The organism is Pelatocladus sp., from assembly GCF_059505505.1.
The window spans coordinates 1-43,570 of sequence record NZ_JCACKS010000223.1 but is presented as its reverse complement, the minus strand read 5'-3'; the positions used below and the strand labels follow the sequence as shown (position 1 = coordinate 43,570).

Here is a 43,570-nt window from a genome sequence, read left to right as displayed (position 1 = left end):
AAATTCAATAAACGACCACCCAAATTCAATAAACAACTACCCGAATTCAATAAACAACTACCCAAATTCAATAAACAACTACCCAAATTCAATAAACGACCACCCGAATTCAATAAACGACCACCCGAATTCAATGGGATTTAAGAAGAAATTCGACTTGTGTGTACACGGTAGGTTTACGGGGAGGGAACTAAATCTTCCCCCCGTGAACGGGGGGATTGAGCAGGGTGGTTTCATACAAGCAGAGAAAAATTAAAATCTTCTTTTAAAGCCTCTCCCCTTAATAACTGCGGTGTACACACAAGTTGAAACTGTATCCCGCCTAGAACTAAAGTTCCAGGCTCATAGCGAAAGTCCACTCAAGTGGACTGGAACAAACTTTTTTTGAGTCCTCTGAAGAGGACTTGCGCTATGAGACTCGGAATTTATTCCGAGGCGGTACAGATGCGCTTAATAAGGGGAGAGGTTTGGAGAGGGGTAAAAATCTATGCTTCAAAACGATAAATACAGACTTCCATATTTTTCTTTTTTCGTATGAAACCACCCTGCGTGAACGGGGGGATTGAGGGGGGTTCATTCGACTTTTGCAAGAGGTCTAATCTACAACTAAACCATCCTGAACCCGAATAGTCCTTTTTGTTTGCGCTGCAACATCTGGTTCGTGGGTGACAATCACAATCGTGATTCCTTGGTCATTTAATTCTGTCAATAATTCCATGACTTCTTCAGAAGTTTTAGTGTCTAATGCTCCGGTTGGCTCATCTGCTAAAACTAAAGCGGGTCGATTTACTAAAGCACGCGCGATCGCCACTCGTTGTTGTTGTCCTCCAGAAAGTTGGCTGGGACGGTTGAAGATCCGGTCTTCTAAACCGACTCTAGTCAAAGCTGCGATCGCTTTTTGACGACGTTTTGACTTTGGTATATTAGCGTAAACCATCGGCAGCATAACGTTGTCTAACGCCGTTGCTCGTGACAATAAATTAAATTGTTGGAAGACAAAACCAATCCGTTGATTGCGAATATATGCTAATTCGTCATCACCAAAGGTTGTCAAATTTCTGCCTTCCAAAACATATTGTCCGCTTGTAGGGCGATCCAGACAGCCGATAATATTCATCAACGTCGATTTCCCAGAGCCAGACATACCCATAATAGCGACGTATTCCCCTTCCTCAATAGCCAGATTAATTCCCTTGAGTACTGGCACATGCACATCCCCAAGTTGGTAAGCTTTGGTAATAGATTCCATCCAAATCATTTTTTTATCGTTGTTTGTTAGTGGTTAGGCAAAATTAAATTCATTCGTGAAGTTCAGGGAATAAGGAACAGGGAACTGTTAACAGCTTGAAGAATGTGTAATTAATTTTGTTTAGGTAATTAATAGGGACTTTAGGTTCAGAACTCGAAACTTCAAGCTTGAAACTAAAACATTCAGGTTCAGAACTCCATCAATCCGAAAAGCTGTTTCCTTAATTTCGATAGAGACAAATTCGTAAAAACAAGAAACTTCTCACCTGAAACGAGAAACTTCTCACTTGAAATGAGAAAAATCTCACTTAAAACAAGAAACTTCTCACTTAAAACAAGAAACTTCTCACTTAAAACAAGAAACTTCCCACCTGAAACAAGAAACTTCTCACTTAAAACAAGAAACTTCTCACCTGAAACAAGAAACTTCTCACTTAAAACAAGAAACTTCCCACCTGAAACAAGAAACTTCTCACTTAAAACAAGAAACTTCTCACCTGAAACAAGAAACTTCTCACCTGAAACAAGAAACTTCTCACCTGAAACAAGAAACTTCTCACTTGAAACGAGAAACTTCTCAGTTAAAACTCCAACAAGGGATCGCACTCCGCTTCCCTGTGCGTTCCAAAAAACCACCCAAAACTTCAATCCCCAATCCCCTCACTAATCACTCCTCAAAGCAGCAATCGGATCTAACTTAGCAGCGTTGCGTGCTGGTATGACTCCGGCTAATAACCCAACTGTAAACGAGAGTCCAAAACCAGCGATGATTGATAAAGGAGAGACAACAAAAGGAAACTTAAAAATAGCAGCAGCAGCAGCAGCAATGATCACACCTCCTGCAATTCCAATACCTCCTCCGAAAGCAGATATAACGATCGCTTCCGTTAAAAATTGGTTGAGGATAGCAGAATTGGTTGCGCCTAGTGCTTTGCGAATCCCAATTTCTCGTGTGCGTTCAACCACGGAAACGAGCATAATATTTGCAATTCCAATCCCTCCAACGAATAAAGAAATACCAGCGATCGCTACTATCATGACAGTGAATAAACCCACAACGTTAGTAAAGGTGTTAGCGATATCAGCTTGGTTGGTAATTCTAAAATCATCTGTTTGTGGTGGAAAAATGTTGTGGCGCAGACGCAAAATGTTAGTTACTTGAAACTGAGCTGCTTCTAGTTGCTGTTCGTTACTGGCTTTAAGTAAAATCCCATTTACAGAAACACCATTTAAGGCGTTGTTGCCAACAAGTCTTGCTGACATACTGGTCAAAGGAATAAAAATTTGATCATCCCGATCCATTGGCCCTTGAGAACCTTTAGGTTCCATCACCCCAATCACTTCATAAGCTTCTCCTTGAATACGGATTCTTTCACCGATGGGATCGACACCTTCGCCAAATAGCGTTCTTTGAACTGTGGGGCCTAAAATAGCAACTTGCTTGGCGGTATTTAGTTCGTCTTGGTTAAAAAATCTCCCTGATTGCGGGTGAGTGTTTCTGACATCTGGATAGTTCAAATCTGTGCCATAAATTGTCGTGGATGTGTTCTGTCCTGCGTAGACAACTTGTGCGCTGCGTTGTAAATAAGCAGAAACAATTTGAGCTGATGGTGCTTGTTGAGCGATCGCTTTTGCATCTTCCCAAGTTAAAGTACTGCTAGAACCCAGCCCTTGACGAACATTTCCACTTCTCGCAGAACCAGCAAAAACTTGCAGAATATCTGTACCTAAAGCCTGAATTTGTTGTTCAGTAGCCTTTTGTACACCCTGACCCACAGAAGTAATGGCAATTACTGAGGAAATTCCAATAATAACGCCCAGCATGGTTAATCCTGTGCGTAATTTGTTACTCCACAGAGCTTCTGCTGCCATTGACAAGATTTCTGTCATTGGCAATTGATAAGCACTTTTACCCTTATTAAAAGCCTTAAACATGCTTGTTATATTTAATACTGATTGAAAATACAAACCCAAGGAGATCTAAAACCCCATTTTCCCTGTTCCCCTCTCCCCGTTCCCTTTTAATTCTTTACATCGGCGGAGGACTTCCACCACCACTATTTCTGCTGCCACTATTTCTACCACCACCAGGCATCCCCGGAAACATTCCTCTAGGTGTTGATTGGGGTCGTGAACCCGGTGGGAAACTCAGTAACACCCTCTCATTACCTTTCAAGCCAGATTTAACTTCAGTAAAGTTATTGACAGTCACACCAGTTTGAATGGGAGTAAACTTAGGTTTGTTATCTGCTCCAGTCACAAATACACCTGTAGCATTTTGTTGTCGTACCACAGCAGCAGTCGGTACAACCACTGCATTTTGTAATTGACCGACTTGAAACTCTGTTTCTACATTCATTCCAGACCGCAATAAATTTTGCGAGTCTGAGGTAATATTTATTTTCACTTCAAAACTAGTAACATTTTGCTCTACTGTGGCTTGAGCAGCAATTTGACTAACTCGACCCTCAAAAGTTTTACCTGGATAAGCATCTGCTGTAATTGTGACTTTTTGACCAAGACGGATTTGAGCAATATTAGTCTCAGCTATATTTGCGACAACCTGGTTAGTAGAAGCCAAGGACAAAATTGAAGAAGATACTGCTGAGGAAACAGAACTGGCTGAAGTTGTAGGAGTTACAAAAGCACCAGGGTCAGCATATTTTTTAGTGACAACAGCATCAAAAGGTGATTTGATAATCGTGTCATTAATTTGGGCTTGAATATTTTGCAGCGAACCACGAGCAGAAGTGACTGCGGCACGGGAAGCTTTAATATCTTCTTGGCGTGAACCTGCTTTTAATAATGCTAAAGCTTCTTGTCTTTGCTTTACCACAGCTTGTAATTGCTGAATATCTTCGGGACGCGATCCCGCTTTTTGCAATGCTAAAGCCTGTTGGGTTTCATTGACTTGGGCTTGGGCGCTGTCGCGATCTGCACGTTTTTGATTTACAGTTTGCAGAGAAATAGCCCCATCATTGTAGAGTTCCTGATTGCGGCGCAGATCATCGTCTGCCTTACTCAAAGTAGCTTGAGCCTGTTTTAAGCGTGCCTCTGCTTGGGCAATATCTTGAGTGCGATTTCCTGCTTCGGCTTTACGTAGATTTGCTAGTGCTTCATCTAGTTGCGCTTGTGATTGGCCAATATCCTGGGGACGATTTCCTGCTTCTGCCTTTTGTAGATTTGCCTGGGCTTGTGCCAGTTGTCCTTGGGCTTGGATGAGTTGTCCTTGAAGATTTGAGTCATCCATGTAAGCAAGTATTTGCTCCTGTTTGACTGTATCTCCTTCCTGAACTAAAAGTTTTTTCAGTATGCCTGAGTTTTTAGGACTGATGTTGATTAACCGTTCCGGTTTTACGGTACCATTGGCAGAAACCTTTATTGGTAAAGTTTGCCTTTCTACAGGAAGTGTTAAAGTTTTGCTTCTAGCTTCCTGAGTGGGAACAACAACTAGTTGGCGATAGACGAGGAAACTAATAGCACCTATTAGTAAGAGAATGGCTAGCCACGGAAACCAAGTAATTTTGACTCTTTTTTTGATATTTGGCAGCGAAGGTAAGGAATCTACAGTGTTAGATGTATTAGAAGCCATTTCTATTATTTTTTGTGTAAAAAGAAGAGGGAATGGGAAATGGGGAACAGGGAACAGGGATATAGAAAAACAATATGTAATTAATTCTGTCTAAGTACTTATTCTTGTTTACTAGCAATTGGGAAACGGTTCAAGGGTAAATCAAGAAGGGAAAAGGTGAAGGGTTAAGGGATAAAGGTTTTAAATTTTAGATCTATCTCCTTTTTCCTATTTCCCTTTACACTTCCCTCGTTGTTTCCCCTTGGCCCGGCTTCTGCAAGAAGGATAATAAACATATCGTATAAATTACTTTCAGCAATTACATGGTGCAAAGGTCACAAACTGGTACGTGACCAAAGTCATGGATGGGGATAAGGGGATTGGGGATTGGGAAGAGACTTATTAAATAATTCTCCCCACACTCCCCTCCCTGCTTCCTTGTCCCCCGTGTCCTCCTTGTTCCTCTTCAAGGGAATGGGCTTAACCCAGATTTCTGTGAACAAGTATTTTTATTTCGCTGACAAGTATTTGATACTCGACGACGAGTATTTGATACTCGCTGACGAGTGTTTGATACTCGACGACGAGTGTTTGATACTCGACGACGAGTGTTTGATACTCGGCATTGTTTGTCTTTTCCCCGTTCCCCGTTCCCTTTCTTTGTAAACTTTTCTTGCACACACACGAGCGGAGATCGTTTAAGCTATCTGAAAGATTCATTCATCGTGGCGGAGAGGCGGTAGTGTGCCTAAACGAATTGGTTTAATTTCTCTGATTGTTGTCTGTAGTTTGTGGAGTATGCCTAAAGCTGCTCATGCACAGGCATTAATACCCCATACATTGCAACTCGATACAGCCAAATTGGAACAGCAAGGGTTGGGTTTAGCACAAGAAGCAGCACAACTAGCACAGTTTCAACAATACGAAATGGCTATGCCTAGAGCGCGGCTAGCATCTCAATTAGCTCCTAAAAGTGATAAAGTTTGGTTTCTCTTAGGCGGTTTATATTTACAAACCAAAGAATTAGATCCTGCGATCGCTGCTTTAAAAAAAGCTCAGTCTCTGAATCCCAAAAATGGTGATGTTCTGTTCGCTTTGGGTTCAGCCAACTTTCAACAAAAAAAATACGATGTTGCTGTTGACTATTTCCAGCAGGGTCTAAAGTTAAAACCCAATGATCCAGAGGGGTTATTTGATTTGGGTAATGCCTACTATATGCAGCGTCGATACCCAGATGCGATCGCCCAGTATAATCAAGCAGTCTCTCAAGATAAAAAATTCTGGCCTGCAATTAATAATATTGGTTTAATTAAGTACGAACAAGGTGATGTGGCAGGGGCGCTCCAGCAATGGCAATCTGCTGTCACAATTGAAAAGCAAGCCGCAGAACCTTTATTGGCTCTGGCTGTGGCACTATACAATAAAGGCGAACGGCAAAAAGGTCTCGCGATGGGTGAAACAGCACTCCGTATTGATGACCGTTATGGTGATATAGATTTTCTCAAAGAAAACCTCTGGGGCGATCGCTTACTTGCGGATACCAAAAAATTCTTAGAATTGCCCCGCATTCAAGCAGCCTTACAGCAAAGAGGGGAAAACACAACTCCCCCACCACAGCCGATGCAGTAGAGATTGGGGATTAGGGATTGGGGATGGATGGGGAAGAGACTTGTTAAATAATTCCCCCCACACTCCCCACACTCCCTTGTTCCCCTTCTCTTATCCTTGGTGCGATGGGATGTTTTTTATTTGGAAGTCCGTTGCCACTTGCTCAAAAGTGCTATCTAGTAGTACATATATATTAAACAGAAAAAAACGGTTGCCCATTTAGTCTATTGGGCTACCGTTTTAGTTCAAGGGGTGTATCATTACGAATTATCTTTAGGTAGCAGTGCGATGATCTGGTCAACAAAAAGTTGATGATCAACAACAGGCTTAGAGATGTAACCATCAGCGCCGCTTTGCTTGAGAAAATTTTCGCGATCGCCCTCCATTGCGTGTGCTGTCACGAGAATAATCGGTAAAGTGGCAGTTTGCGGATCGGATTTTAGCAGTTGTGTAATTTTTATTCCATCAACGGACTTACCTTGATAAACACTTCTTGATAGAGAAACATCCATTAAAATAATGTCTGCCTCTCCCGCTTGGGCAATTCTCATTACCTCTTCCACATTTTCGGTATGTTTGACTTCCAGTCCACCGCGTTTGGTCAAAATTTTAGAAAAAACGCGAGCATTAATCAGATCGTCTTCGACAATCAAAACAGTTTTCATGAGAATTTGACTTTTAGGGGTGAGGGGATAACAGAAATTTTATATTTTGGATTTTGGATTTTGGATGATTAAATTGGATTAGTAGTTCATCCACATTTACGGTGAATTCCTTTTCACCAATCTAAAAGCTCCAAGCCCCTTTGATGCGAGGAGTTAAGTAATTTTGAATTCTGGACGTTGATTTTGGATTAAGTCTCACGCTACTTGTACGCAAGGCATGACCCGAACATCTAAAATCTAAAAGCTAAAATCAATAGTCAATCCAAAATAGTATGTGTCTCCTTCTGAGTAATCAATGTGTATCCCGGATATCAAGGATAATACTACTGCTTTTAATCGTATAACTATCAAGATTTTGTAATGATGAGCATTACATCCGCTATGCTGTGGTTGCTGTAATGTTCAGTAACGGCATATTTTGTGTAGTGAAAACTTAGGAACAAACTCATGGCAAAACAGTTAAACCTTCTCTCTACGGGACAGGTCATCACCACGGCCTTGCATACCGAAATGCAACGGTCTTACCTTGAATATGCCATGAGTGTGATAGTCGGGCGAGCATTACCAGATGTGCGTGATGGTTTAAAACCAGTGCATCGACGGATTTTATACGCGATGCATGAACTTGGTCTGACACCTGATCGCCCTTATCGGAAATGCGCTCGTGTTGTGGGGGACGTCTTAGGTAAATATCACCCCCACGGGGATCAAGCTGTTTATGATGCTTTGGTGAGGTTGGTACAAGAATTTACCAGCCGCTATCCCTTACTGGCAGGACATGGTAACTTCGGCAGTGTAGATAATGACCCAGCAGCAGCGATGCGCTACACAGAAACGCGCCTCGCATCAATTAGCCACGAAGGGATGCTAACCGAAATTGGCGAAGAAACGGTGGAATTTGCTGGTAACTTCGATAATTCTCAGCAAGAGCCTACGGTGCTACCAGCACAGTTACCGTTTTTGTTGCTTAATGGTTGTGCTGGTATTGCTGTGGGTATGGCAACAAATATCCCACCGCATAATTTAGGGGAAGTAGTGGATGGGTTAATTGCTTTAATTGATAACCCTGATTTGTCGGATAACAAGTTATTTGAGTTAATTCCTGGGCCTGATTTTCCGACAGGTGGGGAAATTGTTGGTAATACAGGAATCCGCGAGGCTTACACCACAGGTAAAGGCGGTATTTTGCTGCGGGGAGTGGTACAGATTGAGGAAGTCGTTGGCGGGCGGGGAAACAAACGGCGAACAGCAATTGTGGTGACAGAATTACCTTTTCAGGTTAACAAAGCAGGTTGGATTGAAAAAGTTGCAGACCTGGTAAATCAAGGCCGCTTGCAGGGAATTTCTGATATCCGTGATGAAAGCGATCGCGAGGGGATGCGTGTAGTCATAGAACTCAAACGCGATACCAACCCCCAAGAACTTCTCCAGCAACTCTATCACCAAACCGCTTTGCAAACGACTTTTGGGGCAATTTTATTGGCTTTGGTAGATGGACAGCCACGCCAGCTATCTTTACGCCAATTGTTGCAAGAGTTTTTACATTTCCGCGAACAAACGCTTTCACGTCGCTACACTTACGAGTTAACTAAAGCAGAAAATCGTTCGCATTTGTTAGAAGGTTTGTTGAAAGCCTTGTCTCGCCTTGATGAGGTAATTGAAATTTTACGACGATCACCTGATGGTAGTAGTGCGAAAATCAACTTGCAAAGTCGCTTAGATTTGACTGAGGTACAAGCAGATGCGATTTTAGCAATGCCACTCAGACGCCTGACAAGCTTGGAACAACAGAATTTACAGAAAGAATATGAGCAGTTACAAGAGGAAATTACGACGTTACGAAAATTGCTGAGTGATCGTCGGGAATTACTCAAAAGCCTGAAAAAAGACTTGCGTACCCAGAAGCGCAAATATAGTGATGAACGTCGCACCAAAATCATAAGTGTGAGTGAGCTACGCCAAAAAGACACGGAAACACGGGGACGTCGAGATAAGGCGACAGAGGAAGAAAATCTCAAATTTAGTGTCCAAAGTCTCAAACCTGAACAACCTGTCGAAGAAGTGATTTTAGAATTGACGCAACGGGGATATGTGCGTCGCATTCAGCCGAATGGGAAAAAGTCGAAGCTTGATAACGGTATGGCTGATAATGACTTTGTGATGCAAACAGCTTTGACTGATACAGATAAAGATTTGTTGGTACTAACTAGCAATGGCAAAGTTTATCCAGTGAAAATAGGAGATATTCCTCCAACTACTGGGCGATCGCCACGGGGAACACCATTAATCACCTTGCTAACGAATACTGCTCAAGAAGCTTCTGAAGCTGTCGTTAGCCGCTTTTTGCTCCCGGAAAAGCCGGAAGACGGCGAAATGATTCTGTTAACGAAGCAAGGAAGAATTAAACGCCTATCTTTAACAGAATTTACTAGTTTGACGCGTCGCGGCATTACTATTTTGAAGCTCAAAGATAATGATGAATTATTATTAACTCAATTCACCACTACAGGAAGACAAATCATTCTAGCTAGCTCTGGTGGAAGATTGTTGCGATTTAAAGTTAACGACGAACAGCTACCTATTATGGGTCGTACCGCGATGGGACTACAGGCTATGCGCCTACGTCAGCGAGAAAGTATGGTTGGTGGTGTAACTTTTAATACTGAAGAAAATATTTTGCTGGTAACGCAACTAGGATATGCTAAACGTCTGCCAACTAGTGGTTTGCGATTAGCTAATCGGGGTGATATTGGTACTCAAACTTTCAAATTTGCCAGTAAGACAGATTACTTAGCAGGTATGCTACTAGCCAAACCAGGATCTGAGGTGGCGTTAGTAACGAATCATCAAAGAGTGGTACGTCTACAAGTAGACACAGTAACAAATTTACCGAAAGATTCTACTGGTGAAAGTGTATTCCAACTCAACAGAGATGAAAAAATTATCACTGTTGCCGAGTTTGTTTAGAGTAGAGCTTTTGCAGAAGTTGGGAAAAGGGAAAGGGGACAAGGGGGACAAGGGAGCAGGGAGTGTGGGGAGTGTGGGGGGAATTATTTAACTAAGTCTCTTCCCAATCCCCGATCCAATCCCCAATCCCCAATCCCCATTACCCCTTATCCCCTCCAGGGGACCCCTACCTTTCCCAATTCCCGCTCCCCCATTTTATGTTTTGAATAAGTTATTACATCGATAGATACCATAAGTCAATGTAATAGAACTACTACTCATAAAAGTTGCATTTCTTAAAAGTGTTGTTATATTAGTTAACAAAGGCTAATAAACTTTTGTAAATTCAGTTTGGAGTGCTAGTCATGCAAGATACAACAAAAATCACATCTCCTGTAATCGAAGATCGTAACGCTTGGCGTTGGGGCTTTACTCCTCAAGCAGAAATTTGGAACGGTCGCTTGGCGATGATCGGCTTTTTAGCTGCTGCTCTGATTGAATTATTTTCTGGCCAAGGCTTTTTACACTTCTGGGGCATTATGTAAATTTTTAAGCCAGAAGTTTTTATAGGACATCACTAAATAGATAGATAAATTAAAACCTGGGATGAATTAGCACTCCCAGGTTTCTTATTTTTTGTCATTAGTTATTGGTCAATTGTCATTTCTACAAAGCTAATGACCAAGGACTGATAATTATCGGATATACTCTTTGAGAACGCTGTTACGGTTGGGGTGGCGTAATTTACGAAGTGCTTTGGCTTCAATTTGCCGAATACGTTCGCGGGTGACATTGAAAATTTGTCCAATTTCTTCGAGAGTCTTCATCCGACCATCGTCTAAACCATAGCGCAGTCGTAGAACATCCCGTTCACGAGGGCTGAGACTATCAAGAACTTTTTCTAAGTCTTCGCGTAGGAGGTTCTTAGAAACTTGGTCTTCTGGAGTTTCGCCATCGGATTCAATAAAATCACCGAGTCGGGAATCTTCTTCTTTACCAATGGGTGTTTCCAAAGAGATTGGTAGCTGGGCTGATTTAGCAATAAATCTCAGCTTCTCAATGGTCATCTCCATTCTTGTAGCAATTTCTTCCTCAGTAGGTTTACGGCCCATTTCTTGAGAAAGCAGCTTGGTAGTCTTTTTGATGCGAGAGATGGTTTCGTAGAGGTGGACAGGTAAGCGAATTGTCCGGGATTGGTCAGCGATCGCTCTGGTGATCGCCTGACGAATCCACCATGTAGCGTAGGTAGAAAACTTATAACCTTTTTCGTGGTCAAACTTTTCCGCAGCACGAATCAAACCGAGGCTACCTTCCTGAATCAAATCTTGGAAAGACAAACCACGATTCATGTACTTCTTGGCAATTGAAACTACAAGACGCAGGTTAGATTGTACCATTTTGTCTTTCGCCCGACGACCAACATGCAGGCGATGACGGAATTGTGGTAAGGGTATTTGTACTGCTTCTGCCCATTCGCTGTATTGAGGTTCGCGTTCCAACTGCTGTTGTAGGCGATCGCGAACTCGCTCTAATTCTAGTAAATCTGCAATCTTACGTGCCAATTCGATTTCTTCGTCAGCCCGAAGCAAGCGAATTCGCCCTATTTCTTGTAGGTAAAGACGAATCGAATCCTCGGTGTAGTGCTTTTTCTTGCTTTGTGACCGACGACGCGATTTTGCGGCTTTCCCAGACTTTGCGTCGTCCTCATCAGACTGAGGTTCTAAAAATTCTTCATCAAGCTCGCCATCATCATTGATCAGCAAGTCCTCTTCGTCTCCCAACAAGAGTTCTAACTCAAGTTCAGGCTGATTCATCTCAATTTCTAGGTCAGGCTGATAATCTATGGTATCGAGTACGTTGTTAGCCTGGTTCATGCCGCGTTCCTCATGCTCCTTGCAGAATCAATTACTCAAGATGTTCTTACCACTCTTAATTTAGTGAGCTATATTGCCTTTTGGATTAAGAGGGTTTTTAGCTAATTTGGCTGATAGATATGTTTGGAACTTTTACCTTTTGTTGAGACAACAGTGGTATAGCTCTTTAATACAAGTAGTAAATTCTAAACTCTGTATTTGTTTCTACCACACTAGTACTCCCAAAGGTAAATTTCCTCATTCTTAGTAAACTTTATATGTGTCGCAGGGCAACACAAGTGTTTACTGAACTGGTCTAAAAAAGACTCATGTTGCTAAAAAAATTTACCACTCCATACAAAAAAATTATGACTGTTGGAAGATTTTTTTTGAAAAGACTGTTCCGATTGTAGCCTGTTTCACAGAAATTGCACTCTCTTTATGTGGCATTAATGAACTAATTGAGTTAGGTAAAGCTAGGTAATGTAAAGCCTGTTTTACCAAAAAGATGTTGAAAATGACACCCATACACTGGAACTTTCTCTAAAACTTTTTGGAATTTTCGTACCATCATCATTACCTTAAAAATTCGGTAAACCTACTTGTATCAGATTCAATGCGTCATTGATAACATTTATAGAAACAGTAAACTTTTGGTTAATTCAATTTAAACGCTAAAGTGCATTCATTTTTACACTTCCTTCATAAATTACTAATTTGGGATTTACATTTGTCTTTTAGTAACAGCCACTCTCATGCTTGTTAGAGTAGACATGAGACCACAGACTCAATTCCCAATTTAGAGTCATGGCGCTTTCATAAAAGTACTCGACCTGTCGAGGAGCCAAATAACCTAACTGAGGAGTTGAGGCTAAGGCAGAATCAGCCGAAAGACCGAAGATTTCTAGATAGGGCTAATTCGATCTTAATCACAGGTTAGCGCATTATTAAAAATTCAACCCTTTGCAACTTGACAAACTCTTTTTATTGTATACACCGATATTTTAATCAATCCAGAAAAGATTTGACAGCAAGACTAACGATATTAGCTCACGGAGAACAAAATTGCATAGTATTAGTGCGAATTATACAGTCGTATATTCTCTGATGATAGGTATCAAAATTGAAACTGTGTCTTAGCATGGTGTTAAGTCAACCGTCAGCACAATAAATTTCAGTTAGTCACTCAAAGCAAAAATTATATCGTTTGAGTCAAGGTATCGAACACGTGTGGTTCGTTCTATCCTTGAGCTTGTTCAAGACCACAAAACCTTTTGCCGAGTAAACTCACAAGCATATACCCTAATGACCATCTAAGTTGTTACTCTACCCAAAGTTGTAGCTTAGAAGCTGCCTTTTGACTATCCAAATGTTGGTGAATTTCTTAAATTTTCTTATAACTTGTGCGATCGCTTTGACGATTTGTCATATAAATACGTAAGTTTTGTGAACTATAAGCTTGTATAATTTCTGCCTAAATACTCCAGGAGGTATGTTGAGTACTACTTATCTTGCAAAAAAATTTTAACAAGATAGTGACATCTGTGATTTAAAAATTTGATATTAAAACCACTTTTCAAAAAACAATCTTTATTTTTTGTTTTACACAATTGTTAAAGTATGTTGAATTTTTCTAATATATAGCAAATTGGATTAAGTTTTTTAAGCGCAGAACGCAGGCTATGCCAACAAAAATCAAATAGGATTGCTATAGATGTAAAGACAAGGAAGAATCTGTCAAACAAATTCTCCCTTGTCTGTCTTTCCCCTTGCTCCCTTCCCATTTAGATATCTAAATCCGTGAGGTTGAGTTTAGAACCATAGGTTTCAATAAATTCACGGCGAGGTGCAACCCGATCGCCCATTAAAATTGTAAAAATGCGATCAGCTTCAGCCGCATCCTCAATTTCCACTTGTTTAAGGGTACGTGTTTCTGGGTTCATGGTAGTTGACCAAAGTTGTTCGGGCATCATTTCACCCAAACCTTTGAAGCGTTGGATGTTGTAGTTAGCGTTTTCTGGAAACTGGCTAATGTGTTGGTCTTTTTCGCGATCGCTGTAGCAATATTTGTAATTTTTTCCTCGCTCTATTTTATAAAGTGGAGGACAAGCAATATAGATGTAACCCTCCTGGATTAACGCCCGTTGATAACGATAGAAGAAAGTTAATAACAGCGTACGGATGTGTGCGCCATCGACATCCGCGTCAGTCATAATCACAATCCGGTGATACCGCAGTTGGGAAGCATCAAATTCTTCACCTTTAACACCTAAACCAAGGGCAGTAATTAACGATTGAATTTCGTTATTTTTATAGATTTTGGCGTCATCAGTTTTTTCGATGTTCAGGATTTTTCCGCGTAGGGGTAGAATTGCTTGGAAGCGGCGATCGCGTCCTTGTTTTGCGGAACCACCTGCGGAGTCCCCCTCCACCAAGTAGATTTCCGATTCTTTGGGATCACGAGAAGAACAGTCTGCTAATTTACCAGGCAATGGCGAAGATTCTAACACCGATTTGCGGCGTACCAACTCCCGTGCATGACGGGCTGCTTCGGCTGCTTTAAAGGCTTGGATGGCTTTATCTAAAACCGCATCAGCAACACTAGGATGAAATTCTAAATATTCTGTGAGAGTTTCTCCCACAAAAGAATCAACAATTCCTCGAACTTCGGTGTTACCAAGTTTAGTTTTTGTTTGTCCTTCAAATTCTGGATCGGGAACTTTGACGGAAATTAGACCTGTCAAACCTTCACGGACATGTTCACCACTGAGATTGGGTTCACCGTCTTTGATCTTATTGCGCTTGCGGGCGATCGCATTTAGTGTCCTGGTGAGAACTGCCTTTAAACCTTCTAAGTGTGTACCACCATCAACAGTCCGAATATTGTTGGCAAAGCCCAAAACATTATCCGTATAAGCGTCAGTACACCATTGTAATGCTACCTCTACTTGAACATTATTACGTTCTCCCTGTACGAAAATCACTTCTTCATGTAGTGGTTGTTTGTCAGCATTTATGTAGGTAATATACTCACGAATACCACCCTTGTACTCATAAGTTTCTACTTTGATCTGATCGCTTTTGAGTAATTGCAGTCGGTGATCGGTAAAAGTAATTCTTACACCTGCATTTAAGTATGCTAACTCCCGTAGGCGACTTGCCAAAGTCGTATAGTCAAACTCTGTACCAGTAGTAAAGATTTGTGAATCTGGCTGAAAGCTGACGGAGGTGCCGGTGCGGTTATCTTTGTAAGGCTTGACATTCAGTTCAGTGACGGGAATACCTCGTTCATAACGCTGGGTATGAACATTTTTATCTCGCCAAACCGTCACTTCCACCCACTCAGATAAGGCATTAACAACAGAAACACCGACTCCGTGTAGTCCTCCAGAAACTTTGTAACCACCGCCGCCAAATTTTCCCCCGGCGTGCAGTACCGTCAATACTGTTTCCAAACCCGATTTCCCTGTTTTGGCAACAATTCCCGTAGGAATACCGCGACCATCATCTGTTACAGTAACAGAACCATCGGCGTTGAGATCCACCTCCACATGGGTGCAGTAGCCTGCTAAAGCCTCATCAATCGAGTTGTCCACCACCTCGTAAACTAAATGGTGAAGTCCTCGCGGACCAGTGGAACCGATGTACATCCCCGGTCGCTTGCGGACGGCTTCCAGACCTTCCAGAACTTGAATCTGTTCGGCACTGTAACTGCTCGTCATGAAAGTTCTCCTGATTTGTGGGGGTGAAGTCGCCAAAAGGCGAAAAAATTTAAAAACACTCCAGAATTCTAACACAAAAGCCTTATAGGCGACTGTAGGGCAATTTGCTGGTAAATTCAAATAGGGGTTGCATTCCCCTGCTTTGAGGAGGTGTGTGAGGAGAGTGGAAAGGGGACACGGGAGAGAAGGAGAATTCTTCACAACTAACTTTTGACAAATGACTATTGACAAATGACTAAATTAATTGTGATTTGTGGCGCGACGGCAACGGGTAAGTCAGGTTTAGCATTAGCTTTAGCTATGCGATTAGATACTGTAATTTTGAGTGCAGACTCCCGTCAAGTATACAGGGAATTTGATATTGGTACAGCAAAACCAACTCTGGATGAACAGAAATTAGTTCCGCACTATTTGATAGATATATGCAATCCTACAGAAGTGATGACTGTAGCAGATTACCAGGCGCAAGCGCAAGCCTTAATTTTGGGACAAAGGGGGGTGGAAGACAAGGGGGACAAGGGGGACAACATAGGAAGCATTTTGACTTCCCCTACTCTCCACACTCTCCACACTCCCCATTCCCCAGTATTGCTGGTGGGGGGTACTGGTTTATACATTCGCTCAATTACTCAAGGGATGAAGATTCCTAGGGTAGCGCCACAACAGGAGTTGCGATCGCAGTTGGAATCTATTGGTCAAATGCAACTCTACGCTATATTACAACAGGTTGATCCAGTTGCCGCAGCCAAGATTCACCTCAATGATTCTGTACGGACTTTAAGAGCATTAGAAGTATTTTACGTTACTGGTCGCCCGATTTCTGAGCAACAAGGAGAAAATCCCCCAAGTTATCCAATTTTACAAATAGGTTTAGATTGTGATGCTGCTCATCTGGGCGATCGCATTACTCAGCGCACTGAGAAAATGATTGCAGATGGTTTAGTAGCGGAGGTGGAGTATCTTTGTCAAAAATACGGTGCTGACTTGCCTTTACTAAATACTTTAGGGTATCAAGAAATTAAGCAATATGTGGCTGAGAATATTTCTTTAGATCAAGCAAAAGAATTAACTATTTTACACACTCGACAGTTTGCTAAACGTCAACGCACTTGGTTTCGTGCTTATCGTCAAATTGAGTGGTTTGATGTTGAAAGTCCAGATTTGTTAGAAAAAGTATGGCAGAGAGTCCAAAGTTTTATTACTACTTTTGAAGATATATAGTGGAATTATAAATCTGATTTTTATATCATGATGATGCACGTTTAGGATTAATATTCGAGTATGCTTATAATTAAATTATTCTTTGAATATGTATAATTTGAGAGAACCGTTATCACAAGTTTTGTCATTTTCTTTTATTGTTAATATTTTCTTGTTGAGCGTTTTAGGATTATTTATTGTTAATCCAGATAAAGCATTGTATATATTGTCAAATTTAAGGAATATTTTTAATTTCAAAAAAACTAGTTATCTAAATACTTATCCTCCCTATTACTGGCATAAGATAAATCAATTTACCAAACTACCGCAATCAGAATCGGATATTATTATGCTGGGTGATAGTATCACTGATGAAGGAGAATGGATAGAATTATTGTCGAATATTAATGTGAAAAATAGGGGCATATCTGGAGATACAATCGAGAGAATTTTGTATCGTTTAGAGACAATATTATCAACCAAGCCAAAGCAAATCTTCTTAATGATAGGTATTAACGATTTAATCAATGCTCATAAATCAGTTGCTCAAACTTTAGATTCCTATGAAGAAATCTTACGTGAGTTTCGAGAGAAAATACCTAATACAAAAATTTTTCTCCAAAGTATTTTACCTGTTAATAATACAATTTATTTATATTGGCAGGATAATAATAATATTTTAAAGTTAAATCTAGGTTTGAGAGAACTTGCAACTAAATATAATTATGAATATATAGATTTATTTTCTCATTTGCTAGATTCAGAACAGCAATTAGATGCTAGATATACAAAAGATGGTGTACATTTAAATGGTGAAGCATATCTAGTGTGGAAATCAATTATTGAAAAATATCTTGTGGGTTGGAACGATGTTAATATCCCTGGCGACTAGAAGTCGCAGCGATACAAACAAAACCCGCAAGATAAGGGTTAAAAAGTAATAAATAATTAATAATTATTAATTATTAATCTTCTATTCACTTTGAAGAGGGAGCATCCCAAATGTTCAAAAAACCCGCCTGCGATTGAAATGCTTTAAGCAGAGTACTTGATTTATTTGAGTCGCCTTCAGACGACTTGTGCTATTAGCTAACGGTTTAAACCCAAGCGCGGTATATTGAAAAAATTGGGATGCTCCCCTTTGAAGAGGACTTGGGGAGAGGTTCTTTGATATCACGTTAGATTAGCTAACTTGACTTGAAGAAGTTGTACTCACATCATCACTTTTGAGATAACCATCTTCCATATAAATGATGCGATCGCCTATATCTAAAATCCGGTTATCATGCGTCACCATCAAAATAGTACAACCTTGTTCTTTGGCTAATTTTTGCATTAATTCTACTACATCTCGCCCAGATTTTTTATCAAGAGCAGCGGTAGGTTCGTCTGCTAAAACTATTTTAGGATGACTGACTAATGCACGAGCGATCGCTACTCTTTGTTTTTGTCCACCAGATAAGCTTTCTGCATAATAATCGACGCGGTTTCCTAAACCAACTTGTTCTAAAATGGCAGTTGCTTTTGTATTTAAATCTTGATCTAACATCTCTTCATGTAATTCTAGAGACATGCGAACATTTTGTTTTGCTGTTAAAAATGTCATCAGGTTATGTGCTTGAAAAATATAGCCAATTTCACGACGAATTTGTGTTAGCTGTTTTTTGTTAGCTCCACACATTTCTTGATTTAATATGCTTAAGCTACCTTCTTGGGCAGAACGTAAGCCACCCATCAAAGTTAATAATGTAGTTTTACCTGAACCAGATGGGCCTGTCATAATCACGATTTCTCCCGCATATATATCTAAGTTAATGTCAAATAATACTTGCTTACGGAGATTACCTTTACCAAAGTAGTGATTGAGATTTTGAATTGAAATTACAGGTTGCATAAGTGTTAGTAGTTAGTAGTTTTATTGTTAACCACAAATGACAAATAACAAATGACAAATAAGCAAGTTAAAACATATCTGCGGGATCGGCGGCGCGGAGTTTTCGCATAGCTATTATCCCGGAAACACTACACATAATAATTGTTAGGGAAAGCACAAATATGGCGCGGTTGAGTTTCATTCCTACAGGAAGTAAAGTTGCAGCGTAGGTGATCTGATACAGCCCTATCGAAAGTGCTAATCCAGGTATAAATCCTAATGCTGCTAACAATAAAGCTTCTTGCATTAACATGATCATGAGATAGCGATCGCTATATCCCATTGCTTTGAGAGTGGCATATTCTGGTAGGTGATCGGACACATCAGAATAGAGAATCTGGTAAACAATTACAATCCCAACAATGAATCCTACCGCTACTCCCATACCAAAGATAAATCCGATTCCCTGATTACCCCAGTAGTTAATTTCGATTTGGGCAAATTCTTGGGGAGTTATTACTTTGATATCGTTTGGTAAACCTGCTTGTAGTTGCGATCGCACTTTTTCTACATCTGCACCAGATTCAAGGTTAATCAGTCCAACTGCAATTTGATTTGGTTGGTAGTTAGGAAAAAGTTTGAGAAAGGTAGAATCACTAGTTAATATGTTACCATCAGCACCAAAAGAAGCACCTAGCTGAAATAAACCTACCACTTGCATATTTTGACCATTCACTTGTGCTTCAACACTCCCGTTTTGTTTGATTAAGTCTGGGATCGGGCCGTATTCCGGGCGAGAAGCACGATCAAATAATACTCGATCTAGTTGTGTAAGTTGATCTAGATGCTGGTTCACTTCCGGAAAGTTAAAAGGTGGGTTGGCTGGATCGATTCCCCACACCAAAATTCCCCGACTGAAGCGAGTTTGAGAATTACGCCATTGAGCAATATCAGCATATAGGGGACGAACTGATTTTACTCCGTCATAGGCTAAGGTTTGCTGCAATCTCTCTCTGGAAAAGCTTTTGACGTAGAATAATGTTTGAAACTGGGGATTAATTAAAACTAAATCTGCCTGTAAATTTTGGTGAGGCTTTGTGGCACTATCAAATAAGGCATCTAATAATCCAAGTTGTACAAACATTAGCATATCGGCAAAACCTATACCTGCAAGGGCTACTATTAAGCGTGTTTTTTCTTTCTTTAATTGCAGCCATGCTAAGGGAATGCGACGAAATAATTTGGTAAGCATGGTAATAATTTGAAATTTGGTAAAAGCTATTTTAAGAAATCTTCATATTCTGTAGATTTAGTGAGCCTGGTAGTAGCTCTTCGTGATGCTATGAGTATAAGAAAAGCTGGTAGTATCAACAGCCAGAAACCTGATATTGGCTCAAGAAATACACCAACCAAAGAAATTGCAAGAAGATTCCAACCGAGAAAAGCTGGTAGGGTGATTCTCTGAGCTTCCGCCCAGCAGCATAGCTGTCCTAAAGTCAAAAGTAGTGGAGCAGCTATCATAAACTGCCAGAAAGCATCTTCTCGATCAAAGTAAGGAGCAAATGGATCAGGAGCAACTGTATTGAATATCCCGTTCTGAATTATGTCTGTAAGCGGTCCAGCAAAAATCCAGACACCAATTACAACATGAATGATGCTGATAACAATTAAAAGATATCCGATAACTCGAAACATACTAAGTCTCCTTTGTTGGAAATAGCAAATTTTTTGATTGCATCTATATCAAACATTCGTTATAAATAGTGGACAAAAAACCTCTACAACTCAATAGCTGTCTGCACTTGTAAGTTAGTCAAACTACTCACTCGCTTGCTATCTTCTGGGTTGAGGCGTATTTTGACTTCAACTACGCGGCGATCTAAATTTTCTCCTGGTTCATTGCTGAAAACGTTTTGTTTATTCACCTGTAAGCCGATGTGTGAAACCTTTCCTCGCAACTCTCCAGAAAAAGCCTGTCCGGTAATTACAGCTTGTTGCCCAAGTTGAATTTTGCCAATATCAGTTTGATAAACTTCTGCTACTACTAGCATCTGGTTGGTTTGTCCGAGTTCTGCAATCCCAGCATCAGCAATTTTTTCTCCAGCGTAGGTATGGATCTTGAGAATTTGTCCTGGAAATGGGGCGCGGATATAAGCTTGTTCTAGGTTAGTTTGTGCTTGTTTGAGTGTGGCGATCGCATTGTCTACTTCTGCTTGTGCTGTTTGAACATCAACAGGACGAACTTCGGCTATTTGATTAAGAGTTGCTTTTGCTGATTTTAATTCTTGTTGTCGGGATGTTTGAATGCGTCTGAGGTTGGCGATCGCTTCGGCTAATTCTTGTTGTCGGGATGTTTGGATACGTTGGAGGTTGGCGATCGCTTCGGCTAGTTGCTGTTGTGTCGTTTGAAATGTCAAGCGTTTGCTATCTAATAAAGATGCAGAAATTGCCCTTTGTTGATAAAGTGTTTGATGACGTTGGAATTCCAATTTGGCGTTTGCTAATTCTGCTGTTAATCGCCCGATGTTGGCTTTCTGGGCTTGGGATTCTGTCTGTTTTTCTGCCCTCAAACGGGCTATAGTTGCTGTTTGTGCCTGAATTTCTGTGAGTTGTTCTGTCTGAATTCGATTAATGTTTGCTTGCTGTGCTTGAATTTCTCCAGTTTTTGCCCCCGCTTTTACCTGTGCTAGTTTAGCTTGGGCAATTTTCACTTGTTCTTTTGCTTGGACTACAGCATCTTCCAAGCGTTTTTGAGAATCCAAAATTGCTATAACTTGTCCTGTTTTGACGCGATCGCTTTCTTTGACAAACCATTTTGCTAGGCGATCGCCATCCAGCGCTAAAGGTGCAGATAAGCTAATTACTTCTCCTTCTGGCTGCAAGCGTCCGAGAGCGGTAACTTTTTTGACAACAGGAGGAGTTTCTACTGCTGGAGGTTCGGAATTACCAACTAAGCCAAATTGCGAGATTCCATAGAAGGCGATCGCACTAGTTAAAGCCGTAGCTGTTATAACTAATCCGATTAGTTTTGGAGTAGAAGGCTTTGAGATAAATTGTTGAGTCATATTTATTTCCTGATTTTTGCAGCCAAACTTTCCTTTTCCCTATTTTCTAGATATGCAGTTAACATGTTTGCTAACAAATCGCTTTGTTCTGTGTAAGAAATGGTATCACCTTCAAACATCCGAGCCGAAATTAAGCCGTTGATCAAACAATAGATGAAGTCAGCGATCGCTCGATCTTCAATTTCTAAATAGCTTGCAAGTGCTTGTATGGCATCATCCCAAACTCTGCTGAGAGTTTGGTTATGTAACAACTCAGTTCGTTCTTGCTGCTGATAAAAATCAAGCATTAGTAAATTTTGTTTAAAAAAATAGTCTTCATTTTTAGCAACAAAATTCATCAAACTTTTGATGCGCTCTGCTAATGTCTGGACATCTCCTGCTTCAGCCAGAAAATTAAGAATATCCTGCTTTGTCAATTCTTCAATCAACTGTAAAAATAAGGCTTCTTTACTAGGAAAATAATGATAAAGTGTCCCGGTAGAAACTCCTAAACCTTTAGCGATCTCGCGCATCGTGATTGACGCATAGCCTTTTTCTGCAAATAGATCAAAGGATTTCATCAACAATTCTTTGCGATATTGTTTATGATCAACAATCTTCGGCATTGAGGCTAAAAAATATATCGAACGTTAGTTATATAATAAGTTTAACAGAAAGACTTGGCAAGATGGTTGAATAAAATTTGATGCGAGCCTCTAGAAATTTTCTGGATCTACGCCAAGCGATCGCAATTTTTCTGCTAACATTTGAACGTGTTGTAATGCTTGTTCTTTTTCTAAACGTTCCTTTTCTGCACGTTCATCTCCAGTCAGCAAAACAGTACCATCTTGGTAGCACCAGCGTAACCACACATCTTGTCTACCTTCAAATTTACCTTGCCAGAGAGTTAAGCCTAAACCGACTTGTTCCAACCAAGTTTCAGAAGTTTCAAAATAGCGCCTACCGCGAATTTCATAAACACGCAACGCCTGTTCTGATAATTGTTGAGTGGGGTCGTATACTACATAGTAACTTGCTCGCATGTGTTCGTAAGTTTTGAGTTTACTGCCTAGTTCATCACCTTCTTTATTAGAGACTATTTCAATCACTACTTCCGGGGGTTTCCCAAACTTCCAAAGCATATAACAACGGTTTTGTTTCTCCCACCAGTTAGCAGCCACTTGGACATCTAGGCTGAGAAAAACATCAGGTACAATTGGAGGCTGTCCGTCAGTATGATATATGCCGACATTAGCTTCGGCTAAAAAAGTCTGATTTTGTAATGAACTATAAACAGAGGTAACTAACAGGCGTTGTTGTTTAGCAGAAGCAAAATTATCCACAGGCATATCATCTTCAGTAACTAGCTGGCTAGCATCTGGCACATAGTAACCATCATTATTGATTAAAAGTTGCTCAACCATGAGTTTACCCACCACTTAAGAGCGATATTTCTAGGTTAGTTGATTCAACAAAACACCTGTAACAATATTAATTAGACCAACTCACACAAGCGATCGCATCGCATCTTTCCCTTAAAAACCTATGCTCACCCAAGACAAACAACAACGCAACTGGCAACCTATTATCAAGGAATTTGAAGCAGCAGTTGGCAAAAATGGTGTTGTGCAACGCCGTGAAGAACTGATCACTTATGAATGCGATGGACTCACCAGCTATCGCCAACGTCCGGCGATAGTGGTACTACCTAGAACGACTCAACAGGTGGCAATGGTAGTGAAAATATGCAATAAATATTCTGTCCCCTTTATTGCTCGTGGTTCTGGTACTGGTTTATCAGGTGGGGCTTTGCCAATTGAAGATAGCGTTTTAATTGTTACTTCTTTAATGCGGCAAACTCTGAAAATAGATTTAGAGAATCAGCGTGTTATTGTTCAACCAGGAGTGATTAATAACTGGGTAACGCAAACTGTTAGTGGTGCTGGTTTTTACTACGCTCCCGATCCCTCTAGTCAAATTATCTGCTCTATTGGTGGTAATGTTGCGGAAAACTCTGGGGGTGTGCATTGTCTCAAATATGGTGTCACAACTAACCACGTTTTGGGATTAAAAATAGTCACTCCCGAAGGCGAAATCCTAGATTTGGGAGGAGAAATTCCCGAAATACCTGGTTATGATTTAACGGGTATATTTGTTGGTTCGGAAGGAACGCTGGGTATCGCTACAGAAATTACCCTACGAATCCTCAAAAGTGCAGAATCAATCTGTGTGTTGTTGGCAGATTTTACGAGTATTGAAGCGGCAGGAGCGAGTGTTTCTGATATTATCAGCGCGGGGATTATTCCTGGCGGTATGGAAATTATGGATAATCTCAGCATCAATGCTGTGGAAGATGTGGTGAAAACAAATTGTTATCCCCGTGATGCTGTGGCAATTCTATTAATAGAAATTGATGGTTTAGCTGTAGAAGTTGCAACAAATAAACAAAGAATCGTGGAAATTTGCCAACAAAATGGAGCGCGTAATGTTACTTCTGCCAGTGATCCAGATACGCGACTAAAATTATGGAAAGGACGCAAAGCTGCGTTTGCTGCGGCTGGACATTTGAGTCCAGATTATTATGTTCAAGATGGAGTGATTCCCCGGACTCAGTTGGCTTATGTGTTGCAAGAAATTGAGACATTGAGCCAAAAATATGGTTATCAAATTGCTAATGTATTTCATGCTGGTGATGGGAATCTTCACCCATTAATTTTGTTTGATAATTCTGTTCCGGGTGCATTAGAAATAGTGGAAGAAGTGGGGGGAGAAATCCTCAAGTTATGTGTGAGAGTCGGTGGTAGTATTTCTGGCGAACACGGTATTGGTGCAGATAAGAAATGTTACATGGCTGAGATGTTTACGGAAGCTGATTTAGAAACTATGCAATGGGTACGCCAAGTTTTTAATCCTCAAGGTTTAGCGAATCCAGAGAAGATTTTTCCGACGCCGCGCACATGTGGAGAAGCTGCAAAATCTATGGGTGAGAGTAGTAAGAAGTTTGAGTTAATAGATGGGGTAGATCGTTTTTAACAGTTATCAGTTATCAGTTATCAGTTAGGGAATACCAAAAAATCAGCGTTGCTGATTTCATATATGATACAGGATTTTGGGTAATTCCAAAACCCTTGTAGCAGAGGCGATATATCGTGTCTGCTACATCTAGATTCATACCACAATTCAGCAACGCCAAAAAATCAATTATCTAATATTTCGTAGGGTACGTTACTTTGTTAACGCACCATCTTTAAAGTATCGTTGACGGTGCGTTAGGCGTTCCGCCATAAAACACTATAGATATTAAGATTTATAAAATTTAGTGGCATAGCAAGTTTTTGTAAAATGAATTTATGCAAAAATGCTAAAAAAGATACAGTAAATAACTTAACTATTTGCCATTATTCTGCAATTTATATATTTGAAGCTCTATAACAAGTCAAGACTTAAGTAGGTTGAGTAACTATAAGCTTTGCTAAATTTTTCATCCGCAGTGCATAGGATAGAATTTTGGTCAACAAAGGCTTCTTGCCCTTGGTCTAACGTCCTTAAAGGCATCTACTACAATTAGATATTATTTTATGGAGAGAAGACCTAGTAGAGTCAGTAAACCAACCAGGGACTCTCGCATGAATATCAATCCATCAGAATCTACCACAGAATTAGCACAAGCTGTCTGTCAAAAATTTCAAATCGATACAGATTTAGAAGATGGAAGTAATTCCAATCAAATATTGAGTGCGATCGCTCAACTAATTTGTCAATCGATTGATTTAAATACGATTCTGAATTTTACAGTTAAAGAATTACGAAGGCTATTACTAAGCGATCGCACACTGATTTACCATTTAGATTCTAGTGGTAGTGGAACTATAGTTGCAGAATCTACTATTGTTGCGGGTAGTCCACTGTTAGGAATGAAGATCACAGACTCTTGCTTTAGCGAAAAACATGCAGAACGCTACAAGCGTGGTTGTATCCAGATTGTAGAAGATATTTACGCAGCTGGATTGCATCCTTGTCTGATAGATTTTCTATCCTCTTTGCAAGTCAGAGCTAATCTCGTAGTACCGATTATCTTGCAGCAAGATCTTTGGGGATTTTTAATAGCACAGTATTGTTGTGAACCACGACAATGGCTACAAACAGAAATTGATTTGCTCAAACAATTAGCAACCCAAATCAGTATTGCTATCCAACACTCAGAACTACGTCAACAGGTGCAACATCTGCAAACCGAAAGGAAGTTACAAGAGTCTGATAAATTAGTAAGAAATATCACCAGAAAAATACGTGATTGTATAGATATAGATCATGTTTTAGAGACTGTTGTTGCTGAATTAGCAAAGGTGTTACAAGTTGAGCATTGCCATGTCGAATTCTATGATACTAGTTATACTTTCGCGACTATCGCCCACGAATACACTACTATCTCTTCCGTCTACCAAGAGATGAAACGACAGGTTGCAGATTTTCCCAAACTGTATCAGCCACTATTACAAAAACAGCCGTTACAATTTAGTGAAATTTTACGAGATTGGAATCCTAATTTAGTTATAGTGACACAGCTAGCCTGTCCCATTTTTGATGCCGAAACAGTGATGGGAAATATTTGGCTAACAAAAGTGACTCAAGAAGCGTTTGCAGAATCGGAAATTAAACTGGTACAACAACTAGCAAATCAATGTGCGATCGCAATTCGCCAAGCTAAACTTTATCAACTAGCCCAGACCCAAGTAAACCAAATCGAAAAACTCGACGATCTCAAACACGAATTTCTCAGATCTCTTTCCCATGAATTGCGAACACCAATCACCAGTATTAGCCTAGCCGTGCAAACCTTAGAAACAATCATCAAGCAAGAAACATCATTCGATGCAGACATAGTATCACAACTGTTGCAGATTTTACAGAACGAATGTCAGCGAGAAAGCAAACTGATTAATGATCTGCTTTCACTCACATACTTAGAAGCAGAAGCCGAAGTTTTAACTGTAATCGTGATTGATCTCAACAGTTGGCTTCCTCCGATTGTTGAATCTTTTCGAGAAGTTACTATTTGTCAGCAGCAACAGTTATTTTTGCATCTGGCTGGGGAACTCCCACCTTTAGAAACAGATATCACTGACTTAGAACGTATTGTTATAGAATTACTCAGCAACGCCTGTAAATATACACCTGCGGGTGAATCGATTACCGTTGCTGCATCTGCAACAGAGGAAACCGTAGAGATCAAGATTAGTAATTCTGGCGTTAAAATAGATACTAATGAAATTGCACGTATTTTCGATCCCTTTTACCGCCTTCCTCAACATCATCCTTCGCTGTACGGTGGTAGTGGGTTAGGATTAGCACTAGTGCAAAAACTGGCAAAACATTTGAAAGCTTCTATTAGTGTCGAAAGTACAGCTGTTTCCACCACCTTTACTCTTATTTTACCAAGAGCGATCGCAGCATGAATATTTTTCAGTATATCCTGCATCAAAACGGTGGTGCTAAAAAATACTAAAATCCTATGTAATTTTTATAGAGAATGTTATATTTCTCTGTAAACACAACTTTATAATTATATCTGAGCAAATAAAAATATTTGAGTAGTAAAAGATACGGAGTCATCCGTGAAAAAACTCTAAATATTTGCTTTTTAATAATATGACTAACTGGAATTGGCAGAAGTTATCTAGTGGTACAGCAATGCGGCTTTTATCTGTAGCATTGACTTTAGCAGTGATCAATTTCGCAGAACAAGCATTAGCACTAGGAAGAGGTAATAGTGGGCCTCAAGTCACGAGTGTCCAGAGATGTTTGCAAAAGTTAGGATACTACAACGGGCCGATCAACGGCAATTTTGGCCCCTTAACTGAAAATGCTGTCAAAAAATTCCAGCAAGCAAAGAAAATTTCTGCGATTGGCCAGGTAGGACCGCAAACTCAGCGATCGCTACAAGCTGCGTGTCAATCTAAACAATCCAGGAGTAGCACTAGTAACGTCCTCAAAGTAGGAAGTAGAGGTTCAGCAGTCACACAACTGCAAAAATCTTTGCGGACATTGGGTTATTTTAATGGCCCGGTTACAGGTTATTTTGGTCAAGAAACACAACAAGCTCTGATTAGATTTCAGCAATCCAAAAGATTGCAAGCTGATGGTGTTGCTGGTGGAAACACTTTACAAGTGATACGTACTAGTTTGGCATCAAGATCAAATAAGACTGTCGGTAGTAGAGTTGATAATTATCCCAACGTCTGGAATGAAGGTGATGCCGGAGCGCAAGTATTACAATTACAAAGAAACTTGGCAAAGTTGGGTTATTTCCAAGCGACTCCTACTGGTAATTTTGGCTCTGTCACCAAAGATGCTGTCGTGCGTTTTCAGCGCGATTACGGACTCACAGCTAACGGAATAGTTGATGGACAAACTTGGACAGCAATATCCACAAACGCCAACTATTCAAACGTCAACTATTCAAATGTGAACAACCCAAATATCAATAACTCTGGGTGTTCACCAACAAGCGGTTTTATCTGTTTGGGTGAAAACAGTCCGCGCGTTGTCACTGTGCAACAAAGTTTACGTCAACAAGGATTATTTAATCGGGATGTTACAGGTTACTATGGCACGGAAACTAGAGATGCTGTAGCCCAATTTCAGCAAACCGCTAGACTCAATCCCACAGGAGTTGTAGATTTTCAAACCTGGCAAGCATTAGGATTGACAAACAGCAACCCTACTGAAGTACAAAATTCAACAGTTGAAAATCGCTATGTGGTAATTGTACCAATTCGTGATGCCAATACTCTTGATCAAGTTCGTCAGTTTGTACCTCAAGCTTTTACGATGCAATCAAAATTGGGAGATTATGTGAATGCAGGTGCATTTCGCGATCGCTCCGAAGCCGAAAAACGTTCTAGCCAGTTACGCGATCGCGGTTTTGATGCACGGGTAGAATATCTTTGAGGCAGGGTGGTTTCATACAAGCAGAGAAAAATTAAAATCTTCTTTTAAAGCCTCTCCCCTTAATAAGGGGAGAGGTTTGGAGAGGGGTAAAAATCTATGCTTCAAAACGAGAAATACAGACTTCCATATTTTTATTTTTTCGTATGAAACCACCCTGCTCTGGGGATAAGGGGAAGGTAGGAGTCCCCTGGAGGGGCGAAGGGGTAATGGGGATTGGGGATCGCGAGATATAGAGGACAATAGTTTTAAATATTTTTGAGGCTAATAGCATAGCAAAAGTCGGTTTAAAGCGACTGTTTTGTGATAGTTAAGTTCGTTTAAACGGACTTAAGCTATGAGCAGGAGAACTTTAGTTCAGGGCGGTTTCTGTCTAGAATGAAATAGCCCTGGGTTCTACTATTTTTAAGAAATATTGAAAAATAATCGGCTAATTTATATACACTTCTATAGATAGATGAACTAAAAAAATTATCTTTTGGAATAATTTGTATCATTAGGAACAACTAATAAAGAATAATGAGATTAGAAACTATAAATTTTAATCTAAGATCTACCTATGCTTATGAAATGGTACAACGAACCGCCAGCGTGGGAACAACAAGAGGGAGTAATTACCGTTACTTCAGGAGCAAAAACAGATTTTTGGCGTAGAACTCAATACTGTATCCGTGATAATGGCAATTTTTATTATCGAGAAGTCACAGGCAATTTTACTGCTCAAGTTAAAATCATTGGTAATTATCAAAACTCATGCGATCATGCAGGATTAATGATTCGTGTCGATGAGAAAACTTGGCTAAAATCTAGCGTTGAATTTGTAAATGACACACACTACGTCAGTGCAGTGATCACTCAAAACGACTCTGACTGGTCGATTATACCACTAGCACATCGTCCCGATTGCTTGTGGTTGCGTTTGCAGCGCACAGGCGACACCATAGAAGTAATGTATTCCATCGATGGAAAAGATTACACGACACTCATGTTAGCGTGCCTAACTGATCAAGAAACAGTGCAGGTAGGATTAGTATGTGCTTGTCCACAAAGCGATGGTTTTGAGGTAAGATTCGAGAATTTTCAAATTCAAGATAACAGCATTCAACCCTATTCTCAAGTCGGAATCTAAAATTAGAAATTGAGAATTTGGGATTATTGTTAGTCAGAGGCTTCTACCTGAAATTTAGAATTTAATATTGGGAATTTAATCTACACTCTGATCGCCAGATCAAGGCTAATTTATTATCTGAAGAAAAATTAATCTCTTCCCATCCAAAAAATAGATCTGCGGAGTCCATAGGTAGTTCATAATAGCTTGGCACTACAAAAAGCTAGAGGCTAAAAAATAATGACTGAAGCTCGGATTGGAATCATTGGCGGTAGTGGTTTATACAAAATGGATGCCCTGAAAGATGTAGAAGAAGTGAGAGTAGATACACCCTTTGGCTCACCTTCTGATGCTGTAATTTTAGGGACTTTGGATGATACACGAGTAGCGTTTTTAGCTCGTCATGGACGTAATCACACGCTTTTACCTTCAGAACTGCCATTCCGTGCCAATATTTATGCAATGAAGCAATTGGGTGTGGAGTATTTGATTTCAGCGAGTGCGGTAGGTTCTTTGAAAGCTGAAGCGAAACCATTGGATATGGTAGTTCCTGATCAATTTATTGATCGAACTAAAAATCGAGTTTCTACCTTTTTTGGCGAAGGAATAGTTGCTCACATTGCCTTTGGTGATCCAGTCTGTCATAATTTGGCTGGAGTTGTCGCAGATGCGATCGCTTCTCTAAATCTCCCAGATGTCACCCTACATCGTGGCGGTACTTATGTATGTATGGAAGGCCCAGCATTTTCTACCAAAGCAGAATCTAATTTATACCGCAGTTGGGATGCAACAATCATTGGGATGACAAATTTACCAGAAGCGAAGTTAGCACGGGAAGCTGAAATCGCCTACGCAACTTTGGCGCTAGTAACCGATTATGATTGTTGGCATCCAGATCATGATAGTGTCACAGTCGAAATGGTCGTGAATAATTTACAACGAAATGCTGTCAATGCCCAAAAAGTCATTCAAGAAACAGTGCGACGCTTAAGTGATAACCCACCACCTAGCGCTGCTCATTCAGCATTAAAATATGCAATCTTAACACCATTGGATAAAGTATCAACAGCAACAAAAGAAAAATTAGCTTTGTTGTTGAAAAAATATATTTAATTCCTAAGAGGCGAAGTTTTTGGTGAGTAATTTCTTCTATCAATCAAAAATTACTATTCCCATACTTCGCCTTCAGACAATTATCACAACACTGATAACTGATAACTGATAAATGTTACCAACAGATTTACTCCATCATCGTCAGAATGGAGAAGAAATTATTCCCAAGAGATTAAAACTTGATTCTCAACATATAGAGTTAGCCAACGAATTAATTAGTTCTTTTCAAGAATCAGTAGGAAAAACTCAAGGCGCATTAGAACGTCAATTATTAGAATTAGAAGGTGACACAACCGACTATAAAGTCAAACGGGGTTTGGCTTATCTACTTAAAAGTGGTTTTTGTACATTTGAAGTAGTGAGTCCCTTAGAACCACAAATGTTAAGAGAAAGAGTGTTTGCTTTCGCAGCGAAGTCTGTTCCTAGCTCAGAATTCACACAAGTGACATTAAAAAATATAGCTGATAACTTAACTCAAGAACTCGAACGAGAAGTTTTACCACAGCAAGTCCGTGATGGATTATATGCTGATTTATCAGAGAATAAAATTCTCACGACTTTTGATGCACCAAAACCGGAAAATCTATTACATAGATATAATTTATCGCAAGTACAGGGAGTGTTTTATAAAGCCAGTCAATTAGTATTAAATGCTCATCGGAATGTTCCAGGAGAATATAAGCTTTTATTTCGCTATTTAAAATTATTTCAATTAATGGCATATATCGAAGGCGATGCCGACCACGGATTTACAATTACGATTGATGGTCCGACAAGCTTATTTAATCCAAGTACGCGATATGGTCTAGCGATCGCAAAACTAATTCCAGCTTTATTACATGTTACGAAATGGAGTCTTTCTGCTACATTACAAGTCCGCGATTTTTATACAGAAACCTGGAAAACAGGACGTTTCACCCTGAATTCTGAGTGTGGTTTAGTAACTCATTACCCACCCGGCAAACCTTACGATAGTATGATTGAAGCATCCTTTGCTGATAAATGGGATGCACTGAAAACTTGTTGGGCGTTAGAGCGAGAAGTTGATTTAATTCCTATTCCTGGTAGTGTGATGATTCCCGATTTTCGATTAGTGCATCCCGATGGACGTATTTATCTATTAGAAATTGTCGGTTATTGGCGACCGGAATATTTACAAAAAAAATTTGCTCAAGTCAGACGCGCTCAATGTGATAATTTGATTTTGGCAATTTCCGAACGTTTAAATCTGGATAAAGTCGGTGTCAAATTAAGTGATGTTCCCGCCAGAATAGTTTGGTTTAAAGATAAATTATTGCCGAAATCCATATTAGCGGTCATAGAATAAAATACACACTTTAAAATCCGCGCAGACTAGAAGTCTGAGGCTATAAAGACAAAGCCTGCATACCCAGGCTATAATTCAATACGCTTCAGATCAAATAATTTACTACCGATAACCTTATATCATTTCCATATGAAGATGCATAGAAAGAACCCCACCGTCTTCGGCACCTCCCCTTGGTAAGGGGAGGTTGGGAGGGGTTAAAATAATGTGCAGCTTCATATTTAATTGGTATTAACTGAATCGTATTGGGCTATAATTAGTCCGTGTAGGGGGACTTGGTTTGTGTAGCCGTGCAGGGTGAACATCGCTCTTGTTTTTTCAAAAATTGGGATGCTCCCTCTTAGAGGTTGTTTGAAAAGTGATTGGCTGTAATTTTAATTACATTATTACCCCCCTTATAAAGGGGGAAAACAAGAGAAATCCGGTTCCCTCCCCTTTACAAGGGGAGGGTTAGGGTGGGGTAAAAAATATTTGATACATCAATCATGACTTTTCAAACATCCTCTTAGATGATGTTGGAGTTTTATTTGCTAAAATAGTATTTTCAAGGCACATTAAAGCAGTTTCACTACAATCTTAATTACTGCCTAATCATCATGGGGAATCCTGTTCGTAGCCAAGCAATCATTATTAAAATTAAGTATGCTACTAACAGACTTACGAACAATTTACGAACGTGATCCCGCAGCCCGTAATTGGCTAGAAGTGTTATTTTGTTATCCTGGATTACAAGCTTTGCTTTTCCATCGCATCGCTTACTGGCTGCACAACAAAAAGATTTCATTTATACCACGCTTCCTATCTCAAATCAGTAGATTTATCACTGGAATTGAAATTCATCCAGGAGCAAAAATTGGTCAGGGTGTGTTTATAGATCACGGTATGGGAGTCGTGATTGGTGAAACTGCAATTGTCGGTGACTATGCTCTGATTTATCAAGGTGTTACCCTGGGTGGTACAGGAAAGGAAACAGGTAAGCGCCATCCGACTTTAGGTAATAACGTCGTTGTTGGAGCAGGTGCGAAGGTATTAGGCAATATCCAAATCGGAGATAATGTTCGTATTGGTGCAGGTTCAGTAGTATTGCGTCATGTACCTAGTGATACAACTGTAGTCGGTATTCCTGGACGTATCACTCGCAGTGAAAATACAAAAGTAAATGTCTTGGCTCATAATCAATTGCGAGATGTAGAAGCTGAAGCAATTCGAGCTTTATTTGAACGTGTGAAGGAACTCGAACAACACATCGAACAGTTGGAAGTGAATTTACATCTGTCTGTCAAAGAAGTTAGCAAAGAAATTAAATGTAGTCGGAATTCTGTGATTGAAGATTTTCTAGACGGATCGGGAATTTAGAGTTTGTAGTGAGTGCATTTAACCCAACAAATGCATGAAAATATAGGATTTTGTTCCTCGAAATTTTTCCTCAGATGAGTATCAAAGACTCATCGACGAGGTTCAAAGACTCGTTGACGAGTATCAAAGAAAGCGAGCATCTCAATTTTTTCAATATATCGCGCTTGGGTTTAAATCCTTAGCTAATAGCACAAGTCGTCTGAAGACGACTCAAATAAATCAAACTTAGATAAATCAAACAGTCTGCTTCAGCAGACTTTGACTTTTCTCAAAAATAAAGAATTCATAATATTAAAGCTTGTACTGAGCTAAAAAATGTCACTATAAATAAAACACTGAAACGTAGCAGTAAATTGATTTACAATCAGGGAAACTAACTCTATGGATTGCAAAACTGCAACTTTAGTCTACCAAACTGAAAATCATCTAGAAAAAATTCGCGAAATTTTTCCCGAAGCTTGGAATTTTTTAGAAGAAGTATCTTTTTCATACGTTCATAAAAAGCCAGATAAGTTTGATGCTGCTGTCAAAGAAATAGTAGGTGAGAAACCTTTCCAATTTAGAATGGTTCACCGGGACGATAGAGATCAACTCACAAAAGATCTTTCTGATTTATTAGGAGATATTACCTCTCGATTACTTTTAGAAAAACATTTTTCAGAAGTAGTTGGTCAGCAAGTATTTTTTAGTACCATTTGTTGTAACAGCCATCTCACTTCTGATCACGAATTAACTCTAGAAGAAGTTCTACCTCTACAACGGGCGGCGGTAAAGTTACAGTAAAAAGGAAGTATCCCAATTTTTTCAATATTTCGCTCTCATAGTATAAGTCGTTTGAAGAAGACTAAAATAAATAAAATTTAAATAAATCAAACAGTCTGCTTCAGCAGACTTTAGTTATGAGCAGGCGGATTTGAATATTTGGGATGCTCACTCCCCAATAAATGTTGGTTGTTCCAAAAAACAACCAGCAACAAAAAACAGAATTTAGCGAATTTTCCTACCAGTTAATACTTCTCGCACATCTAACATAGCTGTGTAGGTAGGTAAGATGTGTAAGGTTTCGTGATCTGGGGTATGTTCCAAAGCTTTGTTAATAGCTTGGCGCAAATCTTCTTCGACGATCAAATTACAATTGTTTTGAGATATAGGATCGCTGTAACGTAGACGCAGAGCCATATCATAGGCGCGATCGCCACTCACTACTAAAGTTCCTCCTCGTTGAACTAATTTCTCTGTATCTACATCCCAAATCCAAGATACATCCTCGCCATCTTGAATGCGATCGTTCAATACTAATAGTGTTGTTTTGTTATCACTTTGAGTCACAACTCGAATAGTTTCATTTGTCCCTACAGGATTTTTTGATAATAAAATTCTTACTTGTTTCCCATGAATTTTTAATTCTTCCGCACGCCCAAACGCAGGTTGAAAATGAGGAATCGCATCGCGAATAATAGCTTCATCAATTCCTAATTCCATAGCAGCTGTTACTGCTGCTAAAGTATTGTATTTGTTGTACAATCCAATGAGAATTTGTGGCCATTGGCTACTATTAATTGTTGGTTCGCTTCTGGTAAAACCACAACTGGGACAAGTATACTCGCCCATATGAGAAAGATAAACGCCTTTATAGTCCAAAGCGTGTCCGCAATTAGGACAATAAATCGAATCTACAGCATGGGGAATCGCTTCTAAATAATGTTCTGGTTCATTTAAACCAAAGAAAGAAACTTGCTGTTGAGATAACTGTTGACCAAGATAACAAATTGTTGGATCGTCAGCATTTGCAACAATAATTGTTTCAGGTGGTAGAGTGGCGATCGCACCTCCCCAGCGTTTACTAATTGTGTCTACTTCCCCGTATCTATCTAGTTGATCACGAAATAAGTTTAAACAAAGAATCAGTTTTGGTTGAATAGGCGCTAAAACCCTAGACAAAATATTTTCATCAACTTCTAAAATGGCATAATCAACGTTGAGCGAACCTACCAAATTAGTGCTTTCCATCAACGCTGTCATCAAGCCATTCTCTAAATTAGCACCCGTAGAATTGTGAGCAACACGATAACCTTGGCGTTCGAGAATCTCCCGTAAAAACAGCGATGTTGTGGTTTTACCATTCGTACCAGCAACCAGAATTACGCCCTTGTTCACCTGCTGACTCAACAATTGCAATAACCGGGGTTCAATCCGACGTGCGATCGCACCTGGTAAAACAGACGCAGCACCCAAACGTAGCGATCGCACCATCAAAGTGACGCTTTTAGCTACCGAGACAGCCAAACCCAGACGCAGTCTATCTATAAATTGAATTTTGTTTCCCACAACTATATCCTAAGTCTGCGATTTAATATGCGTGAGTTTAGCGAATCCTTAGTAAAAAGACTAGTCAGATCAACCACAAACTTCTTACCCAAACAAACAGATCCCCAACTTCTTGCCAATAATCTCTGTTGAAAAGCAAAACTTGCAAAGAAGTCGGGGATCTTAACGCCATGCGATCGCATTTTTAGGTTTTAGTTTTGGTGAAAGTGCGATCGCTTTTGGATATAAATCTTAGGTTTGAGCATCAATTGCTAAAATAGTTTCTCTAATAGCTGATCACGAGTTAGACCAAAATGCCCCGCAACTTCTCGTAATATAGAATTTAGCGTACCGATCTTTAGCGGATCGTGAGCAGGAATGGTGATATGATGTTCGCCTTGAAGTTGAGTAGTTAAGCGAATATGACTACCAGTTTGTCGATCTACCGCATAACCAAAAACAGCTAATACCTTAACCAAATCCTCACCCGATAAATCTCGCGGTAGCTTCACGATGCAATAACCTCATCCCGAACAAAATGCAACCGAATTACCTTTGGACGGGTATCCTCATCGGGGAAATGACATCGAACCGCATCACGAACCATTTCTTTTAAAGTCGTCATGTCCGAAGCCTGGGTAAAAATTGCTTCACCCAACGCTTTTGCTACATAACCACTTTCAGGATCTTCTTCAATCAGAAATACAATTTCTGACGTTGTGTTTTTCACTAATTATTCTGTCAGTAGCTAGTTACAACAATAATTCTACAGTAATTAAAACAAAAGGAATATAGCGTGTGATTCACATAAGTGAAAACTGCTGTAAAATCCAGGGCGTTGCTGAATGCGATATGAATCTGAATGTAGAGACACGATATATCGTGTCTCTACAAAGATTTTGGCATTATGCAAAATCATTTTCATACATGAAATCAGCAATGCCAAATCCAGAATTTTAAATGGGGCAGACCAGTGTTAAATTTATTAGGGACAATCTAAAATCTAACATCCTGTTAGCGGATGACTAATCTCTTTTTTCACGAACAATTGCAACGCACACCCGCACTCATGCATCAACTGCGGGACTTTCCTGTTACCATTTGTGGTGCTGGGGCTTTGGGTGCAAATATTACCGAAAATCTGGCTCGTTCTGGTTTTGGTAAATTACGAGTCATAGACAGAGACAGAATTGAAGAACGCAATCTTTCCACTCAACCTTATTACCGTTCCGATGTTGGTACATACAAAGCCAAAATCCTCACCAACAATCTTTACCGCGCTTTGGGGATCACAATCGATGGGCGTGCAAAAGAATTAACACCAGCCAATGCAAGTCAATTATTAACAGATAGTGCTTTAGTTATCGACACTTTTGATAATAGCAGTAGCCGACAAGCTGTGTTTGACTACTGCCAAAATTCTCAAATACCTTGCTTACACGTGGGTTTAGCTTCAGATTATGCAGAAATCATCTGGAACCAAATTTATCGTGTACCCTCACCTGCAAACGATGATATCTGCGACTACCCCCTGGCGCGCAACTTAGTTATCCTCGCAGTCGCAGTTGCTTGTGAAGCGATCGTTACTTTTGTAGCTACAGAAAAGCAAGAGAGTTTTACCGTTACCTTAGCTGATTTTGCCGTTCAGCCTTTTAGTGTATAAATTGAATAGAGATTGGGAATTAAATTATGGAGCAAAACCAGCATGAACAGCGCCGCGTCGCTGATCAGGAGTTTCAAAAATCCCTAGAGCAACTGCAACACATTTTACAAGATGATTCTATAGAAACAGAACAGACACCCGAATCTCACAGTGACCACCAAAGCGATGCTCCTTTGGAGCAGCTATGCGATCGCCAAATAACCGAAACTTCCTCAATCATAGATTTAGACCTCTGGGAAGACGCTGTTGCTGATATCGAACAATATTTCCAGCAAAAAGGAAAAAGTTAATAATCATTTGTTATTGGTCATTGGTCATTTGTCAATCCCCTTTCCTCAATCCTGTCTTCGCACTTCGTATAACATTAACGCAGCTGCGATCGCTACATTCAACGACTCTACCCCAGAACTAAGGGGAATTCTCACTTCAAAATCTGCCATTGCTGCTAATTCTGACGACAAACCAGCACCTTCGTTACCTAATAAAATCAAACTTGGTTGACGCCAGTCTACCTCCCAGTAAGTTAAATTTGCACTGGGGAGTGTTGCAATTACCTGCATTCCCGCTTGTTTAGCTTGGATGACTGTCGCTTTTAAATCTGGACTCACCGCCATAGGTAAACGAAACCATTGTCCAGCTGTAGCCCGTAATACCTTGGGATTATCTAAATCTACACTATCTCCACTCAGCCACAATCCACTCGCTCCAGCTGCGGCCGCAGTGCGAATCATTGTACCCAAATTCCCTGGATCTTGGACTGTTTCCAAAGCGAGTACCACACCAGTAAATGGTATGGGAGTTGGAGAAACATCCCGTTTCGCTAGCGCCATAACTCCATCTGGTTGAACCGTTGTTGCGATCGCCGCCATTACTTCTTCACTGACAACTTCTGTGCGATCGCTTCTTTGACAAACCTCTTCCCATAACTTCGGATGGGATATTTGCCATTCTGGAGTACAACACACCACTGCAAGCGGATAATTGACTGCACAAGCTTCCTCCAACAAGTGTGTTCCCTCTAATAGAAACAGTTGCTGCTTATGCCGTTCCTTGGTAGCGTGGAGCTTTCTGATTTGCTTAACTAAAGAATTTTGTAAACTTGTCAGCACAATTTTAGATTTATGATTTTAGATTTTAGATTAATCCAAAATCGTAAATCTAAAATCTCATATCTAAACTAGAGAATGCGGAACCCGGGACTTGAACCCGGAAGTCTTGTGGACACTAGAACCTGAATCTAGCGCGTCTGCCAATTCCGCCAGTTCCGCTTGCGAATTGGTTGAATGACCGTTTTCTATTATTACTACATTTTTCATAGCTGTCAACTAAAAATTTCTATTGGTGTTTAGTTGTCCCCTTGTCCCCCTTCCCTTGTCCCAAATCATCCACAAGATGTGATGCAAGAATATGGACAAATTAAATCTTTCATGTAGAATCAAAACCAACTTAAAATTTGTAAGATTTAAGATTTTTGGAGGGTAGGCTTATTAATCCTTCTAGCAGCTTACAAGATGCTAAATTGTCATCTGTTGCAGACTCCTCAGTTTTGCAAATCTGTGGTGGGCATCCGTTGCAAGGTCATGTAAAAATTAGTGGGGCGAAAAATTCAGCATTAGTCATTATGGCTGGGGCTTTGCTTTGTTCAGGGGACTGTCACATCCGTAACGTACCTTTGCTAGCAGATGTAGAGCGCATGGGTCAGGTATTGTCAGCTTTGGGTGTTCGCTTGCGGCGGAGTGGTGACATTTTAGACATCAATGCTAGCGAAATTACCTCATCCAAAGCTCCTTACGAACTGGTTACTCAATTGCGAGCCAGTTTTTTTGCGATTGGTCCGATCCTGGCACGTTTGGGGATAGCACAAATGCCTTTACCAGGAGGATGTGCTATTGGTGCTAGACCAGTAGATCTCCATGTCCGGGGACTGCAAGCAATGGGAGCCGAAGTCCAAATTGAGCATGGCATTTGTAATGCTTACGTCCCCGGTAAAAACCGTCGTTTGAAGGGAGCAAAAATCTACCTAGATATTCCCAGTGTGGGAGCCACAGAAACGCTGATGATGGCAGCAACTCTGGCGGAAGGTGAAACAATCATTGAAAACGCTGCTCGTGAGCCAGAAGTTGTGGATTTGGCAAATTTCTGTATAGCGATGGGAGCAAAAATTCAAGGTGCAGGCACAAGTACAATTACCATCGACGGCGTTCCCAAACTGCATTCTGTTGAGTATAATATCATACCTGATCGCATTGAAGCGGGAACTTTTCTGTTGGCGGGAGCAATAACCCGTTCTGAACTGCTCCTCTCGCCAGTAGCCCCAGACCATCTAGTACCAGTGATTTCCAAATTGCGGGAGATTGGCGTGAGTGTGGTTGAAGAAACACCAACTTGCTTACGTCTGGTCAAAGCCGATAGATTAATCGCAGCAGATATTGAAACCATGCCCCATCCTGGTTTTCCTACGGACATGCAAGCGCCGTTTATGGCTTTATTGGCAATCGCAGAAGGCGATAGCCTAATTAATGAAACCGTATTTGAAAACCGCCTGCGTCATGCCTCCGAGTTAAATCGCCTAGGGGCAGATATTCGTGTTAAAGGTAACACTGCTTTTGTCCGAGGAGTACCACTGTTATCTGGTGCGCCTGTAATTGGTACAGATTTACGAGCCGCAGCAGCTTTAGTTGTTGCTGGCTTGGCAGCAGACGGCAAAACCACTATCCAAGGACTGCAATACCTTGATCGCGGTTACGATCGCCTTGATCTCAAATTACAGCAATTAGGAGCAAAAATTCAACGTTTACCTGGTTCAGAGGTAAAAACAGAAATTGCTCCTGGCGCACTCAACACCTAAAGCATCGATTTCTTCATAATTTGGTTAATGGTTAGTGGTTAGTTGTTAGTTGTCTCAAATAACCACCAACCACCAACCATCAACAACTAATATCGCTATACTAGGCTTTGTAGGGCTGGTATCAAACCAGATCCATTACAAACCTCACAACTTCCCACTTGCTTTGCTATGTTATCCTCCAAAACTCAGCTCATGGGTCTGAAAGCAGACTCATTTCGTCACCCGCTAGATCTAGAAGCAACCAAAGCGCTGAAGCAGATTCCCGGTATAGATTTGATGGTGCGGAATGTCCTGGGGCCAGTGGCGGAGCAATTATTTTATGTGGAAAACATTGCATCTAGTATTTTGGTGGGCGAAAACCAACTACCCCATTTACACAAACTTTTATTAGAAGCTTGTCATGTTTTAGACATGGAGCCACCGCAGTTATATATCAGACAACATCCGGCTCCTAATGCTTATACTTTTGCAATGCGGGGTAAGCAGCCTTTTGTAGTGCTGCATACTTCTTTAATTGACATGCTCACGCCAGAGGAGACTCAAGCAGTCATTGCTCATGAACTGGGACACCTCAAGTGTGACCACAGTGTTTATTTGACACCAGTAAATATATTAATTTTGGCAGCAGCAAGTTTGCCTAATATCGGTGCATTTATTGCTCAAGCAATCCAAGCACAACTTTTGGAATGGGTACGTTGTGCGGAATTTACCTGCGATCGCGCCGCATTATTAGCAACCCAAAACCCCAAAGCTGTCATGTCTGTGTTGATGAAATTAAGTGGTGGTTCACCGACTCTCGCACCACTACTTAACCTTGATGCTTTTATTGACCAAGCCCGCGCCTACGATGATATTAGTAAAACCGAACTTGGCGAAATGGTCAAAGTCACCCGCACCGCGCAATTAACTCACCCAGTACCAGTATTGCGGGCGCGAGAAATTGACCGTTGGGCCAGTAGCACAGAATATGAAAGATTATTGCAAGATCCAAAGTTAGCAAGTAGCAGTGATGATATTACAGGCGGTAAGTGGCGCAACTGGTAGATAAGTAGTCGCACAAAATTAAATTCATTCGTGGAGACAGGCAATAGGCAATAGGCACTCTTAGAAACAAGATGTGTAATTAATTCTGTTTAGGTACTTATTATATTGGTAAGTGAGTTGAAATAAGAGGATAGATTATGCGTCAAATCCCAGTATTTGCTTTCCTTATCCTTTTAGGCAATATTCTTTTCTCAACTGCAATTAGTGCTGAAGAACCTGCAACTATAACCAGTTTAGTTATGCGCGATCGCATTGTTGTGATCACTAATGGAAAAGACGGACTAAACTACTCGGTCAAAAGCAAGGACGGTACTGTGTTGAGTGCCAATATCAGTGAAAACGAACTAGCCCAAAAGCATCCTGATGTGTATGAACAGGTTCGTCCAGCTTACGCTGGCGAAAAAAATTCCCCTATTTTGCTGATGTGGGGGGGTAAGTTGGAAGCTCAACCTTGAACTTTATACCGTTTCACAAAAATCCTGATACATATTGGATTTACTTTAGGGGTGTACGCCTGTACGCCCCTATCCGTATATTTGTATCATCAAAAAAGTGAAATGGTATCAGTTGATATTCCTTGACTCCTTGCCCATTTTTCAATTATTTGTTGGAGTTGGGGAAGAAAGTTCTTGACACTCCTCAGCATGACGGCTGAGGATTCTTGGTTCAACGAGTCCACTTAGATTCAGACCCCTTGCGGTATCTAACCCAACAAGGAATTATTCATATTAGAAGCAATACCCGCCTCAGAATATAGCAGTTCTCGGTTGTGTCCAATACGTACCCCAACCCCACCCCTTAATCCCCTCCCCGCGTGCGGGGCTGCGGTGTACACATAAATCCTCTGATCCCCCTAAATCCCCGCGCTGACGCGCCGCTACGCTAGAAAAAAGGGGGACTTTGATTCTAGTTCCCCCTTTTTTAAGGGGGGTTAGGGGGGATCAAAACGCTACTAGGCAACTTTATAAGACTTCTGTGTACACCGCAGGCGTGCGGGGAGGGGAGGTTTTGCGTCAGCAAAGCCGGGGTGGGGTTCCGACTGTATTGCAATCGAGTGAGAAGTGCTATAAATTCTGAGGCTAATAGCTAAAGTCTTCTAAAGAAGACTGAAAAAAGAATAGTTTCAGTCCACTTGAGTGGACTTGAACTATTAGCCCAGAAATTTATTTCTGGGCGGACTGGGAGAGTCATCGAGAATATAAGATTAAAATTAAAAAGACATGTTTTCAATATTACCTGTCCCACCCGGCATGACCACCTGACCAATTTTATCTGCCAATTTTGCTAAATTAGGCATAGCCAGAATCTCTGCAAATTTAGGATTTGGTTCGGATTTTGCTGCTGCTGCTAATTCCTGGGCTGCTTGCGCCACTTCCGGATCAGCTTTCGCCGCAGCTTCTACCTCCAATACAGCCTTACCATAATCTAGCGGTTGTTCTGGTGCTTTTTGCGATCGCAGCAGTAGTTAAAGGTTCCATGTGCTACTTTGCTTATGTGCATTCTACTATTAACACACGAGTTTGCTCTGCAATTACGCAATTGCAATCAAAAATTTTGATTTCGTTAGGACACAAGTTGTTGTCGTTAGGACACTAAGTTGTGTCGTTAGGACACTAAGTTGTGTCGTTAGGACACAAGTTGCTGTCGTTAGGACACAAGTTGCTGTCGTTACTTCACATAGTTTGTTTTTTTCAAATCGTTCTACTTCGCCATCAATCCTATCTAATTTGTGAGAATCGCAAAAGCCAGATCCCCGACTTCTAAGAGGATGCTGTTAGCGAATAGGGGGGTATTACCCCTGATTGAAAATTTTTCGTTATTCCACCAGATGTAGAGACGTAGCAATGCTACGTCTCTACAACCAATTTGTGGGCGAACGAGGGGTATTACCCCTGATTGAAAATTTTTCGTCATTCCACCAGATGTAGAGACGTAGCAATGCTACGTCTCTACAAATCAATTGGGTGCGACTCTTTTAGGAAGACGGTGTATTATAGAAGACTAATACATGACAAGCCTTTGAGAGTAGTATCGCAAGCCAAAAAGCAACTCAATGAAATTGGCTTGAAAAAAGTAAACATCTCCAAAATAGTATATTTTGTGGTAAAAGAACGTCAATAGAAGTT

Annotated in this window: 39 protein-coding genes and 1 tRNA gene; 19 read left to right on the top strand and 21 right to left on the bottom strand. The window is 40.5% G+C overall.

Translation table 11 applies throughout. The features are described 5' to 3' along the window. A partial coding sequence (locus AC5JMK_RS20875; protein WP_495910939.1) for a hypothetical protein occupies window positions 1–256 on the top strand: 256 nt, incomplete at its 5' end. 339 nt (window positions 257–595) lie between these two features. Here AC5JMK_RS20875 and AC5JMK_RS20870 read toward each other — a convergent pair. From AC5JMK_RS20870 to AC5JMK_RS20850, 5 genes are all read right to left on the bottom strand, one after another. Then, entirely contained in the window at window positions 596–1,258 is a 663-nt protein-coding gene (locus AC5JMK_RS20870) for an ABC transporter ATP-binding protein (RefSeq protein ID WP_495910938.1), read from the bottom strand. A gap of 111 nt (window positions 1,259–1,369) precedes the next feature. Continuing rightward, window positions 1,370–1,474, bottom strand: coding sequence for a hypothetical protein (locus AC5JMK_RS20865; protein ID WP_495910940.1), 105 nt, complete (start codon window positions 1,472–1,474; stop codon window positions 1,370–1,372). Beyond that, window positions 1,438–1,854, bottom strand: a complete 417-nt coding sequence (locus AC5JMK_RS20860) for a hypothetical protein (protein WP_495910937.1) — start codon at window positions 1,852–1,854, stop codon at window positions 1,438–1,440. The genes AC5JMK_RS20865 and AC5JMK_RS20860 overlap by 37 nt, the downstream gene beginning before the upstream one ends. A 57-nt stretch (window positions 1,855–1,911) precedes the next feature. Then, window positions 1,912–3,183: an ABC transporter permease gene (locus tag AC5JMK_RS20855; protein ID WP_495910936.1), complete on the bottom strand. Its 1,272-nt coding sequence runs from the start codon at window positions 3,181–3,183 to the stop codon at window positions 1,912–1,914. A gap of 94 nt (window positions 3,184–3,277) precedes the next feature. After that, on the bottom strand, window positions 3,278–4,840 hold the full coding sequence (locus AC5JMK_RS20850; protein ID WP_096678564.1) for an HlyD family secretion protein: 1,563 nt from the start codon (window positions 4,838–4,840) through the stop codon (window positions 3,278–3,280). A 723-nt stretch (window positions 4,841–5,563) separates the two neighbouring features. Here AC5JMK_RS20850 and AC5JMK_RS20845 point away from each other — a divergent pair. Continuing rightward, the gene (locus AC5JMK_RS20845; RefSeq protein ID WP_096678562.1) at window positions 5,564–6,448 is read left to right on the top strand and encodes a tetratricopeptide repeat protein; all 885 of its coding nucleotides are present in this window, start codon (window positions 5,564–5,566) and stop codon (window positions 6,446–6,448) included. A 239-nt stretch (window positions 6,449–6,687) separates the two neighbouring features. On the opposite strand, the gene AC5JMK_RS20840 is transcribed toward AC5JMK_RS20845, so the two are convergent. After that, on the bottom strand, window positions 6,688–7,092 hold the full coding sequence (locus AC5JMK_RS20840) for a response regulator (protein ID WP_096678560.1): 405 nt from the start codon (window positions 7,090–7,092) through the stop codon (window positions 6,688–6,690). 447 nt (window positions 7,093–7,539) lie between these two features. On the opposite strand from AC5JMK_RS20840, the gene gyrA reads away from it, so the two are divergent. Next, the gene (gene gyrA, locus AC5JMK_RS20835) at window positions 7,540–10,059 is read left to right on the top strand and encodes a DNA gyrase subunit A (protein ID WP_096678558.1); all 2,520 of its coding nucleotides are present in this window, start codon (window positions 7,540–7,542) and stop codon (window positions 10,057–10,059) included. A 344-nt stretch (window positions 10,060–10,403) separates the two neighbouring features. After that, window positions 10,404–10,583 (top strand): CAB/ELIP/HLIP family chlorophyll-binding protein, encoded by a 180-nt coding sequence (locus tag AC5JMK_RS20830; RefSeq protein WP_096678556.1) that lies wholly within the window; start codon window positions 10,404–10,406, stop codon window positions 10,581–10,583. Between the two features lie 150 nt (window positions 10,584–10,733). On the opposite strand, the gene rpoD is transcribed toward AC5JMK_RS20830, so the two are convergent. Both rpoD and gyrB read right to left on the bottom strand, forming a co-directional pair. Further along, complete coding sequence (gene rpoD / locus AC5JMK_RS20825; protein WP_096678554.1) at window positions 10,734–11,912, bottom strand: RNA polymerase sigma factor RpoD; 1,179 nt, start codon at window positions 11,910–11,912, stop codon at window positions 10,734–10,736. A gap of 1,763 nt (window positions 11,913–13,675) precedes the next feature. Beyond that, window positions 13,676–15,613, bottom strand: a complete 1,938-nt coding sequence (gene gyrB / locus AC5JMK_RS20820; RefSeq protein WP_096678552.1) for a DNA topoisomerase (ATP-hydrolyzing) subunit B — start codon at window positions 15,611–15,613, stop codon at window positions 13,676–13,678. Between the two features lie 231 nt (window positions 15,614–15,844). Here gyrB and miaA point away from each other — a divergent pair, with 231 nt between their 5' ends. Further along, window positions 15,845–16,834, top strand: coding sequence for a tRNA (adenosine(37)-N6)-dimethylallyltransferase MiaA (gene miaA, locus AC5JMK_RS20815; RefSeq protein ID WP_495910935.1), 990 nt, complete (start codon window positions 15,845–15,847; stop codon window positions 16,832–16,834). A gap of 88 nt (window positions 16,835–16,922) precedes the next feature. Beyond that, window positions 16,923–17,705, top strand: coding sequence for a GDSL-type esterase/lipase family protein (locus AC5JMK_RS20810; protein WP_096678548.1), 783 nt, complete (start codon window positions 16,923–16,925; stop codon window positions 17,703–17,705). A 291-nt stretch (window positions 17,706–17,996) separates the two neighbouring features. On the opposite strand, the gene AC5JMK_RS20805 is transcribed toward AC5JMK_RS20810, so the two are convergent. The 6 genes from AC5JMK_RS20805 to AC5JMK_RS20780 form a co-directional block, all read right to left on the bottom strand. Next, complete coding sequence (locus tag AC5JMK_RS20805) at window positions 17,997–18,707, bottom strand: DevA family ABC transporter ATP-binding protein (RefSeq protein WP_096678546.1); 711 nt, start codon at window positions 18,705–18,707, stop codon at window positions 17,997–17,999. A gap of 67 nt (window positions 18,708–18,774) precedes the next feature. Further along, window positions 18,775–19,938, bottom strand: a complete 1,164-nt coding sequence (devC, locus tag AC5JMK_RS20800) for an ABC transporter permease DevC (protein WP_096678544.1) — start codon at window positions 19,936–19,938, stop codon at window positions 18,775–18,777. Window positions 19,939–19,964: 26 nt separating this feature from the next. Next, complete coding sequence (locus tag AC5JMK_RS20795) at window positions 19,965–20,381, bottom strand: DUF6463 family protein (RefSeq protein ID WP_096678542.1); 417 nt, start codon at window positions 20,379–20,381, stop codon at window positions 19,965–19,967. An 83-nt stretch (window positions 20,382–20,464) separates the two neighbouring features. Next, window positions 20,465–21,751, bottom strand: coding sequence for an ABC exporter membrane fusion protein (locus AC5JMK_RS20790; RefSeq protein ID WP_096678540.1), 1,287 nt, complete (start codon window positions 21,749–21,751; stop codon window positions 20,465–20,467). Between the two features lie 2 nt (window positions 21,752–21,753). Beyond that, the gene (locus AC5JMK_RS20785; RefSeq protein WP_495910934.1) at window positions 21,754–22,356 is read right to left on the bottom strand and encodes a TetR/AcrR family transcriptional regulator; all 603 of its coding nucleotides are present in this window, start codon (window positions 22,354–22,356) and stop codon (window positions 21,754–21,756) included. 90 nt (window positions 22,357–22,446) lie between these two features. Then, on the bottom strand, window positions 22,447–23,154 hold the full coding sequence (locus AC5JMK_RS20780) for a Uma2 family endonuclease (RefSeq protein ID WP_495910933.1): 708 nt from the start codon (window positions 23,152–23,154) through the stop codon (window positions 22,447–22,449). A 121-nt stretch (window positions 23,155–23,275) separates the two neighbouring features. On the opposite strand from AC5JMK_RS20780, the gene glcD reads away from it, so the two are divergent. The 8 genes from glcD (at window position 23,276) to AC5JMK_RS20740 (ending at window position 34,365) form a co-directional block, all read left to right on the top strand. Further along, window positions 23,276–24,763 (top strand): glycolate oxidase subunit GlcD, encoded by a 1,488-nt coding sequence (gene glcD / locus AC5JMK_RS20775; protein ID WP_096678534.1) that lies wholly within the window; start codon window positions 23,276–23,278, stop codon window positions 24,761–24,763. A gap of 593 nt (window positions 24,764–25,356) precedes the next feature. After that, complete coding sequence (locus tag AC5JMK_RS20770) at window positions 25,357–27,186, top strand: sensor histidine kinase (RefSeq protein WP_096678532.1); 1,830 nt, start codon at window positions 25,357–25,359, stop codon at window positions 27,184–27,186. A gap of 193 nt (window positions 27,187–27,379) precedes the next feature. Next, complete coding sequence (locus AC5JMK_RS20765; protein WP_096678530.1) at window positions 27,380–28,681, top strand: peptidoglycan-binding domain-containing protein; 1,302 nt, start codon at window positions 27,380–27,382, stop codon at window positions 28,679–28,681. Between the two features lie 556 nt (window positions 28,682–29,237). After that, window positions 29,238–29,807: a DUF1349 domain-containing protein gene (locus tag AC5JMK_RS20760; RefSeq protein WP_495910932.1), complete on the top strand. Its 570-nt coding sequence runs from the start codon at window positions 29,238–29,240 to the stop codon at window positions 29,805–29,807. A 219-nt stretch (window positions 29,808–30,026) separates the two neighbouring features. Further along, the gene (locus AC5JMK_RS20755) at window positions 30,027–30,899 is read left to right on the top strand and encodes an S-methyl-5'-thioadenosine phosphorylase (RefSeq protein WP_495910931.1); all 873 of its coding nucleotides are present in this window, start codon (window positions 30,027–30,029) and stop codon (window positions 30,897–30,899) included. A 112-nt stretch (window positions 30,900–31,011) separates the two neighbouring features. After that, window positions 31,012–32,226: a DUF790 family protein gene (locus AC5JMK_RS20750; RefSeq protein ID WP_096678524.1), complete on the top strand. Its 1,215-nt coding sequence runs from the start codon at window positions 31,012–31,014 to the stop codon at window positions 32,224–32,226. A gap of 642 nt (window positions 32,227–32,868) precedes the next feature. Next, complete coding sequence (gene cysE / locus AC5JMK_RS20745; protein WP_096678522.1) at window positions 32,869–33,582, top strand: serine O-acetyltransferase; 714 nt, start codon at window positions 32,869–32,871, stop codon at window positions 33,580–33,582. Between the two features lie 381 nt (window positions 33,583–33,963). Continuing rightward, complete coding sequence (locus AC5JMK_RS20740; protein WP_096678520.1) at window positions 33,964–34,365, top strand: hypothetical protein; 402 nt, start codon at window positions 33,964–33,966, stop codon at window positions 34,363–34,365. Between the two features lie 204 nt (window positions 34,366–34,569). Here AC5JMK_RS20740 and AC5JMK_RS20735 read toward each other — a convergent pair whose 3' ends face one another. The 3 genes from AC5JMK_RS20735 to AC5JMK_RS20725 all read right to left on the bottom strand — a co-directional run bounded on the left by AC5JMK_RS20735 (window position 34,570) and on the right by AC5JMK_RS20725 (window position 36,619). After that, window positions 34,570–35,910 (bottom strand): MurT ligase domain-containing protein, encoded by a 1,341-nt coding sequence (locus AC5JMK_RS20735; RefSeq protein WP_495910930.1) that lies wholly within the window; start codon window positions 35,908–35,910, stop codon window positions 34,570–34,572. Window positions 35,911–36,161: 251 nt separating this feature from the next. Then, entirely contained in the window at window positions 36,162–36,401 is a 240-nt protein-coding gene (locus AC5JMK_RS20730) for a type II toxin-antitoxin system HicA family toxin (RefSeq protein WP_495910929.1), read from the bottom strand. After that, the gene (locus AC5JMK_RS20725) at window positions 36,398–36,619 is read right to left on the bottom strand and encodes a 2-oxoisovalerate dehydrogenase E1 subunit beta (protein ID WP_096678514.1); all 222 of its coding nucleotides are present in this window, start codon (window positions 36,617–36,619) and stop codon (window positions 36,398–36,400) included. Before AC5JMK_RS20725 ends, AC5JMK_RS20730 begins: the two co-directional genes overlap by 4 nt. 291 nt (window positions 36,620–36,910) lie before the next feature. Here AC5JMK_RS20725 and AC5JMK_RS20720 point away from each other — a divergent pair, with 291 nt between their 5' ends. Then, complete coding sequence (locus AC5JMK_RS20720; protein WP_495910928.1) at window positions 36,911–37,552, top strand: ThiF family adenylyltransferase; 642 nt, start codon at window positions 36,911–36,913, stop codon at window positions 37,550–37,552. A 26-nt stretch (window positions 37,553–37,578) separates the two neighbouring features. Continuing rightward, window positions 37,579–37,842 (top strand): hypothetical protein, encoded by a 264-nt coding sequence (locus AC5JMK_RS20715; protein ID WP_096678510.1) that lies wholly within the window; start codon window positions 37,579–37,581, stop codon window positions 37,840–37,842. A 45-nt stretch (window positions 37,843–37,887) separates the two neighbouring features. On the opposite strand, the gene AC5JMK_RS20710 is transcribed toward AC5JMK_RS20715, so the two are convergent. Together AC5JMK_RS20710 and AC5JMK_RS20705 are read right to left on the bottom strand one after the other, a co-directional pair. Continuing rightward, window positions 37,888–38,661, bottom strand: coding sequence for a TrmH family RNA methyltransferase (locus AC5JMK_RS20710; protein ID WP_096678508.1), 774 nt, complete (start codon window positions 38,659–38,661; stop codon window positions 37,888–37,890). A 76-nt stretch (window positions 38,662–38,737) separates the two neighbouring features. After that, window positions 38,738–38,820: transfer RNA gene (locus AC5JMK_RS20705), tRNA-Leu, on the bottom strand. Between the two features lie 203 nt (window positions 38,821–39,023). Between AC5JMK_RS20705 and murA the strand changes: the two genes are divergently transcribed. The 3 genes from murA (at window position 39,024) to AC5JMK_RS20690 (ending at window position 41,899) form a co-directional block, all read left to right on the top strand. Continuing rightward, a complete protein-coding gene (murA, locus tag AC5JMK_RS20700; protein WP_096678506.1) occupies window positions 39,024–40,400 on the top strand; it encodes a UDP-N-acetylglucosamine 1-carboxyvinyltransferase in 1,377 nt (458 codons plus the stop codon). 168 nt (window positions 40,401–40,568) lie between these two features. Next, window positions 40,569–41,444 (top strand): M48 family metallopeptidase, encoded by an 876-nt coding sequence (locus AC5JMK_RS20695; RefSeq protein ID WP_096678504.1) that lies wholly within the window; start codon window positions 40,569–40,571, stop codon window positions 41,442–41,444. Window positions 41,445–41,581: 137 nt separating this feature from the next. Continuing rightward, window positions 41,582–41,899 carry a hypothetical protein gene (locus AC5JMK_RS20690; RefSeq protein WP_096678502.1) on the top strand — a complete coding sequence of 106 codons (318 nt, stop codon included), beginning with the start codon at window positions 41,582–41,584 and terminating at the stop codon, window positions 41,897–41,899. Between the two features lie 755 nt (window positions 41,900–42,654). Here the strand turns inward: AC5JMK_RS20690 and AC5JMK_RS20685 are convergent. Together AC5JMK_RS20685 and AC5JMK_RS20680 are read right to left on the bottom strand one after the other, a co-directional pair. After that, the gene (locus AC5JMK_RS20685; RefSeq protein ID WP_495910927.1) at window positions 42,655–42,852 is read right to left on the bottom strand and encodes a hypothetical protein; all 198 of its coding nucleotides are present in this window, start codon (window positions 42,850–42,852) and stop codon (window positions 42,655–42,657) included. Window positions 42,853–43,166: 314 nt separating this feature from the next. Continuing rightward, window positions 43,167–43,358 carry a hypothetical protein gene (locus AC5JMK_RS20680; RefSeq protein WP_495910926.1) on the bottom strand — a complete coding sequence of 64 codons (192 nt, stop codon included), beginning with the start codon at window positions 43,356–43,358 and terminating at the stop codon, window positions 43,167–43,169. Window positions 43,359–43,570 lie beyond the last annotated feature (212 nt).

What these genes read in the sequence shown, in the direction of transcription:
- AC5JMK_RS20870 (WP_495910938.1), bottom strand. Translation starts at nt 1,258, where the DNA reads ATGATTTGGATGGAATCTATTACCAAAGCTTACCAACTTGGGGATGTG.
- AC5JMK_RS20855 (WP_495910936.1), bottom strand. Translation starts at nt 3,183, where the DNA reads ATGTTTAAGGCTTTTAATAAGGGTAAAAGTGCTTATCAATTGCCAATG.
- AC5JMK_RS20850 (WP_096678564.1), bottom strand. Translation starts at nt 4,840, where the DNA reads ATGGCTTCTAATACATCTAACACTGTAGATTCCTTACCTTCGCTGCCA.
- AC5JMK_RS20840 (WP_096678560.1), bottom strand. Translation starts at nt 7,092, where the DNA reads ATGAAAACTGTTTTGATTGTCGAAGACGATCTGATTAATGCTCGCGTT.
- gyrA (WP_096678558.1), top strand. Translation starts at nt 7,540, where the DNA reads ATGGCAAAACAGTTAAACCTTCTCTCTACGGGACAGGTCATCACCACG.
- AC5JMK_RS20830 (WP_096678556.1), top strand. Translation starts at nt 10,404, where the DNA reads ATGCAAGATACAACAAAAATCACATCTCCTGTAATCGAAGATCGTAAC.
- rpoD (WP_096678554.1), bottom strand. Translation starts at nt 11,912, where the DNA reads ATGAACCAGGCTAACAACGTACTCGATACCATAGATTATCAGCCTGAC.
- gyrB (WP_096678552.1), bottom strand. Translation starts at nt 15,613, where the DNA reads ATGACGAGCAGTTACAGTGCCGAACAGATTCAAGTTCTGGAAGGTCTG.
- miaA (WP_495910935.1), top strand. Translation starts at nt 15,845, where the DNA reads ATGACTAAATTAATTGTGATTTGTGGCGCGACGGCAACGGGTAAGTCA.
- AC5JMK_RS20810 (WP_096678548.1), top strand. Translation starts at nt 16,923, where the DNA reads ATGTATAATTTGAGAGAACCGTTATCACAAGTTTTGTCATTTTCTTTT.
- AC5JMK_RS20805 (WP_096678546.1), bottom strand. Translation starts at nt 18,707, where the DNA reads ATGCAACCTGTAATTTCAATTCAAAATCTCAATCACTACTTTGGTAAA.
- devC (WP_096678544.1), bottom strand. Translation starts at nt 19,938, where the DNA reads ATGCTTACCAAATTATTTCGTCGCATTCCCTTAGCATGGCTGCAATTA.
- AC5JMK_RS20795 (WP_096678542.1), bottom strand. Translation starts at nt 20,381, where the DNA reads ATGTTTCGAGTTATCGGATATCTTTTAATTGTTATCAGCATCATTCAT.
- AC5JMK_RS20790 (WP_096678540.1), bottom strand. Translation starts at nt 21,751, where the DNA reads ATGACTCAACAATTTATCTCAAAGCCTTCTACTCCAAAACTAATCGGA.
- AC5JMK_RS20785 (WP_495910934.1), bottom strand. Translation starts at nt 22,356, where the DNA reads ATGCCGAAGATTGTTGATCATAAACAATATCGCAAAGAATTGTTGATG.
- AC5JMK_RS20780 (WP_495910933.1), bottom strand. Translation starts at nt 23,154, where the DNA reads ATGGTTGAGCAACTTTTAATCAATAATGATGGTTACTATGTGCCAGAT.
- glcD (WP_096678534.1), top strand. Translation starts at nt 23,276, where the DNA reads ATGCTCACCCAAGACAAACAACAACGCAACTGGCAACCTATTATCAAG.
- AC5JMK_RS20770 (WP_096678532.1), top strand. Translation starts at nt 25,357, where the DNA reads ATGAATATCAATCCATCAGAATCTACCACAGAATTAGCACAAGCTGTC.
- AC5JMK_RS20765 (WP_096678530.1), top strand. Translation starts at nt 27,380, where the DNA reads ATGACTAACTGGAATTGGCAGAAGTTATCTAGTGGTACAGCAATGCGG.
- AC5JMK_RS20760 (WP_495910932.1), top strand. Translation starts at nt 29,238, where the DNA reads ATGCTTATGAAATGGTACAACGAACCGCCAGCGTGGGAACAACAAGAG.
- AC5JMK_RS20755 (WP_495910931.1), top strand. Translation starts at nt 30,027, where the DNA reads ATGACTGAAGCTCGGATTGGAATCATTGGCGGTAGTGGTTTATACAAA.
- AC5JMK_RS20750 (WP_096678524.1), top strand. Translation starts at nt 31,012, where the DNA reads ATGTTACCAACAGATTTACTCCATCATCGTCAGAATGGAGAAGAAATT.
- cysE (WP_096678522.1), top strand. Translation starts at nt 32,869, where the DNA reads ATGCTACTAACAGACTTACGAACAATTTACGAACGTGATCCCGCAGCC.
- AC5JMK_RS20740 (WP_096678520.1), top strand. Translation starts at nt 33,964, where the DNA reads ATGGATTGCAAAACTGCAACTTTAGTCTACCAAACTGAAAATCATCTA.
- AC5JMK_RS20720 (WP_495910928.1), top strand. Translation starts at nt 36,911, where the DNA reads ATGACTAATCTCTTTTTTCACGAACAATTGCAACGCACACCCGCACTC.
- AC5JMK_RS20715 (WP_096678510.1), top strand. Translation starts at nt 37,579, where the DNA reads ATGGAGCAAAACCAGCATGAACAGCGCCGCGTCGCTGATCAGGAGTTT.
- AC5JMK_RS20695 (WP_096678504.1), top strand. Translation starts at nt 40,569, where the DNA reads ATGTTATCCTCCAAAACTCAGCTCATGGGTCTGAAAGCAGACTCATTT.
- AC5JMK_RS20690 (WP_096678502.1), top strand. Translation starts at nt 41,582, where the DNA reads ATGCGTCAAATCCCAGTATTTGCTTTCCTTATCCTTTTAGGCAATATT.
- AC5JMK_RS20680 (WP_495910926.1), bottom strand. Translation starts at nt 43,358, where the DNA reads ATGACGAAAAATTTTCAATCAGGGGTAATACCCCTCGTTCGCCCACAA.